Annotated in this window: 61 protein-coding genes and 13 pseudogenes (2 of these 74 only partly in view); 27 read left to right on the top strand and 47 right to left on the bottom strand. The window is 50.7% G+C overall.

All coding sequences use genetic code 11. The annotated features are described in order from the left end of the window. The 9 genes from CXB77_RS16340 to CXB77_RS16300 form a co-directional block, all read right to left on the bottom strand. Window positions 1-395: the 5' portion of an ABC transporter transmembrane domain-containing protein gene (locus CXB77_RS16340; protein WP_105074667.1), read on the bottom strand. It extends 1393 nt beyond the left edge of the window; the window shows 395 of its 1788 coding nt (coding positions 1-395); its start codon is at window positions 393-395; the stop codon falls past the left edge of the window. A 349-nt stretch (window positions 396-744) separates the two neighbouring features. Next, complete coding sequence (locus CXB77_RS16335; RefSeq protein WP_242445787.1) at window positions 745-1623, bottom strand: ATP-binding protein; 879 nt, start codon at window positions 1621-1623, stop codon at window positions 745-747. Then, window positions 1620-2471, bottom strand: a complete 852-nt coding sequence (locus tag CXB77_RS16330; protein WP_105074666.1) for an ATP-binding protein — start codon at window positions 2469-2471, stop codon at window positions 1620-1622. Before CXB77_RS16330 ends, CXB77_RS16335 begins: the two co-directional genes overlap by 4 nt. Before the next feature lie 19 nt (window positions 2472-2490). Next, window positions 2491-2802 (bottom strand): NifB/NifX family molybdenum-iron cluster-binding protein, encoded by a 312-nt coding sequence (locus tag CXB77_RS16325; RefSeq protein WP_105074665.1) that lies wholly within the window; start codon window positions 2800-2802, stop codon window positions 2491-2493. Between the two features lie 68 nt (window positions 2803-2870). Further along, window positions 2871-3242, bottom strand: coding sequence for a NifB/NifX family molybdenum-iron cluster-binding protein (locus CXB77_RS16320; RefSeq protein WP_347338165.1), 372 nt, complete (start codon window positions 3240-3242; stop codon window positions 2871-2873). Window positions 3243-3284: 42 nt separating this feature from the next. Next, window positions 3285-3587 (bottom strand): DUF134 domain-containing protein, encoded by a 303-nt coding sequence (locus tag CXB77_RS16315; protein WP_105074663.1) that lies wholly within the window; start codon window positions 3585-3587, stop codon window positions 3285-3287. Window positions 3588-3696: 109 nt separating this feature from the next. Then, window positions 3697-4614, bottom strand: a complete 918-nt coding sequence (locus CXB77_RS16310; protein ID WP_146108853.1) for a hypothetical protein — start codon at window positions 4612-4614, stop codon at window positions 3697-3699. A 51-nt stretch (window positions 4615-4665) separates the two neighbouring features. Next, the gene (locus CXB77_RS16305) at window positions 4666-5058 is read right to left on the bottom strand and encodes a hypothetical protein (RefSeq protein ID WP_105074661.1); all 393 of its coding nucleotides are present in this window, start codon (window positions 5056-5058) and stop codon (window positions 4666-4668) included. Further along, a complete protein-coding gene (locus CXB77_RS16300) occupies window positions 5033-6130 on the bottom strand; it encodes a vWA domain-containing protein (protein ID WP_105074660.1) in 1098 nt (365 codons plus the stop codon). Before CXB77_RS16300 ends, CXB77_RS16305 begins: the two co-directional genes overlap by 26 nt. 166 nt (window positions 6131-6296) lie before the next feature. Between CXB77_RS16300 and CXB77_RS16295 the strand changes: the two genes are divergently transcribed. The 10 genes from CXB77_RS16295 (at window position 6297) to CXB77_RS16250 (ending at window position 12030) form a co-directional block, all read left to right on the top strand. Further along, window positions 6297-6890, top strand: a complete 594-nt coding sequence (locus tag CXB77_RS16295; RefSeq protein WP_105074659.1) for a class I SAM-dependent methyltransferase — start codon at window positions 6297-6299, stop codon at window positions 6888-6890. 8 nt (window positions 6891-6898) lie between these two features. Then, complete coding sequence (gene serS, locus CXB77_RS16290; protein WP_105074658.1) at window positions 6899-8179, top strand: serine--tRNA ligase; 1281 nt, start codon at window positions 6899-6901, stop codon at window positions 8177-8179. Window positions 8180-8264: 85 nt separating this feature from the next. After that, the gene (locus tag CXB77_RS16285; protein WP_105074657.1) at window positions 8265-8522 is read left to right on the top strand and encodes a regulator; all 258 of its coding nucleotides are present in this window, start codon (window positions 8265-8267) and stop codon (window positions 8520-8522) included. Between the two features lie 143 nt (window positions 8523-8665). After that, on the top strand, window positions 8666-9760 hold the full coding sequence (locus CXB77_RS16280; protein ID WP_105074656.1) for a GGDEF domain-containing protein: 1095 nt from the start codon (window positions 8666-8668) through the stop codon (window positions 9758-9760). A 104-nt stretch (window positions 9761-9864) separates the two neighbouring features. Further along, on the top strand, window positions 9865-10032 hold the full coding sequence (locus tag CXB77_RS16275) for a hypothetical protein (RefSeq protein WP_197711085.1): 168 nt from the start codon (window positions 9865-9867) through the stop codon (window positions 10030-10032). Between the two features lie 83 nt (window positions 10033-10115). Further along, complete coding sequence (locus CXB77_RS16270; RefSeq protein WP_105074655.1) at window positions 10116-10310, top strand: type II toxin-antitoxin system HicA family toxin; 195 nt, start codon at window positions 10116-10118, stop codon at window positions 10308-10310. Further along, on the top strand, window positions 10307-10546 hold the full coding sequence (locus CXB77_RS16265; RefSeq protein WP_105074654.1) for a hypothetical protein: 240 nt from the start codon (window positions 10307-10309) through the stop codon (window positions 10544-10546). Before CXB77_RS16270 ends, CXB77_RS16265 begins: the two co-directional genes overlap by 4 nt. 103 nt (window positions 10547-10649) lie before the next feature. Next, a complete protein-coding gene (locus CXB77_RS16260; protein WP_105074653.1) occupies window positions 10650-10853 on the top strand; it encodes a hypothetical protein in 204 nt (67 codons plus the stop codon). Then, window positions 10850-11110: a type II toxin-antitoxin system RelE family toxin gene (locus CXB77_RS16255; protein ID WP_105074652.1), complete on the top strand. Its 261-nt coding sequence runs from the start codon at window positions 10850-10852 to the stop codon at window positions 11108-11110. The genes CXB77_RS16260 and CXB77_RS16255 overlap by 4 nt, the downstream gene beginning before the upstream one ends. A gap of 83 nt (window positions 11111-11193) precedes the next feature. Next, entirely contained in the window at window positions 11194-12030 is an 837-nt protein-coding gene (locus CXB77_RS16250) for a hypothetical protein (RefSeq protein ID WP_105074651.1), read from the top strand. A 101-nt stretch (window positions 12031-12131) separates the two neighbouring features. Here the strand turns inward: CXB77_RS16250 and mtnA are convergent, their stop codons facing one another. Further along, complete coding sequence (gene mtnA, locus CXB77_RS16245; protein ID WP_105074797.1) at window positions 12132-13187, bottom strand: S-methyl-5-thioribose-1-phosphate isomerase; 1056 nt, start codon at window positions 13185-13187, stop codon at window positions 12132-12134. Between the two features lie 68 nt (window positions 13188-13255). Here mtnA and CXB77_RS16240 point away from each other — a divergent pair, with 68 nt between their 5' ends. Beyond that, entirely contained in the window at window positions 13256-14575 is a 1320-nt protein-coding gene (locus CXB77_RS16240; RefSeq protein ID WP_105072329.1) for a TRZ/ATZ family hydrolase, read from the top strand. A 63-nt stretch (window positions 14576-14638) separates the two neighbouring features. Here the strand turns inward: CXB77_RS16240 and CXB77_RS16235 are convergent, their stop codons facing one another. The 4 genes from CXB77_RS16235 to CXB77_RS16220 form a co-directional block, all read right to left on the bottom strand. After that, a complete protein-coding gene (locus CXB77_RS16235; protein WP_105074650.1) occupies window positions 14639-15622 on the bottom strand; it encodes an ATP-dependent 6-phosphofructokinase in 984 nt (327 codons plus the stop codon). Window positions 15623-15642: 20 nt separating this feature from the next. Then, entirely contained in the window at window positions 15643-15960 is a 318-nt protein-coding gene (locus CXB77_RS16230) for a hypothetical protein (RefSeq protein WP_105072330.1), read from the bottom strand. Window positions 15961-16044: 84 nt separating this feature from the next. Next, complete coding sequence (locus CXB77_RS16225) at window positions 16045-16749, bottom strand: putative metalloprotease CJM1_0395 family protein (protein ID WP_105072331.1); 705 nt, start codon at window positions 16747-16749, stop codon at window positions 16045-16047. Window positions 16750-16797: 48 nt separating this feature from the next. Continuing rightward, window positions 16798-18639: an AAA family ATPase gene (locus tag CXB77_RS16220; RefSeq protein ID WP_105072332.1), complete on the bottom strand. Its 1842-nt coding sequence runs from the start codon at window positions 18637-18639 to the stop codon at window positions 16798-16800. A gap of 308 nt (window positions 18640-18947) precedes the next feature. Here CXB77_RS16220 and CXB77_RS23340 point away from each other — a divergent pair. Continuing rightward, window positions 18948-20563 (top strand): annotated as a pseudogene (locus CXB77_RS23340) (methyl-accepting chemotaxis protein). Between the two features lie 21 nt (window positions 20564-20584). Here CXB77_RS23340 and CXB77_RS23335 read toward each other — a convergent pair. Continuing rightward, the gene (locus CXB77_RS23335; protein WP_277949317.1) at window positions 20585-20713 is read right to left on the bottom strand and encodes a hypothetical protein; all 129 of its coding nucleotides are present in this window, start codon (window positions 20711-20713) and stop codon (window positions 20585-20587) included. Here CXB77_RS23335 and CXB77_RS16210 point away from each other — a divergent pair. Together CXB77_RS16210 and CXB77_RS24800 are read left to right on the top strand one after the other, a co-directional pair. Next, window positions 20712-22002 (top strand): annotated as a pseudogene (locus tag CXB77_RS16210) (FAD-dependent oxidoreductase). The gene CXB77_RS23335 and the pseudogene CXB77_RS16210 sit on opposite strands and share 2 nt — an antisense overlap. Then, window positions 21966-22557: pseudogene (locus CXB77_RS24800) on the top strand (hypothetical protein). The pseudogenes CXB77_RS16210 and CXB77_RS24800 overlap by 37 nt, the downstream one beginning before the upstream one ends. Here the strand turns inward: CXB77_RS24800 and CXB77_RS23330 are convergent. Then, a complete protein-coding gene (locus CXB77_RS23330; RefSeq protein WP_277949422.1) occupies window positions 22542-22673 on the bottom strand; it encodes a hypothetical protein in 132 nt (43 codons plus the stop codon). The pseudogene CXB77_RS24800 and the gene CXB77_RS23330 overlap by 16 nt on opposite strands. A gap of 14 nt (window positions 22674-22687) precedes the next feature. Continuing rightward, window positions 22688-22855, bottom strand: coding sequence for a hypothetical protein (locus tag CXB77_RS19940; protein ID WP_172452713.1), 168 nt, complete (start codon window positions 22853-22855; stop codon window positions 22688-22690). Between CXB77_RS19940 and miaA the strand changes: the two are divergent. Then, window positions 22854-23797: pseudogene (miaA, locus tag CXB77_RS16205) on the top strand (tRNA (adenosine(37)-N6)-dimethylallyltransferase MiaA). The gene CXB77_RS19940 and the pseudogene miaA overlap by 2 nt on opposite strands. Before the next feature lie 89 nt (window positions 23798-23886). On the opposite strand, the gene CXB77_RS16200 reads toward miaA, so the two are convergent. From CXB77_RS16200 to CXB77_RS16185, 7 genes and pseudogenes are all read right to left on the bottom strand, one after another. After that, entirely contained in the window at window positions 23887-24225 is a 339-nt protein-coding gene (locus CXB77_RS16200; protein ID WP_105072335.1) for a TusE/DsrC/DsvC family sulfur relay protein, read from the bottom strand. 88 nt (window positions 24226-24313) lie between these two features. Beyond that, entirely contained in the window at window positions 24314-24559 is a 246-nt protein-coding gene (locus CXB77_RS23325) for a type I-MYXAN CRISPR-associated protein Cas6/Cmx6 (RefSeq protein ID WP_277949421.1), read from the bottom strand. A gap of 5 nt (window positions 24560-24564) precedes the next feature. After that, window positions 24565-24729 carry a type I-MYXAN CRISPR-associated protein Cas6/Cmx6 gene (locus CXB77_RS23320; protein ID WP_277949435.1) on the bottom strand — a complete coding sequence of 55 codons (165 nt, stop codon included), beginning with the start codon at window positions 24727-24729 and terminating at the stop codon, window positions 24565-24567. Window positions 24730-24731: 2 nt separating this feature from the next. Then, entirely contained in the window at window positions 24732-24872 is a 141-nt protein-coding gene (locus tag CXB77_RS23315) for a hypothetical protein (protein ID WP_277949434.1), read from the bottom strand. Next, window positions 24848-24994: a hypothetical protein gene (locus tag CXB77_RS22445; RefSeq protein ID WP_242445785.1), complete on the bottom strand. Its 147-nt coding sequence runs from the start codon at window positions 24992-24994 to the stop codon at window positions 24848-24850. Before CXB77_RS22445 ends, CXB77_RS23315 begins: the two co-directional genes overlap by 25 nt. Before the next feature lie 32 nt (window positions 24995-25026). Next, window positions 25027-25741 (bottom strand): annotated as a pseudogene (locus CXB77_RS16190) (hypothetical protein). 19 nt (window positions 25742-25760) lie between these two features. Then, a pseudogene (locus CXB77_RS16185) lies at window positions 25761-25951 on the bottom strand (sulfur relay protein DsrC). A 470-nt stretch (window positions 25952-26421) separates the two neighbouring features. Between CXB77_RS16185 and CXB77_RS24100 the strand changes: the two are divergent. Both CXB77_RS24100 and rnt read left to right on the top strand, forming a co-directional pair. Further along, window positions 26422-26924, top strand: a pseudogene (locus tag CXB77_RS24100) (MlaA family lipoprotein). 97 nt (window positions 26925-27021) lie between these two features. Continuing rightward, window positions 27022-27696, top strand: a complete 675-nt coding sequence (rnt, locus tag CXB77_RS16175; RefSeq protein WP_105072337.1) for a ribonuclease T — start codon at window positions 27022-27024, stop codon at window positions 27694-27696. Between the two features lie 66 nt (window positions 27697-27762). Here rnt and grxD read toward each other — a convergent pair whose 3' ends face one another. Continuing rightward, a complete protein-coding gene (gene grxD, locus CXB77_RS16170) occupies window positions 27763-28089 on the bottom strand; it encodes a Grx4 family monothiol glutaredoxin (protein ID WP_105072338.1) in 327 nt (108 codons plus the stop codon). A 153-nt stretch (window positions 28090-28242) separates the two neighbouring features. Between grxD and CXB77_RS16165 the strand changes: the two genes are divergently transcribed. Further along, window positions 28243-30009 carry a L,D-transpeptidase family protein gene (locus tag CXB77_RS16165; protein ID WP_105074649.1) on the top strand — a complete coding sequence of 589 codons (1767 nt, stop codon included), beginning with the start codon at window positions 28243-28245 and terminating at the stop codon, window positions 30007-30009. On the opposite strand, the gene CXB77_RS16160 is transcribed toward CXB77_RS16165, so the two are convergent. From CXB77_RS16160 to CXB77_RS16100, 10 genes and pseudogenes are all read right to left on the bottom strand, one after another. Then, window positions 30006-30626 (bottom strand): anaerobic ribonucleoside-triphosphate reductase activating protein, encoded by a 621-nt coding sequence (locus CXB77_RS16160; protein ID WP_347338163.1) that lies wholly within the window; start codon window positions 30624-30626, stop codon window positions 30006-30008. The genes CXB77_RS16165 and CXB77_RS16160 overlap by 4 nt on opposite strands. After that, window positions 30623-30748: a hypothetical protein gene (locus tag CXB77_RS24095; protein WP_347338162.1), complete on the bottom strand. Its 126-nt coding sequence runs from the start codon at window positions 30746-30748 to the stop codon at window positions 30623-30625. Before CXB77_RS24095 ends, CXB77_RS16160 begins: the two co-directional genes overlap by 4 nt. Before the next feature lie 37 nt (window positions 30749-30785). After that, window positions 30786-30974, bottom strand: a complete 189-nt coding sequence (nrdD, locus tag CXB77_RS16155) for an anaerobic ribonucleoside-triphosphate reductase (RefSeq protein ID WP_105074648.1) — start codon at window positions 30972-30974, stop codon at window positions 30786-30788. Continuing rightward, window positions 30971-32234 (bottom strand): annotated as a pseudogene (locus CXB77_RS22435) (ribonucleoside triphosphate reductase); the annotation flags it as partial. The pseudogene CXB77_RS22435 and the gene nrdD (CXB77_RS16155), both read right to left, overlap by 4 nt. Before the next feature lie 180 nt (window positions 32235-32414). Beyond that, window positions 32415-32825 (bottom strand): annotated as a pseudogene (locus CXB77_RS24795) (LAGLIDADG family homing endonuclease); the annotation flags it as partial. A 95-nt stretch (window positions 32826-32920) separates the two neighbouring features. Then, window positions 32921-34756, bottom strand: coding sequence for an anaerobic ribonucleoside-triphosphate reductase (gene nrdD / locus CXB77_RS22430; protein WP_242445784.1), 1836 nt, complete (start codon window positions 34754-34756; stop codon window positions 32921-32923). Window positions 34757-35147: 391 nt separating this feature from the next. Beyond that, window positions 35148-37361 (bottom strand): RelA/SpoT family protein, encoded by a 2214-nt coding sequence (locus CXB77_RS16115; protein WP_105074645.1) that lies wholly within the window; start codon window positions 37359-37361, stop codon window positions 35148-35150. Window positions 37362-37402: 41 nt separating this feature from the next. Beyond that, complete coding sequence (rpoZ, locus tag CXB77_RS16110) at window positions 37403-37690, bottom strand: DNA-directed RNA polymerase subunit omega (RefSeq protein WP_105074644.1); 288 nt, start codon at window positions 37688-37690, stop codon at window positions 37403-37405. Between the two features lie 19 nt (window positions 37691-37709). Next, entirely contained in the window at window positions 37710-38321 is a 612-nt protein-coding gene (gmk, locus tag CXB77_RS16105; RefSeq protein ID WP_105074643.1) for a guanylate kinase, read from the bottom strand. Between the two features lie 6 nt (window positions 38322-38327). Continuing rightward, window positions 38328-39194, bottom strand: a complete 867-nt coding sequence (locus CXB77_RS16100; RefSeq protein WP_105074642.1) for a YicC/YloC family endoribonuclease — start codon at window positions 39192-39194, stop codon at window positions 38328-38330. An 88-nt stretch (window positions 39195-39282) separates the two neighbouring features. Here CXB77_RS16100 and CXB77_RS16095 point away from each other — a divergent pair, with 88 nt between their 5' ends. The 6 genes and pseudogenes from CXB77_RS16095 to CXB77_RS16075 all read left to right on the top strand — a co-directional run bounded on the left by CXB77_RS16095 (window position 39283) and on the right by CXB77_RS16075 (window position 45672). Beyond that, window positions 39283-40245 carry a serine/threonine protein kinase gene (locus tag CXB77_RS16095; protein WP_105074641.1) on the top strand — a complete coding sequence of 321 codons (963 nt, stop codon included), beginning with the start codon at window positions 39283-39285 and terminating at the stop codon, window positions 40243-40245. A gap of 32 nt (window positions 40246-40277) precedes the next feature. Then, entirely contained in the window at window positions 40278-40997 is a 720-nt protein-coding gene (gene rph / locus CXB77_RS16090; RefSeq protein ID WP_105074640.1) for a ribonuclease PH, read from the top strand. A 17-nt stretch (window positions 40998-41014) separates the two neighbouring features. Next, window positions 41015-41618, top strand: a pseudogene (rdgB, locus tag CXB77_RS16085) (RdgB/HAM1 family non-canonical purine NTP pyrophosphatase). Window positions 41619-41623: 5 nt separating this feature from the next. Then, window positions 41624-43177: an efflux RND transporter permease subunit gene (locus CXB77_RS23310; protein WP_277949420.1), complete on the top strand. Its 1554-nt coding sequence runs from the start codon at window positions 41624-41626 to the stop codon at window positions 43175-43177. 59 nt (window positions 43178-43236) lie between these two features. Next, window positions 43237-44766 (top strand): efflux RND transporter permease subunit, encoded by a 1530-nt coding sequence (locus CXB77_RS23305; RefSeq protein WP_277949433.1) that lies wholly within the window; start codon window positions 43237-43239, stop codon window positions 44764-44766. Between the two features lie 96 nt (window positions 44767-44862). Further along, window positions 44863-45672, top strand: a complete 810-nt coding sequence (locus CXB77_RS16075; protein ID WP_105074639.1) for an RMD1 family protein — start codon at window positions 44863-44865, stop codon at window positions 45670-45672. A gap of 15 nt (window positions 45673-45687) precedes the next feature. On the opposite strand, the gene CXB77_RS16070 is transcribed toward CXB77_RS16075, so the two are convergent. From CXB77_RS16070 to CXB77_RS20470, 9 genes and pseudogenes are all read right to left on the bottom strand, one after another. Then, window positions 45688-46449 carry a phosphate signaling complex PhoU family protein gene (locus tag CXB77_RS16070; protein WP_105074638.1) on the bottom strand — a complete coding sequence of 254 codons (762 nt, stop codon included), beginning with the start codon at window positions 46447-46449 and terminating at the stop codon, window positions 45688-45690. A 36-nt stretch (window positions 46450-46485) separates the two neighbouring features. Then, window positions 46486-47367: a phosphate ABC transporter ATP-binding protein PstB gene (gene pstB, locus CXB77_RS16065; RefSeq protein ID WP_105074637.1), complete on the bottom strand. Its 882-nt coding sequence runs from the start codon at window positions 47365-47367 to the stop codon at window positions 46486-46488. A gap of 22 nt (window positions 47368-47389) precedes the next feature. Then, window positions 47390-47743 carry an ABC transporter permease subunit gene (locus CXB77_RS22425; protein ID WP_242445821.1) on the bottom strand — a complete coding sequence of 118 codons (354 nt, stop codon included), beginning with the start codon at window positions 47741-47743 and terminating at the stop codon, window positions 47390-47392. Between the two features lie 70 nt (window positions 47744-47813). After that, window positions 47814-48044, bottom strand: coding sequence for a hypothetical protein (locus tag CXB77_RS22420; RefSeq protein WP_242445783.1), 231 nt, complete (start codon window positions 48042-48044; stop codon window positions 47814-47816). Next, window positions 48044-48702, bottom strand: a pseudogene (locus tag CXB77_RS22415) (DUF3333 domain-containing protein). Before CXB77_RS22415 ends, CXB77_RS22420 begins: the two are co-directional and overlap by 1 nt. Further along, a pseudogene (gene pstC, locus CXB77_RS16055) lies at window positions 48695-50084 on the bottom strand (phosphate ABC transporter permease subunit PstC). The pseudogenes CXB77_RS22415 and pstC overlap by 8 nt, the downstream one beginning before the upstream one ends. Window positions 50085-50177: 93 nt before the next feature. Next, window positions 50178-51221 carry a PstS family phosphate ABC transporter substrate-binding protein gene (locus CXB77_RS16050; protein WP_105074636.1) on the bottom strand — a complete coding sequence of 348 codons (1044 nt, stop codon included), beginning with the start codon at window positions 51219-51221 and terminating at the stop codon, window positions 50178-50180. A gap of 100 nt (window positions 51222-51321) precedes the next feature. Then, entirely contained in the window at window positions 51322-51528 is a 207-nt protein-coding gene (locus CXB77_RS20475; RefSeq protein WP_197711084.1) for a hypothetical protein, read from the bottom strand. Between the two features lie 21 nt (window positions 51529-51549). Beyond that, the gene (locus CXB77_RS20470; protein WP_197711083.1) at window positions 51550-51729 is read right to left on the bottom strand and encodes a hypothetical protein; all 180 of its coding nucleotides are present in this window, start codon (window positions 51727-51729) and stop codon (window positions 51550-51552) included. Between the two features lie 81 nt (window positions 51730-51810). Between CXB77_RS20470 and CXB77_RS24790 the strand changes: the two are divergent. The 3 genes and pseudogenes from CXB77_RS24790 to CXB77_RS19930 all read left to right on the top strand — a co-directional run bounded on the left by CXB77_RS24790 (window position 51811) and on the right by CXB77_RS19930 (window position 53731). After that, window positions 51811-52952: pseudogene (locus CXB77_RS24790) on the top strand (glycosyltransferase). Between the two features lie 60 nt (window positions 52953-53012). Continuing rightward, window positions 53013-53150, top strand: a complete 138-nt coding sequence (locus tag CXB77_RS19935; protein WP_172452712.1) for a hypothetical protein — start codon at window positions 53013-53015, stop codon at window positions 53148-53150. After that, the gene (locus CXB77_RS19930) at window positions 53150-53731 is read left to right on the top strand and encodes a hypothetical protein (protein WP_105074635.1); all 582 of its coding nucleotides are present in this window, start codon (window positions 53150-53152) and stop codon (window positions 53729-53731) included. Before CXB77_RS19935 ends, CXB77_RS19930 begins: the two co-directional genes overlap by 1 nt. Here CXB77_RS19930 and CXB77_RS16030 read toward each other — a convergent pair. The 3 genes in view from CXB77_RS16030 to CXB77_RS16020 are tightly spaced (at most 13 nt apart) and all read right to left on the bottom strand, a layout consistent with a single transcriptional unit that may run on beyond the window. Then, on the bottom strand, window positions 53728-54339 hold the full coding sequence (locus CXB77_RS16030) for a CHAT domain-containing protein (RefSeq protein ID WP_172452711.1): 612 nt from the start codon (window positions 54337-54339) through the stop codon (window positions 53728-53730). The two genes, CXB77_RS19930 and CXB77_RS16030, sit on opposite strands and share 4 nt — an antisense overlap. Next, window positions 54296-56086: a CHAT domain-containing protein gene (locus CXB77_RS16025; RefSeq protein WP_172452710.1), complete on the bottom strand. Its 1791-nt coding sequence runs from the start codon at window positions 56084-56086 to the stop codon at window positions 54296-54298. The genes CXB77_RS16030 and CXB77_RS16025 overlap by 44 nt, the downstream gene beginning before the upstream one ends. A gap of 13 nt (window positions 56087-56099) precedes the next feature. Next, a protein-coding gene (locus CXB77_RS16020) for a ShlB/FhaC/HecB family hemolysin secretion/activation protein (RefSeq protein WP_105074633.1) crosses the window boundary here: on the bottom strand, window positions 56100-56168 show its 3' end. Its footprint extends 1560 nt past the window's final position; 69 of the gene's 1629 nt are visible here — the last part of the coding sequence; its start codon lies off the right edge, out of view; the stop codon is at window positions 56100-56102.

Raw genomic sequence — 56168 nt, 5'->3', positions numbered from 1 at the left:
ATCACTTCACCAGCGCGAGTGACCTCGAAAAAACCGACATCCAGCGCCAACACCTGATTAAACACGGCTTTACGAATGTCAGCGACGACGCGCTCGCCGATCCAATTGAGCAAATATGAGCGCACCGTCACTGCGCCCGCCATCAGCACCACGACGGTTAAAAATAGCAGCAGCGAATGGTTGAGCGCCGTCGCCGAACCCGTGCTCAAACCCGAATCGACCACGACGCGAATCACTTGCCCGAACGCGAGCACTGCGCCAGCCGCGATGAGCAACGCCACCACCGCCACCGCCATTTGTCGAAAATAAGGTCGCGTAAACCGCAACAGGTGCATGAGTGGGCCGAGTTTGCGGGTCGCAGGGCGGTTAATCGCATCGGTGGAATTTTGGCGCATTAGTCAATCTCGTGATAAATGATAGATGCTGAGATTCCGCGATTGCGCGGAAACACGCAACATAAGGGCAGCGAGATTCATCGGCAATTGCTTGAATCTTGTTGATGCAGACCATCGTGGTAACGGATTGAAATTAAAAACGATGGACGTGAATTAAAACTATGGCGAGGCAGAAAAAGATGTGTGATTGTCTTGTCGTTCATAGGCAGGTATTGAATCGCAATATAAAAGCGATCAATCCGAACAAAATAGCGCCATAATCAATAAAATAAACACCTCATCACTGTTTGTAAAAAGCATAAACACTGATGAATAAATTATTGATTGTGGCGCTGTCAAAAGTGTATTGCTAATTTATCAATCGCGCCTGTACTGTTTCCCATAATTGCCGCACTGCGCTTGTCACTGCGCCGCAATCAATATCAATCACGCTGCGCCGCGCTACCAATGCCCGATTGACTGCTTGATCAAATGGAATTTGTCCAACTACAGTAATCGCGTTATTTGTGCACCATTCGTGCAATTGCGCGGTATTGTCAGAATTAATATCATATTTATTGATGCACACCATCAGCGGAATACGAAAGTGAGTGCATAATCCCGCCACGCGCTGCAAATCGTGAATGCCCGATAACGTTGGCTCCGTCACTGCAAGTACTTGATTAACACCAGTAATTGCTGCCGTCACCGGACAACCAATTCCCGGTGGTCCATCATTAATGATTAACGCAGCGCCTTCTTCAGTCGCCAATTGTCGCGCCTCGCGTCGCACCAGCGTCACCAGTTTTCCACTGTTATCTTCGCCAATTCCCAGCCGCGCATGAACCAACGTTCCGTGTGCAGTGTCAGAAATAAACCACTCTCCGCTCACTGTATCTTTTAGTTGAATTGCTCCGCTCGGACAGACGCGAGCGCACAAGGCGCAGTGCTCACACGCCAGCGCATCAATCACATAAGTGCTCGCATCATGGCTGATTGCATCAAATCGACACCATGTTTCACATTCACCACAGTTAATACAGCGTTCAGGATCAATGCGCGGTGTGCGCATTGCAGTAAAATCTTCGCGCTGGCGGATTTGTGGATTTAACAACAGATGTAAATTTGCCGCATCCACGTCGCAATCGGTGACGATCTTATTGTTGGCGAGTGCCGCAAATGCCGCACTGACCGTCGTTTTGCCAGTGCCGCCTTTACCGCTGATGATAGTGAGCTCTTTCAAAATCATGCGCTTATCACCTGTTTTTCAATCGCTTGCCATAAAGTTTGAAACCGCTCGCGCCACGCTGGTTGTGCCGTCACCCAGGGTATTCCACGTGAATACGCCTCTGCTAATGCCCGTTCATACGGAATCGACAGCAGCACTGGAATTCCTTGCTCGTGGCAATAATCCAACACTGTATGATCGCCGACATCACAGCGATTGAGCACCAATCCACAGGGAACGCCTAATGCTCGCGTCACACCAACAGCCAGCTCTAAGTCATTGAGACCAAAGGGGGTTGGCTCTGTTACCAGCAAACAATAATCTGCACCTCGCACGGTTTCCACCATCGCACAGGCTGTCCCCGGCGGTGCATCAAGGATACGATGTTGGAGAGGAAGTGCTTGTTCACGCACAGCTTTAATGACAGGAACTGCGCTGCTTTCGCCGATATTCAGCAGCCCTTGCACTGTTGGTAGCTTTTCTGCAACACCAATACTTACCGTACCGATGTCGCGCTCGATTTCAGTAATCGCGCCACTGATTGGACAGACATAACTACACGCGCCGCAGGAATGACACAGATCAGCAAAAACTAAAACGCGCTGTTTAGTGACAGCTAAAGCGTTGAATTCACAAGCTTTAGCGCAATCACCGCAGACTGTGCACAACTCGTCGTCAATCTGTGGCAGCAACACCCGCACCGCAACGGTAGTCAGTGTTTTTGGGTGCAAAAACAAGTGTCCATTGGGTGCTTCCACGTCGCAGTCGAGATATTGAACATTTGGCACCGCCAGCGCCAAATTGACTGCAATCGTGGTTTTACCAGTGCCGCCCTTGCCGCTGGCGATGGCGATGGTGAGCGGTTTCATCCGTGTTCTCCGTTATAAATCAATGAGCAAGCTGCGCCAGCACTTCGCGCACAGTCCCAGTTATCCCTTCAACGATGCGAATGTTTTCAGTGTTGAGCACTGCCGAGGCTTTTGGACCACAGTGTCCAGTTAACAACACTGTGGCGTTTTGATTGAGTACCCATTGCGCCGTTTGAGTCCCTGCGCCGCCGCGTGCATCCTGAAATGGATTAGCGGTTGCATTAAAAGTGTTGGAGTCAGTATCAAATAATGCCAAATAAGCGCAGCGTCCAAACTTGGGATCAATTGCGGAATCTAAATCCAAACCGCTCGAAGTGATGACAACTTTCATTGGAAATTCTCAATAGTAAAGAATGAAAAAATTAGCACGAGCGTGATCATCTCGTGCTAAAAAGTGATTTAGCAATGATGCCCATGATCATGATTGCATTCCACTACGCCAGATAATTGCCCGGCGAGATATGCGTTCAACGCATCGCCAACTTTAGGATGTGCTGCGCTGGCAACTTCAATTCCAAGTTGTTGAAAAAACTCAATTGCTCGCCCGCCCATACCGCCTGCAAGCACCACATCCGCACCCAGCGTTTTTACGAATTGCGGAATCTGCCCTGGCTGATGGTTTTCAGCATAGGGATTGGGTTCTACGGTTACAGAAATCACCTGATGATTAGCATCAATTTCTGCTACTGCAAAAAAAGGGCAGTGTCCAAAATGTTGCGCCAATTGACCATTTAAACCCTGGTTATCATTAGCGGTAATTACGATTTTCATCATCTCACTCCGATTTTTAATGTGCGTGTAAATAAGGTGTTTTTAATCAACAGCTGTCGTTAATTCGGTCTTAATAAGCACCAATCGCTTACCATTCAGCAACGCATCGACCACTTTATGCCGCGCTGTCACTAAAGTCCGCGATAATGTGGTGCGTGAAATCCCCATCCGCTGGGCGCTCTCTTCCTGATATAACCCCTCAAAATCCATTAACCGGAGTGCCTCCAATTCGTCATTGCGCAGCGCCACTGTTTCCAGTGTTTGTCCTCGCTGTCCACACGGCTTAAAACACAAAACGCCCGGATCAAATCCGATACAGCGAGTGCGCCGTTGTTTGCTTAACACGGGAATGACCTACAAAGTTTGTGTAGAGAATAGAACGAATTAAAGCGCACATATGTGCGCTTGTGCATTGTGAAATGTCAATCGAGGGAAAATTAAATTACGCCAAACTTTAGTGTATTGTCGTTTCAAACAGTTTAGTATATTCGTTACGTAACGTTTTGTAGTTACGATTTAAGCGTGTAACTAAACGATTATTACTTTCTTGCTGTTCAAGCAATAATCTATTTTCCTCCACTAAACTACTTTCTTTAATTAATAATTTTTGAATTGATTTGCGATAATTAGTAACTGTTACTTGTAAATTGTGAATATACACCTCCAGCATTTCGTGTTCTTTAACAAGAGATTTATAATTACGTTCTTTAACTGCAATTGTTCGCATAAATACCGCATTCATTTGCTCATAAGCATCAAACTTTTCTAATAGTTCGCTGGTTTTTTCTGATTGAATGATGGAGCGGAGCTCTTGATTAACAAGTTGCAAATTTTGAAACTTTACTTTCATTTCATCTGTTGCTTCCTGATTGTTCAAAATCGCAGAATTTGCAGCTTGATAATGTGACATCAAATCAGTGATAGCCGAGTCTAGGCTTTCTGCTGATAATTCATCCTCCACTACTTCTTTTTCAGGTGCATAGACATCAGTATCGGTATTTTTTAGTGTGATAGAGTTTGATTGGCTATTTGCCTGAGTTGTTTGTGTCAAATTCTCAAAATAGCGCTCCATCTGATGAATAATTTCATTCCATGAATCTATCTGGTTAACTTGATGTTTTTTGAACGGCATTCCAATTGCCTTTAACAACAAAACATGTACATCATTTAGTTCAGGTCGTGTTGCAGGCAATTCGTGAATTCTAATAATTTCTGCCTTAAACTGTTCTACGATGCTGTTATCGATTTGTACTTGTCGTTTTTGCAAACGATACATTTTCCACCAATTGAAACCAAAAAACATAGTTGCAAGTAGACTAACAATCAGTGCCTCAAGGAGACCGTAGATTGAAAAGTAGTAGATTAGGCTCATAGTGAGAATATGATACGTTGTTGAATATGCTGTGAACGTCAAATTAGCTTGCTATAAATCGTTAAAATTATCATCAACTTTAACCTGTCGATGCTTTCGCCACCACCAAATACCTGCCACAATACCGATGATAGAAAAAATCACTAAATTCGTAAGTGCTAATACCAATAGAGCTGAACGTTTAGTCGCCTGTTCTTTAATAGGATCCAAAGTTGGCGGTGTTTCTATCACTGCTGGCTCAGAAGTATAACCGTTCATTGCTGGTGGAGGCACTGCAAAATGTGCATGATTGGCATCAATTAACGTGATGAATCGAGTCTTTTGGCGTTGAAAATCAGAACCATTTGCAATAACCTGAACTTCAAATGCGCCAGGATGAGGTGCTTTAAGAATGCCACGTTGATCCTGAGCTAATAAGTCAACAGAACTTGGCTTTAAAATCAAGCTGTTGTATGGTAGTCTCTGTGTTATCAAAGACTATCGCAGAAAAACTTATGTTTTTAATAACTTCAGGATTAATTGGCAACCCGTGATATGTTAGCTTTGCAGCAATAATTACTTCATCACTGAATCGCGCTAGCGTTGGTAATTTAATTTGTAAATCAAGATCACTGTCAATATAAGCTCTTTTATTATCATTGTCTGTTTTAACTTTCCAAGTGCCGATTTCTGGCTTTTGAATTGTAACATGATCAAAATAAGGTGTTCTTTTCCACTCTACTCCGAGTTCTTTATCAGCAGCACCAAAACGATGACCACTTGGGTTTGTCAGTTCTACCAAGCCGTTATTAGCGTCACGTTTGACTAAGAGTTTTAATGCGTCAACCTTTGCGTCAACTTTAACTTCATTGTTAACAATTGGTGCACTCAGTGATTGATCGGTTTGCTCAAATAATCGTACAAAAGCATCATAAATATCAGAGGGTTTTTCAGCACGAAATGCCAGACCACCTGTTGCATCAGCAATTTGGCTTAAAAAATTAAGATCGGCTTCAGGTGAAAAAGCAACACCAAGAATACGAATACCGGCAGACTGAAATTTAGGCACTACTTCATTAAAAATAGCCTGCTGCGCAGCTTGATTTGCTTCTTCACTACCGAGGTTGAGTTGTCCATCGGAAAATAGCACCATCACACGTTTCTTGGGCGTTGTTTGTGGCGATTGATCTTGATACATCTGATAAGCTACGCGCAGCGCCGATTCAAAGTTGGTACGAATACCGCTCATTTGCAACGCTTCAAGCGAAGAACTAAGCTGTTGTCGTGTGTTTGGAACGGTTAGCGGCGTTAATGGCAACAGGCATTCACTGCTTTGAGCGAAGGTTGTCAATGCGAGTTGATCGTTACTGTCAAGAAGTTCAGTAAATAGTTCTGCACCCTTGATACTTTCGCGGTCTGGATCATTACCTTTCATGCTGAGGGAGCGATCCATCGTTAAAACTACATCTACTGCACTCACTGAAAGGCTTGTCAAGCTAACAAGCGTTATAAAAACAAAGATTAATATGCGATTCATCGTTAAAATCCTGAGATGTTATTAGAGACGTAACAGCATGAAAGTTTTATTTTCAATTTAATCAATGCGATATTTAAGCAAAAATAACTATAGCTGCTAACCATAACAAACGCTGCGTACTGTAGCAAAATAGCACGATGATTAAATCACACCTAAGGAGTTATCAATGCCAAGAGTTAATAATGAAGCATTTTACCGTAGTGCGCTAGATCAATATGGTGAAACTGCTGAGGGCGTACACTGGAATTCAGCGGAAACACAAGAATTGCGATTTGAGATTATGCGTCAATTGTTGCCAACTGATCTTTCTCGGTTAACATTGGTTGATGCTGGCTGTGGTTTTGGTGATCTCTACTGTTATCTGAAGCAACGCAGCGAATTACCGCAGCGTTATATTGGTCTTGATGTGATGGAGCCAATGGCTGCAACAGCGCGAATTCGTACTGGTTGCGAGATTTTAATCTGTGATGTATTACATGATTCGATACCAGAAGCAGATTATTATATTTGCAGTGGCGCAATGAATACCTTTACCCGTGATGAAACTGTACAGTTTATTAAAAATTGTTTTGCGGCGTCGCGTTGTGGTTTTATCTTTAATCTACTTAAAGGTAAAAATACCTCTTTCACCTACAACTTTTATTTGCCGCAAGATATTATTAGAATTGCGCAGACGCTTGATGCCAAGTGTCATATTCAAGAAGATTATATGATTGATGATTTTACCGCGATCTTTACAAAAAACCTGAATAAAGAATAGGAATTGGTATGTTGGATCCAAAATGGTTGCGCAATGATTTAAATCAGGTCGCAGCACAATTAGCGCGGCGTGGTTTGGTATTAGATCAAACGCGATTTATTGCTCTCGAAACGGAGCGAAAGGGTTTACAAATTGCAGTGCAGGAACTGCAAAATCAACGCAATACCCGCTCGAAGATAATTGGTCAAGCTAAAGCCTCTGGTATGGATATTGCCGCTTTGCTGGCAGAAGTGGCGGAGTTTAGCGAGCAACTCAAAGCGGCGGATACACGATTAAATGAGATTCAACAAGAAGTTAACGCGATTAGTCTGAATTTGCCCAATCTGCCAGATGCTAGTGTACCAGACGGTCGCAGCGAGGCAGATAACCGTGAAGAGCGGCGCTGGGGCGAAATTCCAACATTTGCTTTTTCACCACTTGATCACGTTGATCTCGGTGTAGGCAATGGAAGTATGGATTTTGATGCTGCTGCAAAGGTTACGGGGTCGCGTTTTGTGGTGTTAACCGGAACACTGGCACGGCTACATCGGGCGTTGATTCAGTTCATGCTCGACATTCATACCACTGAACATGGTTATACTGAGACATATGTACCTTATTTGGTCAATGCCGACAGTCTACAAGGTACTGGGCAATTACCCAAATTTGAGGCGGAATTGTTTCGAGTTTCCGGCGATAAGCCTTTGTATTTGATACCAACGGCTGAAGTGCCAGTGACAAATTTGGCACGAGATACGATTGTTGACGCCGCGCTGTTGCCGCGCAAATGGGTTGCGCATACGCCCTGTTTTCGCAGCGAGGCGGGGTCTTATGGCAAAGATACTCGCGGGATGATTCGCCAGCATCAGTTTGAAAAGGTTGAATTAGTGCAACTGGTGCGCCCAGAAGAATCAATGGCGGCACTGGAAACGCTGACCGGTCATGCTGAGGCAATTTTACAACGGTTGGGTTTGGCCTATCGCGTGGTGACGCTGTGCGCTGGTGATCTGGGATTTTCTTCGCGCAAAACCTATGATTTGGAAGTCTGGCTACCTGGTCAGCAGGCATACCGTGAGATTTCTTCGTGCAGCAACTTCGGCGATTTTCAGGCTCGGCGTTTGCAAGCTCGCTGGCGCAATCCTGAAAGTGGTAAACCGGAACTTCTCCACACACTTAATGGCTCCGGCTTGGCGGTTGGTCGCACTTTAGTTGCAGTGTTGGAAAATTACCAACAAGCCGACGGCGATGTCTTGATTCCCGAAGCCTTGCGCCCGTACATGGGCGGACGTGAGCGACTCTGGTCCGCCTAATGACACACAAAAACTTGCCTGTCTTGATCCGCATGACAGAGCACTTAAACTTCTCAAGTGGCTATTTTATTTGGAGTTATTGCTTATGCCAACTTACGATTATCGCTGTGAAATCAATGATCGCGTGGTCGAAGTCTCGCACCGAATGCGCGACACGCTGACGACTTGGGGCGAATTGTGCGCCTGCGCGGGTTTAGAGCCTGGTGACACCTCTGTGGATGCGCCAGTGCATCGTTTAGCCACTGGCGGCAATGTGATTTCTAGTCATCACCTTGGTAGCGGCAATGCACCAAGTTGCGCAACGGGTTCCTGTTGTGCTGGCGGAATGTGCGGTTTGAATTAACACGAATAACGTTTGAAACATCATCGTTTTAATTGCTAAATTAAATTATTCAATAGAATTTAGAAGATTAAAACGGTGATGTGCTGGTTAGCATTATCGCGCTTATAATGATTAAAAACTGATGTTTTTAGAGGAATTTTGTGATGATGCAAGATCGGCGTAGCAACTGTGGATTCACCAGCAAACTATCAACTTTGAAAATTGTCGATTCGCTTGCAGAAATCACCCGTTATAAAGACCGTGAACTATTAGAACGCAGCCTTGCTGTCACCTTATCAGAATTATTTTTGAGTGATGAATTTCGTTTTTATCGCATTACTACAGTTGATGTTGATGGCATAATAGAATTAAGACTTTCGCTATTGACTTATGCAAATCAAGGCGTTGTCATCTCTGAGCATCAAATACACGAGCATGAGCTGCCACCGTGGTTACTTGAATTAGTCACTCAAGCCGTCGAAACTCAAGCGTTAGTTGAAAGACATGATCCAGAAAATGCTGCAACCCATATTCTTTACCCTGTTTATACAAAACATGATGATATTTATGGGATGCTCCTGCATAAAAGTAAACAAGCGAGTTTTGAATCTCGTCGTTTGATTTATGGTCTATTGCGGATTTATTCTAACTATCTTTCTTTACTTGAGGAAAGCCACCGCGACACGCTTACCAATCTCTTAAATCGTGAAATTCTCGATAGTGAAATCACTAAAATCATTGTGAGTAATGCGCAATATCACGATTATGCAGCAGCAAAACGTCGTCGCACTCTTGACGGTTCTCATGCGTGGTTGTGTTTGCTTGATGTGGATCATTTCAAGCGAATCAATGACGAATGGGGACATCTTTACGGCGATGAAGTTTTGATTTTACTGGCTCGCCAGCTTGAAAACATTTTCCGTAAAGAAGATTTATTATTTCGTTATGGTGGTGAAGAATTTGTCGCGTTATTTCGCACTTTTTCGTGTGAGGATGCGCAAATGGTTTGTGAACGCACCCGCAATACCATTGCTCAGTATTCTTTTCCGGGTGTTGGGCGAGTCACAATTAGCATAGGCGTTGCAGAAATTACCCGCCAACCCGGTTCATCTATAGTGCTTGGTCAAGCCGATAAGGCGCTTTATTACGCCAAGGAACACGGACGTAATCAAAGTTGCTTTTACGATAACTTATTAGCGCAGGGTTTAATTGAACCACAAACCATAAACCAATCAAAAAGTTCGATTGATTTCTTTTAGTTAGCATCCTGATTAAAAGCCTCGCAATAAATCTGATAATGCCGCGCAAAAAGTGTTTCTAATTCATCTATGAAATTTCGTTCACAGCAACAAAGAGAAATAACATGACGCAATTACTTAAACAGGCATTTCAAGAGGCTTCTAAGCTCCCTGATATTCAGCAAAATATGATTGCAAGATGGCTATTGGATGAATTGTCAGTTGAAAAAAGTGGGATTTTTTGTTTGCTGAATCTGAAGATTTTTTATCAGGTTTCGCGGGTGAAGCTTTGAAAAAATATCAACCTTTGAATTTGAGTGATCTGTGATTTCACACACGACAAAATTATTGTAGGGCATCAGAATATAGAAAAATTATGCCTCGTAAAATTAGATCATTGTTACGCGATCTTGAAAAAGCAAGATTTAAAAATCGTGGTGGAAAAGGAAGCCACCGGAATTTTGAGCATGATTCTGGGTCTCGAATCACGATTTCCGGCAAGCTCAGTGACGATGCAAAACCTTATCAAGAGCGTGAAGTTAAACAAAAAATCGAAGAGACAACGCGATGAAAGATAGTACTAGATATTTAAAAATTGTCGAATGGTCGGATGAAGATCAATGCTTTGTTGGTCAATGCCCTGGTGTTATTGGTCCATGCTGTCACGGGAATGATGAAATAACTGTTTATACCGAACTTTGTACAATTGTTGATGAATGGTTAGCGTTATGGAAACAAGAGGGTAAACCATTGCCGCCACCAACGTGTGGTAAAGGTATTGCGCAAAAACTGACAGATGTTGCCTGACAAGTTGCTTGCGCTAAAAACAGTGGATAATTTGGTTCTCACAGTTTTTAGATTCCGAATAAAATACCACTAAAATCACAGCGGTTTAACTAGGTAACACTTGATGAACATACATGCTGAATATATTGTCGATGAAAACTTGAACAAGAAATCTGTCGTTATACCGTATTCTGAATGGCAAGAAATTATTGAAGAGATGGAAGAACTAGATGAAATCCGTGCTTATGACCGATCCAAACAAGAAGATGATAGCTTTATAGATTTTGATCAAGCGGTTGCGGAAATAAAAGCAGGAAAATTTGAGTGATTTACTCCATTCAAATAAAGAAATCAGCGCAAAAATCGTTGGCAAAAATATCTTGTTTAGATCAAGAAAAAATCATCATAGCAATACATGATTTAGGGAACGATCCCAGACCACTGGGATGTAAAAAACTATCTGGGAGAGATGCTTGGCGCATTAGAGTAGGCGATTATCGAGTAATTTATGAGATCAAAAATAGTGAACTGTTTATCGTCGTCATTCTTGTCGGACATCATAGTGATATCTATAAAAAGCACTGAAATATATTGTTTTGGATTGGTTCTCACAAAGAATACGAGAACATTCTTAAAAAGTTGTAGTTTGTCTGCAAAAAGTACTTGACATGATTCTTAGAAAGCGAAATTCTGTTGCAGTAATCATTTTACTAGGTGTTGTTAGCAAAAACAAAGGGGTATCTATGTTACCGATTACTAAAGTTATGTTTTTTGTGTTATGCCTGTTGTTTGGTCTAAGTGTTCCTGCTGCTGATCTTAATTTGATTGTTGAGCACGAACTTATTGATGGAAAAGTGTTCATAAAAGGTATTACAAATCTTCCTCCTAGAACAAAATTAGGGGTTACACTATCATCTAAAATAGGAGGGTATTCAGCCCAAGATTATGATATTTTTGTAGAAAGCGATGGATCATTTATTAGTAAGGATTTTACTAATAAAACGCTGCCTTTATTTGGTAACTACACGGCAGAGATAGTTACATATCTAAATGGTGCTTGGCATAATAAATCTACTCTGGCAGAACTTGGCAAATACTCTGGAAAAGGGATTGAATCAGGAAAAATGTTAGTTATTTACGACTTTTCAGTCGGGACAGATTCAAACGGCAACGCCAAGAATTTGAGTCAAGAAAAAAATCTTAGATACGAGGATTTAGTAAAAGATTTTTGCTATGCGTTGCAAGCGACAATGGTTTGTAAAGACCTGAATATGAGAATCGATACAGAAACAAAAATTGAATATAAAGTTGGAATGAAAATCAGAGGACCTGAATCGCCATATAATCAAGCATGTGTGAAAGGCTTGTCTTTAGCCTTTGATGATGAAAAACGCGGAATATGTTCTAAAGCGTGGAAAAAATTTGGTTGTTATGGAACTACAATCCCTCGATTAATTCAGGAAAACCCTTTTCGTAAAAGTGATGGTATTTTTTGTAAATTTTAATCACATTTAACAAGGATGGTTTGAGCTGGAGTCTATCAACAGGTAAATAGATATTGAGCGCCATCAACCGCATCACCCCAGCATGATGCGGTTATCAAACTTCACCCCATCAGCCCCCGCATCTTTTCAGTTGTCGGATTCAAAACCACCCCGCGCTCAGTGACGATGGCATCCACCAGCGCCGCCGGCGTCACATCAAACACCGGATTTCGCGCCACGCAGCCCACCGGCGCTAATTGTTGCCCGCCACAGCCCAGCAATTCCGCTGGATCGCGCTCTTCAATTGGAATTTCCGCGCCGCTGGCGATGCTCATATCCACCGTCGACGTCGGCGCAGCGACCATCACCTTGATTCCGTGATGCCTCGCCAGCACCGCTAAACCATAAGTGCCGATTTTGTTCGCCACATCGCCATTCGCCGCGATCCGATCCGAGCCGACAATCACCCAGCCCACCGTTCCCGTCGCCATCAAACTCGCTGCCGCGCAGTCCGCCTGCAACGTGACCGGAATCCCGTCGTGCATCAATTCCCACGCCGTCAGCCGCGCACCTTGCAGCCATGGGCGGGTTTCATCCGCAAACACGCGCCCGATCTTACCCGCCGCAAACGCGCTGCGTACCACGCCCAGCGCCGTGCCATAACCGCCAGTCGCCAATGCGCCAGCGTTGCAATGTGTAATGATGTCAGTCGGTTGCGTTATCAGCGCCGCGCCCAACTCACCGATGCGCCGATTCGCATCCCGATCTTCTTGATGAATCGCCAACGCCTCGTTTAACAACGCGCCAGTCGGATCGCCGTCAGCGAGCTGCGCGATCAACGCCTCCATCCGCCGCAGCGCCCAAAATAGATTGACCGCCGTCGGGCGCGATGCCGCGAGCCGGGCTAAATCCGCCGTGATTGCCGTTTTCCAGCCCGCGCCAGCAGCGGTAAACGCAGCGCGTCCGGCTAACACCACGCCATAGGCAGCAGCAATCCCAATCGCTGGCGCACCGCGCACGACCATTGCGCGAATCGCGTCGGCGACGGCAGCGGCTTGATCGTAAACGAGAAATTCTGCCCGCTGCGGCAAAATCCGCTGATCGGCTAAATACAAATGCCCGTCGTGCCACAGCGCGGCATCGTCAGGCGTGGGAATGGTTGGTGCAGTGGTTTTCATCATTCGCTCCATGTGGCATGTTGCCGCGCATTCTCGCTGATTCCCCGTTATAACCAAAGGACGCACCGATGCAGGCTGAACTCGTCATCTATCCGCAGTGGATACTTCCCGTTGATCGGGACAATCGCCAATTGACCAACCACGCGCTCGCCATCGCCGACGGGCGGATTGTGGCGATTGTGCCGGCAGCGGAAGCGCGGCAGTCAATTCACGCGCAGCAAGTGCTTGAATTGCCAGAACATGTGCTGATTCCCGGCTTGGTCAATGCGCACACCCACGCGGCGATGACGCTGCTGCGCGGATTGGCGGACGATTTGCCGCTGATGACGTGGCTGCACGATTACATCTGGCCGACCGAGCAACGCTGGGTGGATGCGGAGTTTGTGCGCGACGGGACGCGGCTGGCGGTGCTGGAGATGTTGTGCGGCGGCGTCACCTGTTATCACGACATGTATTTTCATCCCGAAGTCACCGCGCAGGTGACGGCAGATGCGGGAATGCGAGCGGTGATTGGCATGATTGTGGTGGATTTTCCGACCGGTTATGCCGCCAACGCCGACGAGTATTTGAGCAAAGGGCTGGCGCTTCACGCTGCGTATCGTGACCACCCGCTGATTCGCGTCGCCTTTGCGCCACATTCGCCCTATGCCGTATCGGATGCGCCGTTGCAGCGGATCAACGCGCTGGCCGCGCAGCTTGACGTGCCGATTCATCTGCATCTGCATGAAACGCATGATGAAATTGTGCAATCAGAACGCGATCACGGGCAGCGCCCGTTCCAGCGCCTCGATCAGCTCGGGCTAATCAACTCGCGGCTGCTCGCCATTCACATGACGCAGCTTAACGATGCGGAAATTGCGCGGCTGGCGGAGACTGGTGCGCACGTCGTGCATTGCCCAGAATCCAATCTCAAGTTGGCGAGCGGGTTTTGTCCGGTGGAGAAATTGCTGGCAGCGGGCGTGAATGTCGCGCTCGGCACCGATGGCGCAGCGAGCAATAACGATTTGAATATATTGGGAGAAATGCGCACGGCGGCGCTGCTCGGCAAAGGCGTTGCCGGTTCTGCGACTGCTGTGTCTGCCACTGCCGCGCTGCGGATGGCGACGATCAATGGAGCGCTGGCGCTGGGTTTGGCAGATGAAATTGGTTCGCTGGAAGTGGGCAAGTCGGCGGATATTGTTGCGTTGGATTTCAACGATTTACACACGCAGCCGGTCTATCATCCCGGCTCGCAATTGGTTTATGCGGCGAGTCGGCAGCAGGTGCGACAAGTGTGGATTCGTGGGCATCAGGTGGTGCGCGATGGTGTGCCGACTTCGCTTGATTCCGCTGAAGTGATTGCGGCAGCGCGGGCGTGGGGTAAACGAATTATTGATAGCGCGGTTTAAGCCATTAAAAAAGCCGCCATTTTAATTCAAAAAACGCGGCTTTTTTGGTGAATCACGCAGCGTTTAGGTCGCTAAAAAACGATTGATTTTTAATAAATGCGTGGGTGGTTGATGATTGCGATCTGCCAGCGCCTCACGCAAGGGCACGAGTTGATTGGCTTGTCCTAATTTGCCCGCCAGCATTTGCGTTTCGCCAGCCAGCAATGATTGCACTGCAAAAACGCCTAATTCAGTAGCGAGATAACGATCTAATGCCACTGGAGAACCGCCGCGTTGCACGTGACCGAGAACGCAGGTGCGCGTTTCAAAACCATGACCTTCAATATCTACAGCGACTTGCTGCACTCCGCCGTTACAAGCACCTTCTGCGACGACGACAACCAAACTCTTTTTACCGCGAGCGCGATATTCTTTAATGCGCGTAATAATGGTTTCAGGATCATAAGCCTGTTCGGGAATTAAAATCTCTTCAGCGCCGCCGCCAATACCAGTAAATAATGCAATCCACCCAGCATGACGCCCCATCACTTCTAATAAAAAAATACGGTCGAACGCATCGGCAGTGTCACGCAGTCGATCCACTGCATCTAATGCGGTATCCAACGCAGTGAAAAAACCAATTGTCCAATCGGTGCCACCGAGATCATTATCAATTGTGCCCGGCAAACCAATGATTTGCCCAGACCAATGTTCTGATAATGACACTGCACCTTGCATTGAACCATTGCCACCAATCACCAGCAGCGCATCAATTCCCAATCCTTTTAAGTTTTTAGCGGCTCGTTCTACACCTTCTGCGTGGTGCATTTCCGGGCAACGGGCGCTGCCGAGAATCGTTCCGCCGCGTTGAATAATGTTGGCAACTGACCGCGCATCAAGCACTTGATATTCGCCCAGTAATACGCCGCGATAACCGTGTTGAAAACCAATCACTTCTAAATTGTGATACACCGCTGTGCGCACAATGGCGCGTAAACAAGCATTCATACCGGGCGCATCACCACCGCTGGTTAATACGCCAATTCGATGCAAACGTTGATTATTCAATTCGTGTTCTCCATTGCGATTCAGCTATCTAAATTCGGATGCAGAAGATCAATCAGACGCCAAAACCCATCGCTGCGCCAATAACCTGCCTCCACCGCTGCGACCAATGCGATTGAACATCCATCCTCATCGCGTTCGGCGATCCAGTATGCGGGCAACGCATCGAATAGGTGTTGATTCGCCAACTGCCCATCAGCGCCTCGGCATAACCGCACTTCACCGCTGTCCCGATGCCGAAAAGCTGGCATGAATCCCAAAATCAGCGCAGGAGAAAATCGCCTGATGGACGTCGGCGTTTGGGTGCTGGGTGAAGCAACCACTTCCTGTTTGAACATCATCGGTTCCTCCGGTTGTTATCAGCCGTCGTAACGGCGACCGGGCTGGGAACTTGAGCGTATGGCTGCTGGCGCGAGCGTTGATGTTTAAGCGAACTGATTGAAATTGCCAAATGCTGCACCAGTGAAAAAAGCAGAAATACGCTGCGTCAGTTGGTCACGCGCAGTCAAATCAGCATTCGGCGCAGTCGTTGATGCAGCGTCACGTTCGGTTGACATTTGCGCCCGCGATTGTGCCAATTCCGTTTCCTGCTTTTTCTGCTGCAACTGCGTCAAGGTGCGCAAATCCTGTGCAGCGTTGGTTTCCATCGTGGTTGCGGCAGCGGCGACCTGCAAATCCTGCCCTGACGGTTCAGCCGGAGCCAGCGCCGCTTGCCGCACGATTCGCGCTTTATCAAGTGTCGCTGCCGGATCGCCATCCACCGGCGAGGTGTCAATGCCGACTTCACCGCCAATCGCGTAACGCACTCCATCTGCGCCAGTTTGATAACTGTAATTCGCGCCGCTGGTGATGTAGCGTCCGCCCACTGCCATGTGTGCCTGCTCATGGGCGCGAACTTCGGTATCGCGTTGTTTTAAAAATTGCAGCGCCGCCAGCTCATCCGGCGTTAGGGTTTTCACTGCCGCAGTTGCAGTGGTGCGAGCCGCAGCACGAGCTTCCGTTGTGGTTGAAGGCGCAGAAGTTGAGGACGCTGCTGCATCGTTTGCCGTTGGTTTTACAGGCGCAGTGCTGGTCGTCGTCTGCGGCACAAAACGGCTTGGAATTGAAGGGATTGCAGAATGAATGTCCATGCGCCAAATCCTCGCGGTGCTTAGTCAAGCATAGCTTATTGCAGCAAATTAACGCTGTGACTCCAACACCGAGCCAATGGTACGCACCCACGGACCACCTGCTCGCACTGCGGCAGGCAAGGCGCGAATAGCATTTTCCGCTGTCGCCCGATTTGGATAGCTGCCGACGATCACCACCAAAAATGCCCGCGTTTTAACGACATGAAAGCCTTCTAATTGATTTGTCTCAATAAAATCAGTGGCAATCGCTTGGGTACGCGCTGCGATGACTTGCACGGTAAAACGCCCAAGGTCTTGTCTTTTCAACCAATCTTGATCGGCAGCCACATCAATTTTAACCGGCACAGTTGGCGCGGCAACCGGTAGTGGCTGGCGCGGTTCCTCAGCGCCGAGCGTTCCAAATTGACGTGGAGGCTCTTCCGGCGTGGTCGCAGGCAGCGGTTGCTGATTCACTGCAACAGGATTCGTTTGATCGTCAGCATTGAGCGGCACGGGATGCAGCGGCGCAGCATCGGTCGTGCGCGGCGGCAACCGTGGCGGTATTGGCATCACCGGCGTCACCGGAGCAACCGGCGCTGGCGCAGTCGGTTTGGCGCTGTGAAGCTGCCATACCACTGGCACCACGATCATCACGATCACCACGCCCAGCACTGCCGGAATAAACCACGAGCGATTAATCATCTGCGCCGCAGTGGTGAGCGACGGTTTGGGCGTGGGTTTAGGCGTTGATGAAGTGGGCAGCGGCGGTAATTGGCTGTTGCGAATTTGGCTGAGAACGCGATCAAAATCAGAGAGTTCACTGAGTTTTTCTTCCTGCACCAAAAACCGTGACAATTCAGGATTTTGTGGCGGAGCTTGTGACAACGTCACCCGTTCTTCCAAATCTAGCATTCCTGCCAAATGGGGTGGCGGCTGGCGCGGCGCAAACGTTTCTGGTGCAAATGATGGTGGTGGCGCAAGCGGTGGCGCAGGTGGCGGTTCGGGTGCTGCGGGCGAGTCCGCAGTCGCTAAACGACTTGGCGTTAATGCTACTTCGGCTGGTGCCGCCGCTGCACTGGTTGGCATCATCAGATGACTAATTTTGCCCACGATGGATTGACGTACTCCGTGCGCACTGCGGCAACGGCGCAACAGCCACGCATTCGCCTGAGCATTCAACGCCGCTGGAATACCCTGACCGCTTGATTGCAGCGCAGCAATATCACCCGAACTGAGAAAAGTCATCGGATCATCAGCGCCAGCAACCCGCAGCCGATGTCGCAAATACGCGCCAGCTTGTTCGAGATTAAATGGGCGCAGATTCAAGCGCACCACTTGATTGGCATCTGCGACATCCGGCAGCGGCAAGCGGTTGCGATTGAGCGTAGGATCGCCAACCAACACCAGCCGCAAACCCTGTCCGCTCGTTTCTAAAACTTCACTGCGCAGACGCAGCAAACGATCAATGCTTTCCGTGCCCAGTAAATGTGCATCATCGACCGCCAGCACCACCGCCACGCCACTGCGCCCGCGCTCTGTCAACAGTTCCCGCACTGTTCGTTCAGGATGATCCAAACCGAGCGTGTCAAAGTGATGACGAATCGTCGCTTCCACTGCCGCAAAAGGAATGCTGGCGCGTCCGCGAAACGCAATGATTTCAAACTGCTCACCCAACCCGCCGAGCAAACGCATCAATTGAATGCTGCGCCCCGCACCGTCTGCGCCCGCCAAAATGACAATTGCACCCGATACCGCCAACGCTCGAATTGCCGTTTCGACCAGACTCTCCAGCAACGGGTCTGTATACAAAAAGGTTTCGTCGGGCATTGCCTCGAACGGCGCCTGCCGCAATTTAAGTTGAGCGAGACAATCAGGCGTTAATGACATGATTTCACTTTTATATTCAAGCATCTCGGATGCTCTTTTCAGGTGATGCTACAAACGTGCCGAGCGTCATCAAGTCTGGTCAGTTGGGAGAAAGTGAAGTGGGCAACTGCCGCCGCAACGCGCCAGTGCTTATGATAACCCGCACTGCGGGCTGTAGCAGTGTAAATTCATACACAGTGTATCAAAACAACAACTTTTGTCTGATTAGTGATGACTTTACAAGAGATAGCACATACAAACCTTTGAGATATTCATTGGCTTTTAATAGCGATATAGTCAGATTGTCACAATAATCGGTACATTTTTAATGGCGACCATACACGAGAACGGCGATGCGACGGATTAATGACCTGCCAATCTGGGTGCGCTTGATTGGGGCAATGTGGCTGATTTTGCTGCCAGCATGGACGGGTTTGATTTTTTGGGCGGCACAGGAACAACGACAAACCGCCATCGATCAGGCTGAAGCCTTCACCAATACCCTGCACGAAATGACCCTTGCCGGACTCACCACCATGATGATCACCGGCACGATTTCGCAACGTGCCGCGTTTCTTGACCAGATTATCGAATTACAAAACGTCAAGGATTTGCGGGTCGTGCGCGGCGAAAATGTGATTAAGCAATTCGGTTCCGGCAAAGACAGCGAAAAACCCCGTGATGATATTGAACGCGCCGTACTCGAAACCGGTCAGCCCTATTTGGCATTAACCGAAAACGGCAATGTGTTACGCGCAGTCGCGCCAGCTTTTGCCCGTAAAAATTACCTCGGCAAAGATTGCACTTCCTGCCACGCGCTCGCGCCGGTCGATGGCGTACTCGGTCTCGTAAGCATGGAAATCAATCTGGATCAAGTGAACGCCGATGTGCAGGCGTTCGCGCTAAAAATCTTCATTTTTGCCGCAGCGTTGAGTTTGCCGGTGTTGTTGTTTTTATATTTCTTTACCTCGCGTTTCGTGACGCGTCCGCTGCAACAGATGACGCTGGGTTTGGAAGGCATTGCGCATGGTGACGGCGATTTAACCCACCGATTGCCAATTACCGGCAATGATGAAATCGGTCGCGCTTCCATCGCCTTCAATTCGATGATGGACAATTTCCGTGATCTGATTCAGCGCATTCTCGCTTCTACTTCCAACTCGCGCAGGCAGCGGGTGATTTAGCCAAGATCACTGAGCGCACCAATGCTGGCGTGAGTCGTCAGCGCAATGAAGTCGATCAACTCGCTTCTGCCATGCACGAAATGAGCGCCACTGCGCAAGAAGTCGCGCATAACGCCCAGCAAGGTGCGGATGCCACCAGTGCTGCGCAACGCGCTGCGCAATCTGGTAAACAGGTCGTTTCTGGAACCATGACGCGGATTGAACAACTGGTGTTGGAAGTACAAAAAGCCGCTGAAGTGATTCGTGATTTAGGTAAAGACAGTCAGGAAATTGGCAAGGTGCTGGATGTGATTCGCAGCATCGCCGAACAAACCAATTTGCTGGCGCTCAATGCGGCGATTGAAGCCGCTCGCGCTGGTGAAGCTGGACGTGGATTTGCGGTGGTTGCCGATGAAGTACGGTCGCTGGCCAATCGCACCCAAAGCTCCACGCAGGAAATTCACGCGATGATTGAGCGTTTACAAAATGCCAGCCGTCGCGCCGTCACGGTGATGGAAGACAGTCGGCAGTATGCGGAATCGAGTCGCGTCAGCGCGATTGAAGCAGAACATTCATTGAATGACATCACTATTGCCGTGACTACCATCAACGATGTTAATACCCAAGTGGCCAGTGCTGCCGAGGAGCAAAGCGCAGTCGCTGAAGAAATGAATCGCAATGTCACCAGTATTTCTGATGCTGCTGAGGACAACGCGCACGGCGCACGACAAACCACAGATGCCTCTGAACAACTCGCTCGTCTCGCCACTGAACTTCAAGATTTAGTGGGTCATTTCCGCGTTTAGTCCACTCATTTGATTAAAACATCACGACGGCACTCGCGGTCGTCGTTGTGCTTTACGTCGCCACTGCTCCAACGAATCGTTTAGCATTCCATCCATCACACTCAATGCTTCATTCGCGCCATTTTCGGCGCATCGAGATTTTTCCCCCATGAACGAAACGATTGAAATTACCGTGCCGAATATCGGCGACTTCAAAGATTTAGAAGTGATTGCCGTGTTGGTCGCGCCCGGCACTGCCGTCATTGAAGAGGAACCTCTCATCACGCTGGAGAGCGACAAAACCACGCTGGATATTCCTGCGCCGAGTTTGGGCGTGGTCAAAAGCGTGCGCGTCAAAGTCGGCGACAAAGTGGCGCAGGATGACGTGATTTTGACGTTGGAAGTCGACAGCGCCTCGGCAGCGCGGATGCGTGCTCGCAGCGCCAGCGCCGATAAAATCAAAGCCGATCAAGAACCTGCCGATTTCATTACAGAAGTAGTGGTGCTCGGCGGCGGTCCCGGTGGTTATACCGCTGCGTTTCGCGCTGCCGATCTCGGTAAACAGGTCACGCTGATTGAGCGGTACGAAACGCTCGGCGGCGTCTGTCTCAACGTCGGCTGCATTCCGTCAAAAGCGTTGCTGCATACCGCGCTGATCATGGAAGAAGTGAAAACGCTCAACGTGATGGGCGTGACTTACGCTGCGCCGGAAGTTGATCTCGACCAGATGCGCAAAGGTAAAGAGGAAGTTGTCGCCAAACTTACCGGCGGGCTGGCGGCGATGGCGAAGCAGCGTAAAGTGAAGGTTATTCATGGTGTTGGACAGTTTGAATCACCCAATCGCATCGGCGTTGATACGAACACCGAAGGGCACGTCCGCATTCAGTTTGACCACGCAATCATTGCCTGCGGTTCGGCGTCGATCAAAATCCCCAGCTTTCCGCACGACGATCCGCGAGTGATGGATTCCACCGACGCGCTGGCGCTGGCGGATGTCCAGCGCGAATGTTGATTGTCGGCGGCGGCATCATCGGCTTGGAAATGGCGAGCGTTTATAGCGCCTTGGGAACGCGGATTGACGTGGTGGAATTCAAAGATCAATTGATGCCCGGCTGCGATCCCGATCTGGTGCGCTGCGTCGAGAAGATCATCAAGAAACGCTACGAGACGATCCGCTTGGAAACCAAGGTCGCCAGTTTGACGACGAGTGAAGCGGGCATTACCGCTGTGTTTGAAGGCAAACATCCCGGCGAAGAGCTGTACGACAAGGTGCTGGTGGCGGTCGGGCGGCTGCCAAATGGCAAGCTGATTAACGCGAAGCAGCAGGCGTCAACGTCGATCAACACGGTTTCATCAAGGTCGATCAACACCAGCGCACCAACATTCCCAACATTTTCGCCATTGGCGATGTCGTCGGCGGCCGATGCTGGCGCATAAAGCGACCCACGAGGCGAAAGTAGCTGCCGAAGTGATCGCTGGATTGCCCGCGCTGTTTGATCCGCTGACGATTCCGTCGGTCGCCTACACCGATCCCGAAGTAGCGTGGATGGGTTTGACCGAAACCAAGGCGAAGGCCGACGGCATTCCCTATGAAAAGGGCGTGTTTCCGTGGGCAGCCAGGGCGGGCGCTCGGCATTCACCGCGACGAAGGCATGACCAAATTGCTGTTTGATCCTGAAACCAAACGCATTTTAGGCGCGGGCATTGCCGGCCCGAATGCGGGCGAATTGATTGGTGAAGCGGTGCTGGCGCTCGAAATGGGCGCGGATATGGAAGACCTCGGTTTGACCATTCATCCGCATCCGACGCTGTGCGAAACCATTGGTTTAGCAGCAGAAATGGCGCACGGCTCATCACCGATTTGTTGCCGCCGAAAAAGCGTTAGCACTGATTTAGGCGGAGTTTTTACACCAGCATCCACTGCAAATTTTATGGCGCGGCAGTTTCCGTCTGCGGACGGAAATTGCCGTTTACTTGATGCTGGAGCCGGCGTATTGGCTCATTGGTCGCCATAGGCTTTGCGCATTCGGCCGGGCTTTTTGGGATGTTGCGGATCGGCAGCGAGCGCCTCACGCAATGCTTGATGATGCGCTCCAGCGCGAGCCGCAATTGCTGCTTCTTGCTCATGCACGGCGCGTAATTCCGCTATTTCTGCGCATTCAATACGGTTGAATTGCCAGCGATTTGATCAAGTAATCGTCCTCGGCGTTTTTGAATTCTTTCGACCATGATCCAATCATCAGTAAGTGCTGCTTGTTTCATTTGCCCGGTGGCAATCGTTAATTCGTGAATTAAATCGGTAAGTGCGGACATGAATAGTGCTCCAAAGCCGTGGGCAATTGTATTGATGGGACCAACTGCTGCTGGAAAAACTGCGCTGGCGCTGGAATTGGTGCGCCGGTTGCCGTGCGACATCATTAGCGTCGATTCAGCAATGGTCTATCGTGGCATGGATATTGGCACTGCGAAACCAAATCTTGAGCAATTAGCGACTGCGCCACATCGCTTAATTGATATTGTTGAGCCAATTGATGCGTATTCGACTGCGCGGTTTCGTCACGATGCGCTGGCGGAGATGGCGAACATCACGGCAGCGGGACGAATTCCGTTGTTGGTGGGCGGTACAATGCTGTATTTCCGCGCCTTGCAGCAAGGTTTGGCGGTGTTGCCGAGCGCCGATCCTGAATTGCGCCAAACGTTGGCTGAAGAAGCAGCGGTCAATGGCTGGGCGGCACTTCATGCCCGTTTAACTACGCTTGATCCCGTCACTGCCGCGCACATTCATCCCAATGATCCGCAACGTATTCAACGGGCATTAGAAGTTCAGGCGCTGACGGGCGTCCGATGAGCGAATTGATTTGCTGCGGCTGCCGAACCGCTGCCGTATCGTCTATTGAAATTTGCCCGCGCTCCGCGAGATCGCGCGAATTACATGCGCGGATTGAACAACGGTTTGCTGCCATGTTGGAGCAGGGGTTAATTGATGAAGTGCAGCAATTGCTGGCGCGGGGCGATTTAACTGCGGAATTGCCAGCGATGCGCTGCGTGGGTTATCGACAAGTGCTTGAATATCTGCGTGGTGATTACGACCGCAATGAATTGCTGCAACGCGGTATTTTTGCATCGCGCCAATTGGCAAAACGCCAGCTCACTTGGTTACGCGCTGAATTGAATTGTGAATGGTTATTTGATGATGCCGATCCATTGGAATCGGCATTGCGGATAATTGCGCAGACGCTTGATTCAAAAGTATAGTGATGTTTATCGTAGCGAATAAGACTGAATCAATTACCAACAAAAAAGCCAGCATTACGCTGGCTTTTTTCATTCAATCGCGCCAGCGGTTAATAACCGCCTTTGCGCATCACGGCAGGTAAACCGGCGATTTTCGTGCCCTGTTTGGTCGGTGCCAGCGGGAATAGCGTATACAAATCTTTGCTGGTTGGTTTCGTGCCCCACAGCTTGCCCATGTCTTTAAGCACTGCCCGTTCCATTGGCTGATTCTGACCATTATCAATGTATTCGCTGCGCAGATACTTGATGACATCCCAATGTTTTTCAGTCAGTTCGATGCTCTCAATTGCTGCCAATGCCTGCGCGACATCTTCATCCCAATCGGCGTAGTTTTCCAAATACCCAGCCGCAGTAGTAGCAATGGTTTTACCGTTCACTTCAATAGCCATCTGTTTTATTTCCTCGTCGTTATTATCCGTTACAGCCCGGTTGGGCGGAATTAAAGCGCGTTAATTCTATGGTTTTATCGCAGTGTGGTCAGCCATTTTTCACGGAGTCGATGCCCTTGTGCGGATGAAAATGCCGCAGCCCAGCAGCCGATGTGCCGAGACCATGCTGTTGCAGTTGAATTGATTCCTCAGCCGTGAGCGCCGCCAGCACAAACTGCGCGTGTGCAATAAACCTTGGCGTTGCCAATGCGGTCGCTTTACCGCACAGCGCCTTGCGAATGTGAATTCCCATCGCTGCCAAACTGCGCAGCAGTAGCGAGAAATTCCTGCTCATCAGCGTTATCCGCCGTGTTGCGTCACGACATAACGAGAAAACAACGTCGCATCTTTGGTTAACAGCCTGATTTTGCCTGCGCCAATCGTCAACGCATGACCAGCGAGATCAAGCGTCACGCCGGGCAATTGCTGCAACAAATCGGCAACCCGCCATTTGGGAGCGCGAATAATCAGCTTGGTGCGGCGCGACAGCAGCAGCTCGGTTTCGCGCCATGCGCCGGACGCTGCCAGCCGTTTTGCGAGCCAGCAACGTGAATCGTATGCAGACCGATCTGCGATTCCGTCGCTAACCACGGCAGCGCAGCTTGCAATGCGGTTGATAACAGATGCGCGTGATCGACGGAATGCTTTTGCAATCAATGGTAAATAGCAGATCAACGATGTCATCAGGAATCTGCACCTCGTCGGGATTTTTATCTTCGTGCCAAAACATGCGTTATCTCGCCGATTGGGAAAACTGCCACTTTAGAAAGGTAGCCGCTCTTGCAGCGCCTCCCGCTCAAACCACCAGTCATCCTGCACCAATACATCAACGACGTTGCGCAGGCGGATTAAAAACTTCTCCGGTTCTTTTAATTCCAACCGCTCCATCCACGCATCGAGTTGCGCTTGACTGTCAACTCCGCTGTGACGGCGAGCGACATTGCCCAGCAACTGCGTCGCAAAAAACATCAAATCCTCGCGCTGCCGTCCCTGCGCTCGCACATCCGCAATAAACAGCGCAGTAGTTGCCGCGACGCCGCTCCATCCGCATCGTCGGGCGTATCGTCGATCACGTGACTGAGCAATTCAATCGTCAATTCTGGGTCAATCGGACAGGTTACTGCCAGCCAAATGCCCTGACCGAGTGCTGCCAGCGACTGCGGTTGTTCTGCCTGAAACAGCACATCACACACATCCGCCGCCAACTCGAATTGATCGCCGTCGATAAAAGTATCAAACGCAGCGCGACCGAGTGGCCAGGCTTCTGCGCCGCGCTCCAAATTAACCAACGTCGCGCAATTTGTAATTGCAAATCAGCACGGCGCTCTGCTGGCGCAGCGATTCGTTTGAGATGCGCCATCTGCTCAGTCAACGTCTGCAAATGTGCTTCAAGTGCCGCAGTCGCTAATCCAGAATTACCCACTGAATTAGCAGCTTGATCGACAAAACGGGTTGCCAACTGTTCAAATTGATTCATCAGGCGGTGCTCACTGACGTTAGCGAATGCGTCCACTGAAGGCTGCCTCCAATTGATCTTCCCAGTTGTCCGGCGTGTCTGGATAAGGCGGTTTGACGTCCATGCGGAAAAACCGCTCGCCAGATCGCGCCACGTCCTGAATCAGCGGAAAAAGTTCCTCAAAAGACTCAAGTTCTGATTAGCAATTAAAATATCACTGAGTTTTAACATGATGTCACGCACCCGCTCCGCCGCATGGAATTGATCTGGTGGCATCCATATCTGCTTGTAAGATCGGATGTTGTGGGCAAGGTGGTTGTCGTTTTAGTAAAAGCAAGAATGCTGGCGCGAGGACGGTTTTTTGCAAAGTAGGAGCAGAAGACCCTGTGGTAGGATTTGAACATGTAAAGACAACGGGGATCGAAATGGATGTATTCCGTCTAAGCGGATTGGGTGTGTTGAGTGCGGCATTACTGATAGGCGGTTGCGCCAGCACTGCGGTGCAGACGAAAGACCCACGTGATCCCTTAGAGCCATTTAATCGGCCGTATTTCGTTTAATTCCGATTTTGACAGGGCTTTTCTAAAGCCGCTGGCGAAAGGTTATCGGCGATTACGCCTGAACCGGTTGATCGCAGCATTAGTAACTTTTTTATAATTTTGCGGATGTACTTCAGCAGTGAATAATTATTGCAATTCAAAATGTCCCGCGCTGGCAGCGATGTTGGGCGTGTCCTCATTAATTCTACCGTTGGTGTGCTGGGTTTCTTGATGTTGCGACCAATGTCGGTTTGCCCAGTTATAAAGAAGATTTTGGACAGACGCTCGGTTATTGGGGAATAGAATCGGGCGCTTATGTGATGTTGCCGCTGTTAGGTCCCAGCAGTATGCGCGACACCTTTGGCTGGGCTGGCGACATTATGACTGACCCGCTTACGCGCATTGATGACACGACAGCGCATGTTAGTTTGCTGGCGTTGCAAACAACTGACCGTCGTGCGGACTATCTCGCCGCAGGTGACATCATGGATGACGCCGCGATCGACACCTACAGTTTCCTCCGTGATGCTTATCTCCAACGTCGCCTCAGTCTGGTGCATGACGGCAATCCACCGCTGACAGAAAACAAGGATGATGTTTGGAAAGATATTGATTTTGAAGATAAAAAACCAGATAAACCGACGCCTGCGGCAACGCAACATTAAACTGTCAGTTGTGAAAAGCAGTGATTCCTGATCGGCGTTGCCAATAGACGGCGCACAATGTTTGGTATTTCCATCGCTCGCTCCGTATCCTGTCCACATGAAACGTGAACCACAGATTCCAGAAGGTATTGCACAACGCTTCCGCGGCTTTTTGCCGGTTGTCGTTGATGTCGAAACTGCAGGCTTTGACGCACAACGTCACGCGCTGCTTGAAATTGCGGCAGTAGTCATTCGCATGACACCAGATGGGCATTTAGAACCAGCCGCGCCGTTGGCTTGCCATGTGCTGCCCTTTGTCGGTTCGGAAATCGACCCGCGAGCGTTGGCATTTAATCGCATCGACCCGGATCATCCGCTGCGAGATGCGATTTCCGAGCAAGACGCGCTTCAGCGCATTCTGACGCCAATTCGTAAAGCGGTGAAATCGACCGGTTGCAACCGCGCCATTTTGGTGGGACACAATGCGCATTTTGATCTTGGTTTTGTGAAGGCAGCGGTGGAACGCACCGGCTTTAAACATAATCCTTTTCATGCCTTTAGCGTGTTTGATACCGTCACGCTCGGCGGCTTGATGTTTGGGCAAACGGTGCTGGCGCAAACTGCTATGGCGGCCGGTTTGTATTGGCAACACAGCGAAGCGCATTCGGCGCTATATGACGCAGAACAAACGGCGCGACTGTTTTGTACCATCGTTAACCGCTGGCACACGCTTGATCCGGTACATTTTTGGAAACAGCAAAACGACGCAGTATCATCGGCAGATGCGGATTGAACTTTAGTAACCACAATGCGTTACGCCAATGGGCGGCATCTCATCAGCGAGAATGCCGCCTATTTTTTACGCTGCTGCGTTGGCGACCGCTTTTTCCATCATCGACTTGAGTTCACCGCTGGCGTGTAATTCCAACACGATGTCACAGCCGCCCACCAGTTCGCCACTGATGTAAATCTGCGGAAACGTTGGCCAATCGGCAAAACGCGGTAAATTTTCAAAAATATCAGGGTCTTGTAGGACGTTGATATAGGAAAAAGGTACGCCGGTATCCTGAAGCGCTGCCGCAGCCCGCGACGAAAATCCGCACTGGGGAAATTGCGGAGTGCCCTTCATATAAATCACAACCGGATTGCCTGTAACCTGCGCTCGAATTCGCTCTAATACATCCACTTTGCGACCTCATTCTGTTGATGAAAGCGTTATTTTACTGCTACTGCTGACACAAATGGCGGTTTGTTGCAGTGTGATCCTGCACCGCATTCTGGTAAGAAAAATAGAGCAACGATTATTTTTTAATGACTTGACTTTTAATGAGGCCGAATAATGAAGTTGTATTTCTATCGAAGTCTTACCTTATTTTGGTTGGCGCTGTTGCCTCAATTGGGGCATTCATCAACATTATTGAATAGCACCTTAGAATCACTGCGCGAAACTAAAACGGTCGCATTCGATGGAGTGCCGCTGTTATCGGGACGGCTGTTGGCAGAATTCTATGCCCGTCGAGGCAATGCTTTGGTGTGGACAACGCCAGCGCGAGTTGCAGAATTGCTGCACTTGACACACGAAAGTCAGACGGAAGGCTTCGCTCCGGAGGATTTTCATGTCGCCACATTACGCGCTTTGAGTGCGCCTGATGCGCTGAACAGTCTAGCGGAGCCAGCACGCATCGCCGCTGATCTGAAACTCAGCGACGCGCTGTTGCGTTATGTCCACCACACCCGCTTCGGCAAACTCGATCCGCTAGAGGTCGATCCCCAATACAACGACCGCGATCCAGTGCCAGCAAGCCTGTTGCTCAAAGATATGCTTGGTGCAGTCGATGCTGTTGATATGCAAGGTTTTCTGGCAACGCGCCAGCAGCATCCATTTTGGTACAACGCACTGAAAGAGGCGCTAACCCAGTTTATTCCGCAGGCAGACATCGCTGATTTACCGCCGCTGGCTTCTGGCGCGAATCTGGTTAAAGGCAGCCGTGACCCGCGTATTCCTTTGTTGCGCGAGCGGTTACGCATTCTCAACGGTCACAAATCCACTGCGTTTACGTTGCCGGATGCCGATCTGTTTGATGCGCAGCTTTACGCTGAAGTGGTGGCGTTTCAGCGGCGGTTTGGTTTATTTCCCGATGGTGTGATTGGTCCGACCACCATCGCCACGCTTAATCAGCCAGTGGATGTTGAAAAAGCTGACCGCATTCGCATCAATTTGGAACGAATGCGCTGGCTATTCAATGATTTAGCGTCTGATTACGTGTTTGTCGATGTCGCTAATTATCAAGCGCACGTGGTGCGCGATGGTGCGATTGCGTGGAGTACTCGTGTCATTGTTGGTCAAACCGATTCGCAAACGCCGATGTTCCGCGACACCATGAATCATCTGGTGCTCAATCCAACGTGGACCGTGCCGATTTCGATTCAGAAAACGATGGGGCAGGTGTCTGCAAATTACATGGTGGTTGATCGCCAAACCGGCCGGAAATCCAACGGCGGTAATGTGAGTAATTACCGCCGTTATAGTGTGATTCAGCCGCCGGGACCTAAAAATGCGCTGGGGCGCGTGAAGTTCATGTTTCCGAATCGGCATTCGGTTTATTTGCACGACACACCGAATAAGAGCCTGTTTGCGCGATCCAGTCGGGCGCTCAGTCATGGCTGTGTGCGGGTAGAAAATCCAGTGAAGCTCGCCGAGATTTTGCTGCACGAATCGGACTGGGATCGGGCGCGAATCGATCAAGTACTCGACGGCAGCAAAACACGCTACGTCAATTTACAGCAGGGTTTGCCGGTGTTGCTGTATTACCTCACTGCCTATGCCAATGCGCCGGGAAAAGTGAGTTTTAGACCTGACATGTATCAGCGCGATCAGCGGGTTAAAGAATTATTTGCTGCGCCCGTTTTGAGTGCTCGCATCGCATTTCCAGATGCCAAAATGTTGCCGTTGGTTGCGCCACCAGCACCAGTAATCATGCCAGCAGAAGACGATGGAACGGATGACGCAGCGGATGAAGAACAATTGCAAGAAGTGAATAAAAAACCGCCATCGCCGCTGCCAGCTCCGCAAGAGCCGGTGCGTTTAACGCAAATGGAAAATTAAACGCCTCTGGTTGTAAAACGGATAAAGCGCGTGGTTTCAATCTGCGCGGTGAGCGTGGTTAAGGAATGTGCACTGCGGGGTAAATGCGGATCAAAGGCGTGGGTGGTATCGCAGGCTTGCAGGCTGTAGTTGATGACGCCGAGGTCTGCAAGATGGTGTGCCAGCGTCGCAATCTGCTCTGGTGTCCAGTGAGGCATCAGCGTCGTGCGCACTTCTAACGCCACATTGCTGTTGAGCAATACCGACAGGCTTTGCCATGCAGCGCGACCTGAATCGGTGACAGCGGTAATGTCTGGATAATCGGTCGGGAATGCTTTGATGTCTAAACCAACCCAATCGAGCAGCGGCAACAAGCGTTGCAGCCGTTCGGGATAAGCGCCGTTCGTATGCAATCCAATTTTGAAACCGAGGCTGCGCACTTCAGACATGGCGGCAGCGAGTGCTTGTTGGGTGGTTGGCTCACCACCGCTGAACACGACGGCATCCAGCAACTCCCCGCGCTGACTCAAAAAATCCATGATTTCCGTCCACGAAATCATCGACTCGGCATCAGGATCGAGCAAATCTTGGTTATGACAATAACGACAACGCCACGCGCAGCCCTGACAAAAAATCACGGCAGCAAGTTCGCCCGGATAATCAATTGAAGTAGTCGCGTCAACCCGCCGATCCGCAGCAATGCGGCGGCGGTCATTGGTGTGGTTAAACCCAGCAGTGCGTGAGCGGTGGTGGCGTGCATGACATGATGTAGCGCGATCCGATGAAACGCAGTCGCGTCAAGCGGCTAACTGTTCAATGTTTTGCCGAGCGCGTTGTGGTTGCTCAGAAAAGTAGCAACGCTCGGCATGTTCAGCGCGTTTACCGTTGTTAAATGCGGAAACCGGACGGTGATAGCCCATGACTCGCGTCCAAACTTCGCAGGCAGTACGCTCTTCGTTTTTAATTTCCATGTTGATTTTATTCATTTTTTATCTCCATGAGATGTTGAATGTGATTCGATGCTGCTTGGCATCGTATGGTCAAACCGCGTGACAACGCGATTGTGTTCTGCCTGTTTGCGAGCGAGCAGTTCTTGATCGCAAATCGGGCAAAAAGGATGTTCACCAGCGAGATAGCCGTGTTTCGGACAAATCGAAAATACGGGCGTCACGTGACGTAAGGCAAACGAAAATTCTCCAATGACCGCCGCACCAGTCGTTTGCACGCATCCGCCGAAGACAATTGCTCGCTCATATAAAGATGCAGCACCGTGCCGCCGGTGTACTTACTCTGTAACACTTCCTGCATGGCGAGCGCCTCAAACGGATCATCCGTGTAGCCCACTGGTAACTGAGAACTATTTGTATAATAAGGAGTTTCTTTGGTTCCGGCTTGCAGTATCGCCGGAAAACGCTTTTGATCCTCACGCGCAAAACGATAGGTCGTGCCCTCCGCTGGCGTCGCCTCAAGGTTGTACATGCGACCGGTTGTTTCCTGAAATTCAATCATCCGCATCCGCACATGATCGAGCAGCCGACATGCCAATTGATGACCTCGCGTGTCGTAATGTCTTCTGCATCCTGCGTGAAATTGCGAATCATTTCGTTGACGCCATTCACACCAATCGTCGAGAAATGATTGCGCAGCGTTCCGAGATAGCGTTTGGTATACGGAAATAGTCCAGAATCCATGTGACGCTGAATAATCTTCCGCTTAATTTCTAGGCTATTGCGAGCGAGATTTAATAATTCATCCAGCCGTGCTATCAATCCCTTTTCATCGCCACGATGCGTATAACCCAATCGAGCGCAGTTAATTGTCACCACGCCAAGCGATCCAGTTTGTTCTGCCGAACCGAATAAGCCGTTACCGCGTTTAAGAAGTTCACGCAAATCTAATTGCAACCGGCAGCACATCGAACGCACCATATTCGGTGACAGTTCGGAGTTAATAAAATTTTGGAAATACGGCAATCCATATTTTGCAGTCATTTCAAAGAGATGTGACGCATTATCACTATCCCAAGGAAAATCTGTAGTGATGTTATAAGTCGGAATAGGAAAGGTAAAAATACGACCTTTTGCATCGCCTTCGGTCATCACTTCAATATAGGCGCGATTGATTAAATCCATTTCGGTTTGAAGATCGCCATAAGTAAATGGCTGCTCTACGCCAGCAATTGTTGGTATCTGCTCGCGCAAATCTTCGGGGCACACCCAATCAAACGTTAAATTAGTAAAGGGGGTATTGCCTGTAATAAAGGTTTTACCGTGCCGCCGCGCTACAAAAGTGCCATTGCGCGTTGTTGGACACCATACTTTTCCTTGATAAGAACGCCGCTCAATTAACTGAATATAAGTTTCATGGTTGCGAATGATATTAAGCACATGTACGCCGGAGTCTTTGCGCGTATACACTGTACTGCCATAACCTGCAAGAACGCATAATTCTTGTAATACATCGAGATTTTCTTGATCGTTGGTATAAATACGAACACGACCATTTTCTTCGATATGACCATCGCCCTTGATATAAGTATCTAAGAACAACCGAATCTGCCGTGCAGACAAAGTACGAATGATTGCAGGAACGCATTTGCGTTCCAGATAACCAAGAATAAAATCGCTGGCATCTTTATTTAAGCGGTAACGGCAGACTGGGTAATTCGCATAGGTTCCGGTGTGCTCGTATTCATGCCAACTTAAATTAAGTGCCTGTAACAACCATTCAATTTCGGCAGTATTTTCTTTATTTCCCGTTGATTGATAAAGACTAACGCGACGCCGACCTGCGCTAAAATCAAAGTCGCCCTCAGCAACAATCCAAGCGATGAGCATCACAAGATTATCGTCAATCTCATGTGTCGCCGCAGTTTCCCAAGCATTCGGAATAATGACTGGCGATTTTAATTGCGCGACAGTTTCAATGTCTTCTAAAATCCAACGATTTTCCGAATTAAAAACTTTGCGCAATACTTGTGACCCGGCGTAATCCATTGCTCTTGTGTGCGATTGCGTAGCACATACATCTCACCATCGAAATCATAAGCATTTAATGCAAGTGGTTCGAGATATTCCAAACAATTGTTATGCCAATTAAAGGTTGCAATACGCTCACCTGCTATGATCTGGTCATAGCGTTTCCAACCATTTTCAGTTAAACATTCAGTCTCTTCATCAACGCATTGACACCCCCAGCGCGAGGGAACATTCAAATTATAAATTAATTCCTGAATTGCCTGTTTAACCTGTAAATAATCCAATCCATCAACACGTACAAAAGGCGCCATATACGTATCAAAACTGGAAAATGCCTGCGCCCCAGCCCATTCATTTTGCAATGTGCCGAGAAAATTAACGATTTGTCCAATCGCTGAAGACATGTGTTTTGGTGGTCCGGCTTCGACTTTGCCGGGTACTCCATTGAGACCTTCATTTAATAACGTGCGTAATGACCAACCTGCGCAATTATGAACGAACACCCCATCCGCTAAAGCAAAGTTTTCGTAGTCATCAACAGTCAAACAATACACATCTTCTTGCCCAACGAATTGCGGAGCGCAGCGGACGGTATGATTATAAAAACGTCCGTCAGAATCTCTTTCGCGGGTTTTAGCAAACTGAGAAATCGTTTCTCTTTTACTATCGCTGCGGTTGTATTCATTGAGTCGAGCGGTTTGCGCCTCACGCCAAACCTGACCGCTTGTTGTTGCGCACAGTTCCATACGCCGATGATCAGCGTCATCCATTACACGCAAATTTTCAGGACGATTATCTGTTTTATTGCCATTGATATGATGAATAGATTTTCCAGTTAAATCGCCGTAATAACTGGATGCAATAATGCGATGAACGTACTCGCGTAACTTTAGTTTTGCATCTGACAGTCGTAAATAACCAGAACCAATCTGGCTAACATAAAGCGGAGAGAGTGAATCATCCTGACGCAAAGCACTGGCTTTTTTATAAGTGCCATCGCGCAACATAAACTCGTGATCAGGAGTGCATTTAATAGTATGCCCACCCGAAATCATAACAGCGACTACATCAACATTTTTACGCGTCAAGCGCGGACTATGCGCCTTGCCGGGAACAACATTTCCTTGATTATCTCGGCTGTAAACCCAAAAAGATTCATTTACTTTAGTTAAAGCAAGTTCTTTGAGCGTTGGCGTTGTGCCATCAAGCAAGGCAATGCGAGTATCGCCGGTGAAACAATAGCCCGCCAGCATATCCAAATCGTGGATATGAAAATCACCTTCACGATGCGCTTCACCAATTTCAGGTGGATACACATGATTGAGCCAATAATTGGCAATCATTTTGCCGGAAGTATTGAGAATTAAACCGCCAAGTGAATAACCTTGATTTGCATTCGCAGCAACACGCCAATCAGAACGATCAAGATATTCATCAATAGAGCTGCTGACATCAACGAGAGTGCGTTGATCGACGCGAAGTTTATGGCGCTGTTCCCGATACACAATATAAGCACGTGCAGTATTAAAGTAATTGGCGCTAATTAATGTTTGCTCAACAACATCTTGAATGTTTTCTACATCAGGCAGTCGCTCATCAATAAAACGATGAATAAGTACTTTAATGACTTGAGCGGTCAGTGCGGTTGCTTCCACTGCGCCAAATTCACCAGTGACCTGACCAGCGCGGAGAATAGCGGACTCAATTCGAGCAGCGTCAAAGGGCACTTCGGCTCCATCGCGTTTGAGAACACGCGCAGGTAACGCCGAAAAGTGAGTTTGGGTTCCCATCGTGAGTCCTATAAAGCATTTTGATCGTGGTGAGTGGGCGGATTTTTGCGGTCAGTCAGGTCGATTTCAGATAGCGGGCAATATGCGCAAAATCGACCTCAACCACTACATATTGGGGTTTAAGAGTTTAGCTCTAACTAGATAGTGTGGATAGACGCAAACGGCGGCGCTAAATTTCCCGTGTAAAAGCAAACTGAGAGCAGAAAATTTCAAAGACTTGATCGTGACCTGCGCCGCAACCGTTAGGATGCAGAAAAACCTTAAACGGCTGATTTGATTTATTTAGCGCAAATTGCACTATTGCAGTGCGAGACACGAAACGCATTTTTATTGATCGAAGTCAGTTCATCCGCAAAAAGAAGTTGCTTTTTGTGATTTTGACTTTTTAGGGCTAGGATCGTGTGATGCGGACGATGCGGGTAATGAGTGGAATTTGGCGCAGGCGACGCATGATACGCGCCAGATGCTGACGACTTTTCACCAATAACTGAAACTCAAGATCAGTGGTCATTCCGTCTTTTTCGCGGGAAACCACGTTTTCAATGTTCGACCCCTGCTCTGCAATCGCACCAGCAACCACCGCCAGCGCCCCGCGCCGATTGCCGATTTCAACGCGGATTTCCGTCGGATATTCGCCCTGCGCGTCCTCCGACCAGCGCACATCCAACTGTTTTCCTTGCTTATTATCACGCCCGTTGAGATTACGGCACTCGGCACGGTGCACCACGATTCCACGTCCGGGGTTGAACAACGCGGTAATGTCATCGCCGGGAATGGGACGACAGCAGCGGGCAAAATTAACCACCATGCCCTCAGTACCTTGAATCGCTAATTGATGCGGATGATGGTTTTGTGCCGAATGGACAACTTCTTCGCCTTCAATTGTCAGTAGTCGCCGTACCACCAACGCCGCCAACCGATTACCTAAACCGATTTCATTGAATAGATCATTAATACTCGTTAATTGCGTTTCTTCTAAGTAAGTTGCAATGCGGAGTGGATTAAGATGTTCAATGTCAGTCTTAAATGCAGTGAGTTCTGCATTCAATAGACGCTGCCCAAAAGTCTGCGCTTCACGCTGGCGAATGTTTTTAAGATAACCGCGAATGTTCATTCGTGCTTTTGCGGTCACCACGAAATTGAGCCAGCCGGGATTAGGGCGCGTCCCCGGCGCAGTAATGATTTCTATAGTCTGTCCATTGCGTAATACGGTATTGAGATTGACCATGCGTCGATCAATAAGCGCATGAACGCAGCGATTGCCTACGTCAGAATGAATGGCATACGCAAAATCAACCACGGTTGCGCCGCGTTTCAAACTGAGAATCTTTCCTTTCGGCGTAAAGACGTAAACCTCGCCCGGAAATAAATCGACTTTGACATGTTCCAGAAATTCGACCGAATTGCCCGCTTCGCGCTGCATCTCCAGCAGATTTTGCAGCCAATCTGCTGCCAGTGCGGTGGGATTAGTCGCTGCCTGACCGCCAGTTTTATACAGCCAATGCGCAGCAATACCGGATTCAGCGATGCGCTGCATGTCTTCGGTGCGGATTTGAATTTCAATCTGAATACCTTGCGGGCCGACGAGCACGGTGTGCAGCGCCTGATAACCGTTCGCTTTGGGAATGGCGATGTAATCCTTAAAGCGTCCGGGAACGGGCTTGTAGAGGTTATGCACCAGTCCCAGCACCCGATAACAGGTATCGACTCGATCCACCGTCACGCGAAATCCAAACACATCGACAACATCGGCAAAATGGCAGGTTTTATTGCGCATTTTGTTGTAAATGCCGTAGAGATGTTTACGTCGTCCTTCCACGCGCCCAGCAATATCTTCCTGTTGCAACGCCCGTTTCAGCGCGGTTTCCACCGTGCCAATCATCTCGCTGCGTACTCCAACTGCCTTGTGCAGCGCATGACGCAATACCCGTTGCCGCCACGGCCAATAATGCGCAAAACCCAGCTCTTCCAGCTCCACCCGCACCCAATTAATGCCTAACCGATTGGCAATCGGCGCAAAAATATCCAGCGTCTCGCGGGAAATGCGCCGACAGGCTTCGGGACTCATCGCATCCAACGTGCGCATGTTGTGCAAACGGTCGGCGAGTTTGATGAGAATGACGCGAATATCCCGCGTCATTGCCAGCAGCATTTTGCGCAAACTCGCTGCCTGCGCCTCAGCGCGGGATTGAAAATCAATGCGATTGAGCTTGCTCACGCCATCAACTAATTCCGCAACATCTTCTCCGAATAGTGCTGCCATTTGCTCTTTTGCAATCGCCGTGTCTTCTAATACATCATGCAAAAAAGCGGCAATTAAACAGCGATAATCCATGCGCATTTCTGCCAAGATACGCGCAACTGCAAGCGGATGATAAATATACGGTTCACCCGATTTACGCTTTTGACCGAGATGCGCTTCTGCACCAAATAGATAAGCGCGATAACACTCGCGCACCTGCTCTGATGGCAAATAAGTATCGAGATAACTACAGAAATCGCTGATGAGATAACGTTGCGCCAACGCTGGCGCAGTGAGACCGGACACGCTCTCTGATATCAGCGTCGAAGTGGTATCGGTAGTAGACCCTGTAACCGCTGACATCGGTGATAAAACCTATTCTAAAAGTTTAGCAAATCAACAGCTTAACTGGTTGCATCATCGTTTGCGCGATTGACAAATCCCGCTGCGATGGCTTGTTGTAATGCTGCGGCGGTTTCATCAATTTCACGCTGCGCTGCCGTTACCATCGCATCAGAAATGTAACCCGCTGCAATTTCCCGCAGTGCCATCACCGTCGGTTTATCATTCGCCCACGGCAATAGCGGTTCCACACGATGCGACAATTGCCGCGCTCGTTTCGTCGCTAATAACACCAAATTAAAGCGGTTATCGACATGCTTCAAACAGTCTTCAACGGTAATACGTGCCATCTCAAATACTCCTAAAAACTCAATTCAAATGACTGAATAACTCGGTTAAAGAGGATTGCTGCCGCGCCAGCCGCAACCGTTCGGCGCTAATAATTGCTGCCAGCGCATTTAATGCTGCATCGAAATCATCATTGATGACGACATAATCGTATTCTGTGTAATGCGTCAAATCGGAATGCGCCTGCGCCATGCGTCGAGCAATCACGTCCGCATTGTCAGTGCCACGCCCATTCAATCGCCGTTCTAATTCGGCAATGCTCGGCGGCGCGACGAAAATGCTGATCGCTGCCGGAAATCGCGCCCGCACCTGCTGCGCACCTTGCCAATCAATTTCCAAAATCAGCTCGCGCCCAGCCGCTAAACAGGCGCGAACATCCGCTTCCCGAGTGCCGTAATGGTTGCCGAACACCTCGGCGTGTTCCAAAAATGCGCCAGCGGTGACTGCCTGCGCAAAGCCAGTGTGATCGAGAAAGTGATAATGCACGCCGTCGATTTCACCTTCGCGCTGCGTTCGCGTGGTGCACGAAATCGACAGCGACAAGCTCGCGTCACGAGTGATTAACGCTTTGATTAAACTGGTTTTGCCTGCGCCAGATGGCGCAGAAATGATGAAAAGTAGACCGTCGTTCATGGGAATTTATTCCAGATTTTGAATCTGCTCGCGCATCTGTTCGATCAACACTTTCATTTCCACTGCTTCCCGCGTCACGGCGACATCAGCGGATTTCGAGCCGAGCGTATTGGCCTCGCGGTTGAGTTCCTGCATCAGAAAATCCAAACGGCGACCGACCGGTTCATTGCGCGTCAACACTTCGCGGACTTCGGCAGCGTGGGCTTCCAACCGATCCATTTCTTCATCGACATCGAGCTTGGCTGCCAGCAGCGACATTTCCAACTCCAGCCGTTGCGGATCAAGTTCTGCCCGCAATTCCGCCAGCCGCTCCGCCAGCCGCTGCCGGACGTTGCCCAGCACGTTGGGCATCTGCGCCCGCACTCGCGTCACACTTTCCTCCAAGCGGTCGCAGCGGTCACGCAGCAGCACTTCCAATCGCGCACCTTCGCGCTCGCGGGTTGCCAGCAGCGTGTCAATGGCAACTTCCAGCAGTTCCAGTGCTGCCGTCATCAGTTGATTGGGGTCAGTATCTTTTTCTTGCAACACGCCCGGCCAGCGCAGCAGTTCAAACGGCGACGGCTCCACGCCGCGCCCGATCATCTGCCCGATTTCGTGTCCGGCGAGCAGCAGTTGTTCCACAAATGGGCGGTTAATTCGCAAACTGCCGACCGTGCCGATTGCGGGAACATAGCGCAAATTGCAATCCACTTTGCCGCGTTGCAAACGCGCAGCAAGACGGGTGCGCACTGCAACATCCAGTGAACGCAGCTCTTCGGGCAGGCGCAGATGCGGCTCCAAATACCGATGGTTGACGGTGCGCAATTCCCAAGTCAGTTCGCCAAACTCGTCACTGCGGGACTCACGGGCGAAGGCAGTCATGCTTTTAATCATGGTGAATAAACTTCTCTTAAAGCCGTGTAAACGGCGTGAATACAGCGTGGTTATCTAAGCGCACGATCGCGTTATTATACGGGGCGAATTGAATCAGCGTTTATCGGAAAACCACGCCCTTCATTATGGCCAATGCCCGCGAGACCCTTCCCCCGGCACTCCCGTCGGCGCTTATCGCGTCATCAAGTCCATTGCGAAAGGCGGTTTTAGTTTGATTTATCTGGCAGCCGATGAAGAAAGCGGCGAGGAAGTGGTCATCAAAGAATACATGCCGAATCGTATCGCTCGCCGCGATCATTTGTTGCGGGTGGTGCCGATTCGGTTTGACTATACCGAAAGCCTCTATTATGGCAAAAAGCTATTTTTTCAAGAGGTTAAAGCGTTGGCGATGTTGCGGCATCCCAATATCGTGCGGGTGTTGTCGTTCATTCTGGCGTATGACACCGGCTATTTGGTCATGCCCAACGAGCGCGGGCGCAATCTCGGAACCTATTTGCAGGAACGCAAAGGCGGATTAAGCACCACCTTTATTTTAGAAGTGTTTATTCCGATTCTGGACGCGCTGGCGCTGCTGCATCGCAACGCAATGGTGCATCTCGATGTGAAACCCGGAAACATTCATCTGCGTCACGGACATCAGCCGCTGCTGCTCGATCTCGGCGCGGTGCATCCGCTCAATCGAGAACGACCACGCGGCGGTCAGGTCATCACCGCCGGGTTTTCACCGGTAGAACAGTATTTTCAAGCGGGGCGCATTGGCCCGTGGACCGATGTTTACGCAGTCGGCGCGAGCATTCGTGCCTGCATGGAAGGACGCACTCCGATTCCTGCGACCGAGCGCCAAAAGCTCGACATGCTTGTTCCTACTGTCGTTGCGCTCAAAGGACGTTATCCAACATTTTTACTGGAGGCAGTGGATTGGGCGCTAAAAATGGAACCCGATCAGCGTCCGCAAGATGCCGCCGAATTATTGAACGTGCTAACGCAACATGCCGCCGATTTATACCGTCCGCGTCCAAACGATTCGTCGTCGCAACGCCACGAACCCTAATTCTCAACCGATTGATTAGAAAATAAAAACCCATGCGACCTTCCCAACGCCGTCCTGATGAATTACGCCCATTGCGTTTCACCCGCAGTTTCACTCGCCATGCCGAAGGTTCGGTATTGATCGAATGCGGCGACACTCGCGTTCTGTGCACCGCCAGCGTCGAAAATCAAGTCCCGCCGTTTTTGCGCGGTCAGGGGAAAGGCTGGATCACGGCGGAATATGGCATGTTGCCCCGCGCCACCAATCAACGCACCGCCCGCGAAGCAGCAAAAGGGAAACAAAGCGGACGCACACTAGAAATTCAACGCTTGATCGGACGCTCGCTGCGGGCAGCCGTGGATTTGCGGGCGCTTGGCGAACGGACAATTACCTTGGATTGCGACGTGTTGCAGGCCGACGGCGGCACACGCACCGCGTCGATTACCGGCGCATGGCTGGCGCTGCGCGATGCGATTGACCAATTGCTGGCGCGGGGCGAGCTGGCGTTTGATCCGATCCAAACGCAAATCGCGGCAGTCTCCGTCGGAATTGTTCAAGGAATTCCAGTGCTTGATCTCGATTACACCGAAGACAGCACTGCCGAAACGGACATGAATTTGGTCATGGACGGCAACGGGCGTTTTATCGAAGTTCAGGGCACTGCCGAGGGCGTGGCCTTTAGCCGCGAGGAATTGGACGCGCTGCTGGCGCTGGGCACGGCGGGCATTGCGCAACTTCAGACCGCGCAACGTGCGGCGCTGGCTGCTGAATAACTGACAGGTTTATTGCGATGAAACAAACACATAACGGCGAAGTGATCGTGTTAGCCAGCAACAACGCCGGCAAGGTGCGCGAAATCGGGCAACTGCTCGCCGGAGCGCGAATTCAGGTCGTGCCGCAGCGTGAATACGGCGTTGGCGAAGTGGAAGAAACCGGTTTGAGTTTCGTCGAAAACGCGATCATCAAAGCCCGTCACGCCGCGCAAATCAGCGGTTTAGCCGCCATCGCCGACGATTCGGGCATTGAAGTAGACGCGCTGCGCGGAGCGCCGGGCATTTATTCGGCGCGTTACGCGGGTGCTGGCGCATCTGATGAAGCCAACTTAATCAAGCTGTTGGCGGATTTAGACGGACTGCCCGACGCCGAACGCTCGGCGCGGTTTCAATGTGTGCTGGTGTATTTGCGTCACGCTGCCGATCCGATGCCGTTGATTTGTCAGGGAACTTGGGAAGGGCAAATTCTCACTGCGCCGCGTGGCGCTCACGGGTTTGGCTACGATCCAATTTTCTTTGTGCCGACCACGGTTGCAGCTCGCCGAATTGGATCCAGCGATCAAAAATGAACTCAGTCATCGTGGACAGGCGTTGCGGCAATTACGCGCCGCGTTGGAATAATTCAAATGAATCAGCACCCTACGGGCTTCAATCTCTCCGCGCTGGCGGTACGCGAGCGGTCAGTGACGCTGTTTTTTATTCTTGTCACGGCGGTTGCCGGAACGCTGGCGTTTCTCAATTTGGGGCGAGCCGAAGACCCAGCATTTGTCATGCGGGTGCTGGTGGTGACGGCGCACTGGCCGGGCGCGAGCGCGGCGCAGATGCAGGAATTGGTCGCCGAGCCGTTGGAAAAACGCATTTCTGAAGTCGATTATTTTTACCGCGTGGAAACGACGGCGCGACCCGGGCGCGTTGATTTATTGGTGGAATTTCAGGATTACACGCCAGCAGCGCGAGTGCCGGATTTGTTTTATCAGGTGCGTAAACGCATGAGCGACGAGGCGGGCAATTTGCCCAGCGGAGTGCGCGGCCCTTTTGTGAATGATGAATTTTCTGATGTGTATTTCGCGCTGTATGCGCTGTCTGCGCCGAAATTGCCGCCGCGTTTGCTGGTGCGCGAGGCCGAGCAGATTCGTGATCGGCTGGCGCGAGTGGAAGGAGTGCAAAAAGTGCGGGTGCTGGGCGAACGTCCGCAGCGGTTTTTTGTGGAACTTGATCCAGCGCGGCTGGCGACGCTCGGCATCACGCCGGAAGCAGTGCGCGATGCGTTGGATGCCCAAAATCGGTTGCTGCCAGCGGGCGTGATTGAGACTGCTGCGCCTCGGCTGTATTTGCGCCCGGATAACACGTTGACCGATGTCGAAGCGATCAAACGAGTGCCGCTGCGCGTTGGCGAGCAGCTTGTTTTACTTGGGGAAATCGCCGAAGTGAAACGCGGTTATGAAGACCCGCCCGGCTACATCGTGCGTTCCGGCGGTCAGGATGCAGTGCTGCTCGGCGTGGTGATGCGGCTCGGCGAAAACGGCTTGAATCTCGGCCAACGCTTGACCGCATTCATCAGCCAGCTGGAAACCGATTTGCCGCTGGGATTTGAATTGGTGCAGTTGACCAATCAAGCCGACGCGATTGTCCACGCCGTGAATCTGTTTCAAATCAAATTCATGGTTGCAGTCGGCGTGGTGATGCTGGTGAGTTTTCTCGCGCTGGGTTGGCGAGCTGGGCTGGTCGTCGGCATTGCGATTCCACTGACGTTGGGGCTGACCTTTTTGCTGATGCTGATTCGCGGCGTCAATTTGGATCGCGTGTCACTCGGCGCGTTGATTATCGCGCTGGGCCTGCTGGTCGATGACGCGATCATTGCGATTGAAATGATGCTGGTCAAAATGGAAGAAGGCTGGGATCGGCTCCGCGCTGCTGCTCATGCGTGGACGGTGACGGCAGCGCCGATGTTGAGCGGAACGCTGATTACGGTGGTGGGTTTTGTGCCGATTGGCTTTGCGCAGTCTGGCGTCGGCGAATATGCCGGCAACATCTTTTGGGTGTTGGCATTTGCGCTGCTGATTTCGTGGGTGGTGGCGGTGACATTTACGCCGTATTTGGGAACGCTGCTGCTGCGTCCGCATCAAATTCCCCCCGCCCCCCTTTTCCAAAGGGGGGAGAATCAGAAAGCCCCCCTTTGAAAAAGGGGGGTGGGGGGGATTTATCAAAACCGGGCTGGGGCGATTTATACGACACGCCCATGTATCGCCGCCTGCGCCAACTGATTCGCGGCTGTGTGCGGCACAAAGTGCTGGTCGTCGCAGCGACTTTTGGCGTGCTGGCGCTGGCAATTACCGGACTCGCCGGCCCAGTGGAAAAACAGTTTTTTCCCAGCTCCGACCGCCCAGAAGTGCTCGTTGACATCTATCTGCCGGAAGGCAGCAGCATTCGCCTGACGACCACGGTCGCGGATCGTGTCGAAGCGATTTTGCAACACGCGCCCGGAGTGCGTTCGTTGTCAACCTACATCGGCGCAGGTGCACCGCGCTTTTTCCTCGCGCTCAATCCTGAATTGCCCAATCCCGCTTTTGCCAAATTGATCGCCGTTGCCGACAACCCAGCGGCGCGAGATGCGCTGATGGCACGGCTGCAAACGCACATTGACGCTGGTGAATTTCCCGAAGCGCGAGTCCGAGTGCAAAAGTTGCTGTATGGCCCGCCGGTGATTTGGCCGGTGAGTTTTCGTGTGATCGGCACTGATCCCGTCAAGCTGCGCGATATTGCCGAGCAGGTGCGCCAGCAAGTTGCCGCACATCCCAATACGCTGGATGCGCATCTGGAATGGAGCGAGCGTGTCGCAGTAGCGCGGCTGGCGCTTGATCCAGAGCGATTGCGTTTGATCGGCTTGACGCCGCGAGAATTGGCGGCGCAGTTGCAACATCAGTTGTCGGGCGTGGTCGCCACCGAAATTCGTGAGGATATTCGCGCCGTGCAATTGGTGGTGCGCGGACTGCCCGGGCAGGCAGATCGTGCGGGCAATCTCGCTGATTTAACAGTGAAAACGCCGGATGGACGCACCTTGACGCTGGCGCAGGCAGGATTACTGACCGTCGCGTTTGAAGACCCTGTGTTGAAACGCTACAACCGTGAGCCGTTCATCGGCGTCAATGCCGAGGTGCAACACGCGCAACCGCCGGATGTGACCGCCGCAATTTGGGCGCAACTGGAAACCTTGCGGGCGCAATTGCCGCCCGGGTATCGGATCGACATCGGCGGCGCAGTGGAGCAATCGGGCAAGGCCGATGTGTCGATTCAGCGGGTGCAACCGATCATGCTGGCGCTGATGTTGACGCTCATCATGCTGCAAATGCGCAGTTTTGCTGGCACGGTGATGGTCGTCGCCACAGCGCCGCTGGGCGTGATTGGCGCAGTGCTGGCGCTGCTCATTGGTCATCAACCGTTTGGCTTTGTGGCGCTGCTCGGCTTGATTGGATTGGCGGGAATTTTAATGCGCAATACGCTGATTTTAACGCAGCAAATTATTGAAAATCGGCGTCAAGGAATGGAAATCTCCGCCGCAGTGGTGGAAGCAACAGTCGCCCGCGCACGTCCAGTTATTTTAACCGCAGCGGCTGCGGTATTCGCGTTTATGCCATTAGCAACTGATACTTTTTGGGGACCATTGGCGTATGTGTTAATTGGCGGAATTATTGTAGGAACCGCAATTACCTTGCTATTTCTGCCTGCGTTATATTCACTATGGTTTCGCGTAAAGTTGCTTGAAACCTGAAAAAGCGAAACGCAATTGGTCTTATAAAATTCACACATCCGATTTTGTGTTGGTGTTAGATTAAATTACTCATGTAATTGCAGCAGCACAAATCCCGTGTCAACAACAGAACATCCGCATTTTGAATTAAAAGCCCGCGCACTATTATTAGGTCGCTATCTTGATCCCCGTCGCCTTGACCAATTCGAGCCATTAGCCATCAACCCATTGGTGGTTGCAGTAGCAAATGGTGGTCATGCCGTATTATTGCGTTCTGGCGCAGTAGTTTTATTTGGCGTCGCGCCAGCTGATGAAATCACTTTTGTTGCACAACTTCGCGCTTTTGTGAAAGAACCACTGGAACGCACTGAACACGAAGACCTGCTACTCACCATTGATCCTAAACGCACTGAAGGCGTTGAACGCGATCGCGTCGTATTATTAAATACCGAAATTGCACGGTTACAAGTGATTGCCGATATTCTTGGTAAAAGCGTATTGCTTGCCGAACAAGAATCCCGCGTTGCAAGTGCGTTTGATCGTATTGAACCACTCGCCAATCGCCTGCGCCGTCATGGGCGCGGCAATAGCGATGCGAAAACCCTCATTCGACAAATTGGCGAAGCCTTAGCTATTCAACAAGAAATGGTCGGGCGCGGAGAAGTGGGTGATAAACCAGAGGTGATTTGGGAACGCAGCGACTTAGAGCGGCTTTATCTCAATTTAGAAGCTGAATACGAAATTCGTGAACGTCAGGTTGCATTAGAACGCAAATTAGCCTTAATTAACGATACTGCGGGCACCTTACTTGATTTATTGCAAAGCAAACGCAGTATTCGTGTCGAGTGGTATATCGTGGTTTTAATTGTGGTTGAAATTGCATTAACGCTTTACGATATGTTTTTTCATGCCCGCATTTCGCATTAAAAAATACTGCTGCGCTCAATAACCATAATGGCGCAGCGTATCAATTAAAATCTCGCGGTTGCGATAACGCACATCTTGACCCAACGCAACATAAATCACTTGTTCAGCAATGGTGCTGGCATGATTACCAATGCGTTCAAGCGCATGAGCTGTCGTTAATAAACAGACGACCTGACGCGGCGTTAAACTCTCTTGATTCGATTCGCCTAGAATTTTACGCACTTCATTAGAAGCATGATATAAATTCGGTTCATCTTCAAAAATACCGAGCGCCAACTTCACATCAAAAGTTGCAACTGCACGAATACTGCGCTCAAACATGCAGCACGCTTTATCATTCAATTGCTGTAATTGCTCTTTTAAATCATCAGAAGGCAATTCAGCACCCGGATTTAATAAAGTCAGTGTTTCTAAAGCCTGCCGCGCAATTCGCGCCGCTTTATCACCAGCACGTTCTACTTCACCCGCAATTTTTGATAACGCTAATACAATCCGCAAATCAATTGCTGCTGGTTGTCGCCGCGCAATCATACAAAAGACTTCTTCATCTGCATCCAGCGATAAATAATCAATGAGCGGCTCACGATCCAACACCCGATAGGCTTGGCATTCTATTCGCTCAACCAACGCAACCACCGCTGATTGCGTTTGCTCAACCACGCGCTCACCCATTTCCAAAATAATGCCCCGCAATTTAGCGAGTTCTTCATCATAGCGGCGCACGGTGTGACCGCTGGCGATGTCAACAGGAGATTTGGAAAGTTTAGGGTCTAGCATTTGAATTTACAGCCTAATGAAATGCGCATGAAGTAATCATGTGGATTGGCAAAAACTAACCAAACGACCGGTAATATAATCTTCGGTGAGTTTATGCTGCGGGTTAGTGAAAATATGATTGGTTTCACCAACTTCAATCAGATCGCCGAGATGAAAATAAGCCGTGCGTTGGGATACACGAGCAGCTTGCTGCATCGAATGTGTGACAATTGCAATGCTGTAGTTTTGGCGCAATTCATCAATCAATTCTTCAATAATTGCCGTAGCGATTGGATCGAGTGCCGAGCAAGGCTCATCCATTAAAATAACTTCAGGAGAAACGGCAATCGTTCGCGCAATACACAACCGTTGCTGTTGACCACCAGACAATCCTGTGCCGGGTTGATCTAAACGATCCTTGACTTCATTCCAAAGTCCGGCTTTTTGCAAACTCGATTCAATCAATTCATCAAGTTCTGCTTTGTTATTGGTTAAGCCATGAATACGCGGACCATAGGCGACGTTTTCATAAATGGATTTGGGAAAAGGATTGGGTTTTTGAAACACCATACCAACGCGAGCACGTAACGGCACAGGATCAAGCCCTTTATCGTAGATTTCTTCACCATCCAATTTAATTGAACCGCTGACACGACAGCCCGGAATGGTGTCATTCATACGATTAAGACTGCGTAAAAAAGTAGATTTGCCGCAGCCAGATGGTCCAATCATTGATACGACTTCATTTTTGCCGATATCTAAATTGACACCCTTAATTGCCTGTTTGCTGCCATACCAAACATCGACATTGCGGCAGGTCATACGCGGATCATCGGCAGTAAAATCGCCAACTGTTTCCCGTGAATGCTGCGCACTGGCTAATTCAACGGAACTCATGACGCTCATTGCTTTATCCATTGTTTCCACTGTGCTATTCATTGTGATTTAAGCCTCAATTGCGCTACCAGCGCCGCTCGAATTTGCGCCGTAATAACACAGCGGCGAGATTCATTAAAAAGAGAAAGGCTAATAAAACGATAATTGCCGCTGAAGTGCGTTCTACAAATCCACGCTCTGGACTATCCGCCCATAAAAAAATCTGCACCGGCAATACCGTCGCGGAATCCATAAAACCGCTGGGAATATCGACAATAAACGCAATCATGCCGATCATTAGTAGCGGCGCAGTTTCGCCCAGTGCCCGCGCCATACCAATAATGGCTCCGGTCAACATTCCGGGCAGCGCCAGCGGTAATACATGATGAAACTGGGTTTGTAATGCTGATGCACCAACGCCAAGTGCTGCTTCACGAATTGATGGCGGGACGGATTTAAGTGCAACGCGGCTGGCAATGATAATGGTGGCAGCGTCATAATGGTCATGACTAATGCTGCGACCAATGGGGTTGAACGCGGAATGCCAAAAAAGCCAATGAATACTGCCAAGCCCAATAGCCCAAAGACAATGACGGCACGGCAGCTAAATTATTGATATTCACTTCAATAAAATCTGTCCAACGATTTTTAGGCGCGAATTCTTCCAAATACAGAGCTGCGCCTACGCCAATCGGAAAAGATAAAATCAGCGTTAATAAGAGCGTATAAAAAGAACCCACTAACGCGCCAGCAATTCCGCTAATTCTGGTTCCCGCGACGTGCCATGCGTGAAAAAGATCGTATTGAATTGTTTAGCAATACGCCCTTGCTGTTCCAATTGCGTGACCCAGCCAATAGTTTCATCACTGACCCGGCGCTCTTCCTGCGCTCCTTCGCGGTCGATGTGACCTTTCACGAGCATGTCGATGTCGTCATCAGCCAGCACCCAAATTTCTGGCGTGGAGCCAATCAGTGCGGGATCGCTCATTACCTGCTCGCGCAGCAGATCGGGTGCACCAACACTCAGCAGCGCGTTGAGCTGGCGCTGGGTGCTGCGGTCAGTGACTCGGGAAATTGCTGATGCAGTGCGTCGCGGATCAGTTTGTTGTAATTCGCGTTGGCAATGGTGGCGAGGTCGCGGGTTCCAGTGGGATCAATGACTTCCGCGCTCAATGCGATGGGTAGCCGAATGTAGGTTTGTGCAAAAGCGGTGTAACCCTTGCTCACGATGTCGGCGAATAGCAACACGACAAACGCCAGTCCCAGCGTGACGGCGAATGCGCCGATGCGTCGAAACCGGCGCTCCTGCGCGTGGCGACGCTTCAGCGAGGCGTTAACGATGTCGATGGTGCGGCGAGGAATGTCGGACGACGGCGATTTTTCAGTTAACTTATTCATATTGCTCACGATATTTGCGCACGATGGTCAGCGCGATGATGTTGAGCGCCAGCGTGACCAAAAACAGCGTTAGTCCCAAGGCGAAGGCAGCGAGGGTTTTGGCGCTATCAAATTCTTGGTCGCCAGTCAGTAAGGTGACAATTTGCACCGTGACCGTCGTCACGCTGTCGAGCGGATTTGCCGTCAAATTGGCGGCCATTCCCGCAGCCATGACCACAATCATGGTTTCACCAATCGCCCGCGATACCGCCAGCAAAATGCCACCGACAATGCCGGGCAACGCAGCGGGCACAATCACGCGGCGAATCGTTTCGGATTGGGTCGCGCCCAGCGCGTAAGAACCGTCGCGCATTGCTTGTGGTACGGCGTTAATCACGTCATCTGACAGCGACGAAATAAACGGAATAATCATCACGCCCATCACCAGACCAGCTGCCAGCGCACTTTCTGATGCGACTTCCAACCCGACTGCTGCGCCCAGATCGCGGATCATCGGTGCGACCGTCAATGCCGCAAAGAAGCCGTAAACCACGGTCGGAATGCCGGCGAGCACTTCAATAATTGGTTTGGCGATGGCGCGAACATTGCGCGAAGCGTATTCAGAGAGATAAATCGCGGACATCAGACCAATTGGTACGGCCACCAGCATCGCAATCAGCGACACCATCAACGTTCCAGTAAACAGCGGAATTGCGCCAAATGCGCCAGTTGCGCCCACTTGATCGGCGCGTAACGCAATCTGCGGACTCCAATTGATGCCTAAGAAGAATTCAAGCGGTGAAACCAGATCGAAAAAACGCAGCGATTCAAATAACACTGACAGCACGATGCCCAGCGTGGTCAAAATTGCCAGCGAAGAACAAATCACCATGACGATTAAAAAGATAGATTCGACGCGATTACGCGCTCGCATCTGCGGCGTGGTTTTCCGCCACGCGTAAGCGGTGCCACCGAGCGCCAGCGTCAGCGCCACCAACCACATTGCCCAAGTTGATAGCTGTTGTAAGCGAAAATTGATCGGCGGCAGCTTGCACCTGCGGCGTGACCGTCGCGGAAACGATATTGCCAGTCGCAAGATTTTTGATGTCATTGAGCAGCAAGCCAATTTGCCCAGCGGATTTGTCAGCGAGCATGTCTGCGGATAGATGCGCCGTGACTAAACTGGTGACGATTTGATCCTGAAAGCCAATCCACAAACCCATCAGCAGCAGTGCAGGAATGCCCGCCCACAGCGCAGCATAAAGACCGTAATACGCTGGCAGCGAATGCAGTTCGTTAATTTTGGTGAAACCGCCCGCGCTGCGAATGGCGCGTTTGATGCCGAGCTGATAGGCGAAGACCATGAGCGCGAGCAACAGAAGAATAAGCATCCAAGCGTGCATCGAAAATTCCACTGGTTTTTAGACAATTGAAAACCGCCGATCTGTTATCAGGCGGCGGTTTGCAGACATTCCTTGTCTTGCATGATTCCGATGTTATTCGGGTTTAGACATTGGTGTCAGTGCTTGCGCCGATTTTGCCACGTTGGCGCGTTCAGCATCTGGCAAGGAAATCAAGCCTTTATCTGCGAGATAACCTTCTGGTCCCCACGCTTTCTCGCTGGTGAATTCGGTCACAAACTGCTTGATGCCGGGAATCGTGCCGACGTGCCCATTCTTCACATAGAAGTAAATCGAGCGCGAAATCGGATAAGAACCATCGGAAATAGTGTCGTAAGTCGGCGCGACACCAGCGATTTTAGAACCCTGCACCTTGTCCGTGTTCTGCTCGAGGAAGCTGTAACCGAAAATGCCGAGCGCATTTTTATTCGTCGAGAGCTTCTGCACGATCAAATTGTCATTCTCACCTGCTTCGATATACGCGCCATCCTCACGAATGCCACCGCACACTGCCTTGTGCATCTTCTCGTCAGTCTTCTTCAACTCTTTGATTTCAGGAATGCTGTTGCAGCCGCCGTCCATCGCCAGTTCGACAAAAGCGTCACGCGTACCAGACGTTGGCGGCGGACCGAGCACCTCAATTTTGCTATTCGGCAATTTGGAGTTCACGTCCTTCCACGTCTTATTCGGGTTCGGAATGAACTTACCGCTGGCATCAGGAACGTCTTTTGCCAGTGCTAAAAAGAGGTCTTTCAACGACAAATCCAGATGCTTCGCGGACTTCGCATTGGCGATGGCGATGCCATCAAAACCAATCTTGACCTCGGTAATTTCCTTCGCGCCAGCCTTCTGACAGTTCTCAAACTCAGACGCTTTCATCCGTCGTGACGCATTGGTGATGTCGGGATGATCGACGCCAACGCCAGCGCAAAATAATTTCATCCCGCCGCCAGTGCCGGTCGATTCAACTTTGGGCGTATTAAAGCCGGCAGTGCGACCAAAGGTTTCCGCAACGGCAGTGGAGAACGGAAACACCGTTGAGGAACCCACGATGTTAATCGTGTCACGCGCAGCCAGCGCCTGCGTGGAAAGAGAAGTCATTGCCAGCACGATGGCCGAAGTCAGCAGAGTCTTATTCATAAAACGGGAATCTCCGAATTAGAGCGCGTTGAAATACTGAAACAATCTGATCGCATCACATCCTATGCTGGCTTGATGACCATTGTGTGACCTGACCGCGCTACTTCGCTGCGGGCGCTTGACGTGCTGGCGCTGCATCCAACTGACCGAGCGAACGAATTAACCGCAAGCTGGCATTGAAAAAATCATCATCAGGACGCGCTGCACACAGCGCCCGAATGCGAATCATCGCCGCATCCAATTCTGCGTCACGCAACACATCGCGCCCCGTTGTCAAATTTAATCCCGTACCAAACCCGCCAGCCATTCGCGGTAACGCCGATAATCTTCATCCGCCAGCGGAATTGACAACGCATCCGCTGGCTGCGGCGAGAAAATCCGCGCAGGGTTTCATGCCGTAACCCCACAGCGCCGGAATCGTCGCAGGTTTATCCGCTGCCAACGCACTGCTCGCCAGCAGCATTCCGACCAAATACCGCGTCCAACTTTTCATCTTCGCTCTATTCATCACCACGATTCCTAATCTCACTGCAAACAAGTCGTTATTGCGGGTAACATCGCCAATTTTGTCAATAACCAGCGATTTCTTATGCGCATTTTGATGATCTCGGACGTGTATTTCCCCGCGTCAACGGCGTGTCACGTCGATTCAAACCTTCGCCCGTGAATTCATCCGCAGCGGGCATGAGGTCACGCTGCTTGCGCCTGATTACGGTGAACATTTACCGGAACCATTTGAAATTATTCGCATTCCTTCGCGTTATCTGCCGTTTGATCCCGAAGACCGCATTCTCAAACTGCGCCAGCTTCGTCGCCATGATGCCGATCTGGCCCAGCGCGGTTTTGATTTGGTGCACATTCACACGCCATTTCTCGCGCACTACAGCGGTTTGCGGTTAGCGCGGCAGCTCGGCGTGCCAGTGGTCGAAACCTATCACACTTATTTTGAACAGTATTTGCATCATTACGTGCCCTTTGTGCCAGCGGCGTGGTTGCAATGGGCAGCGCGTTCTTTTGCCGTCTCGCAGTGCCGCGATATCAACGCGCTCATTGTTCCATCGCAGCCGATGCGTGAAGTGCTACAACGTTATGGCGTCAACACGCTCACCACCGTGATTCCGACCGGCATTGCGTTAAATGAATTTAAACGGGCGACGGAATGCGTTTTCGCGCCCGTTACCAGATTCCGGCGGAACGTCCGCTGCTCGTGCACGTCAGCCGACTCGCGTTTGAGAAAAACATTGATTTCATTCTGCGCACACTTGTGCACATTAAATGCGCCGTGCCTGACGTGCTGCTCGTGATCGTCGGTGAAGGTCCAGCGCGGCGCAGCTTGGCGCAAATTCAAGCGTTAGGACTGGTAGAAAACACCTTGTTAACCGGCTATCTCAACCGCGACGGCAGTTTGGAGGATTGTTATAGCGCCGGCACAGCGTTCGTATTTGCGTCGCGCACTGAAACGCAGGGATTAGTTTTTGGAGGCGATGGCGCTCGGAGTGCCCGTCGTATCAACGGCAGTCATGGGCACGAAAGAGGTGCTCGGCGATGGACATGGATCATTGATTGCAGAAGAGAATGAAGCAGAGTTTGCGGCGAAAGCGGTGCGGTTGCTGACGGATTCGGCGCTGCGCGAACGGTTCGCGAGCAATCGAACATGCGCAATCTTGGTCTGCGCCGGTGCAAGCGGAACGCCTGTTACAGCTTTATGCACAGATGTTAAAACCGCGCTAGTATTTTGTTTCGTTGGAGATTTTGATGTGCTGATAGCTTCTTAAACACGAGGAAAATCAGATGCAAAACACACCACGCAACTTCACCAAATTAGTATTGCTGCTGGCGCTCGGCAGCGGCAGCGCAGCGGTAGCCGCTGAGGAATATATGAAACGCGGTGCCAGCGTGACGATTATGAGCAGGCGCTCAATCGTGTGATGGAGCGCAAGCGCGGTTTGGTGACGGGGCGGGAGTTGCAAACTCCGGCAGAAAAACCAGCGGCTGCGCCAGCGCGGAAAACGACCGCTGCGCCCGCTCCGCGCCACAAAGCAGATGCGCCAGCCCCGGCACCGCGTCCGCGCAAAGTTGTTGATCCTGATGAAAACGTGCGACCTGCTGCGCCCAAACCGCGCCGCCAGCCGTGCCGGATGTTTACGCGCCCCGCGCCAGCGACGGGCGGATACTGCCGATGGCGTGTCGATTTATTTCGGCTACAACTCGGCGCGACTGACCAAAGATGCGATGACCGAGCTGGGAAACTCGGTAAAGCGTTGACTTCACCGCAATTTGAGGGAATTTCGTGGCTGGTTGAAGGCACACCGATGATGCCGGTTCTGCTGCCTACAATCAGGAATTGTCAGAACAGCGGGCGCAGCAGCGCACGTTATCTCGTTGAATCCACTGGCATTGCGCCGGAGCGGTTGCACGCCGTTGGCAAGGGCGAGAGCGAGCCGTTTGATCGTGACAATCCCCGCGCCAGCGTCAATCGCCGCGTGCGGCTGCGCCCCAGCGGTGGCTAATGCGCTGTATTACAACCAATTGCCGACCAGAATAAATGCCGCCCAATCATTCGGTTGGCGGTACTGGTCGCTGGCAAGCAACGCTTTTGCGCCGCTTGCAACGCCCGTCCTTTCGTCATACCCGGCTGCTTGAGCTGCTCATAAAACTGCTGCATTAACAACTGCGTCGCCGCATCGCCGACCGGCCACAGCGAACCCAGCGCACTCCGCGCTCCCGATTGCAGCGCGACGCCGCTCAACCCCAGCGGCGTGCGATCATCGCCTTCCGCCGTTTGGCAAGCACTCAACACCAACAATTCAATCGGACGCTGCGCGAATTCCTTGGGTTTCAAGATCGTTGCCAGCGTTTTCATGTCGAGCTTGCGGTCGTAAGTGACGATGAAATTGTCCTCCGGCGGTCCCTGAAATAGCCCATGCGACGCGATATGCACCACGCGGTATGGCTGCCCGCCAACCTCCGCGACAAAACGTTTCAGCAAAAACTCCTGATCGCGCAGCGTGCGCCCCGGCAGTCGCGCCGATAACTGTTTGATTTCTTCCGCAACGCCGGGCAGCGCCAGCGCCTCAATTTTCTCCACTTGTGCCGCTCGCAACGGTTCGGCGGTCAACTGCTGCGCGGAGGCTGAAACGCCACGAGTGCCGCTTTTTGTCCCCGCGTCCGCGATTTTGTTGCACCAGCGCATTCACCCACCACGCCGGCAATTCATCCACCACCGGGCCCGGTCGGCTCAATCCCGCCAGCAACGTCGTCAAATCGGCGTGAGCGGTGTCATCTGGTGGCAGCAATTTCAAGCCCGGCACAGTCGCAACCGCATAACTTTCAACGAGATAGCGCCCATCGCTGGCGCGTAACGCTGCGAGTGGCACCGCCCGCAGCGGGCCATCCGGCACAAACACCAACGTCTCAACCCGCTGTTCCGTCAGCCACGGCACAATTGGCGCAATCAGCCAGTCGTAGAGTTGCGCGGATTCCGCTTCCGCCGGTTTGTCGTAACGCAATTTGAGCGCCAAAATTTCGGCAACCATTTGAATTTGCTCACGAGATACCGGCGCAGTCGTGCGATAAAACCGCTCGCCGATGCTCACCAGCAATTCCACCCGCTCCGCAAAGATGACCGGATAAAACACGGCAGAGCGCGATGCCAACGCGCCGATGTCCTCACGCAGCGGCAAGATGCAGGCGTCGCGGAAATAGTCCCGCAATTCATCGAGTTTGACCTGTTCCACCGTGTCGCGGGCTTCGCGCAGCAGCGGTTGTGCCGCGTCGCTGCGCTGCGCTGCTTCCTGAAATAGCAAATCGGCGAGACCGAGATAGAGCGGCGCGAGCGTCTCGCGGAATGATGAGCGCCCTTCGGCGTATTCGACCGGAATATCCAAACGAATGTGCTGCAAATGCGCGACGGCGCGGCGATATGCGGCAATCGCTCGCGGACGCTCACCGGCATCGCGCAACCATTGCCCCAATTGCCATTCCCATTGATAGCGCAGGTCATACGCCTCCAGCGGTGCAAACCGCAGCGCCTGCGCCAGCAAATGCTGCGCTTCACCAGATTGACCCGACGCGGCAGCCAAGCTGCTCAACTGCGCGAGTGCCTGCGCGTGAAGTCGCGCCAAACCAGCGCCAGCCGCGATCTGTTCTGCCTCCAGCAAGCTGTCACGCGCCAAACCGCTGCCGGATTCTCGCGCCCGTGCTGCCAGCGCCAGCAACAATTCCGCTCGTTCTGCCGCAACAGTGATCTGCTGCGTCGCAGCGTGAGCGGTCTGCAATTCACGCTGCGCCTGCGCAGAATTGCTCGCCACTCGTGCCAGATTGAGGGAAATGCTGGCGATCAATCCGGGATCGTTGGCAGCGCGAGCTTGGGCGAGCGCCTCCCGATACACGGCGCTGGCTGCGGGTTTATGTTGTTGTTCTAACAAGACATTGCCCAAGCTGTTGGCGGCAGTGGCGATCAACGTCGGATCAGCGAGTTCACGGGCTTGATTGAGTGCGTCGCGCAATTGGGTTTCAGCGCGAGCGAATTGGCGTTGCTGGGCATAAAGCAAACCGAGTGCGGTTGTGGCGGTGGCGTGTAATCGTGCATTGCTGGTGGTTAGCGCCTGCATCAAATCTGCTTCCGCGTCGGCATAACGCCCCAGCGTCCGATAGGTTTCAGCGCGACGAATCCGCGCCTCAATGACGGCAGCGGCTGGCGCAGAATGCTGCGCGATGGTGGCGCTCCACGCGGCAAGTGCAGTCGCTTGTTCACGGCTGGCTGGCGCAGCGGCTGGGCGTTGACAGGTCGTTACCGCTGGCGCGAGTGGTGCGGTTAGCAAAGTTGCTGCCAAGATGATTGCTTGCAGGATTCGGATGTGCATCTTGTCGCCTCGCTCAGAAATCGACCTGAACCATGAAATGAACGCCTTCATCCTGCCAGTCGTGTTCTTTTTCCGGTGGCGG

It is taken from the genome of Chromatium okenii (genome assembly GCF_002958735.1).
Taxonomy (GTDB): Bacteria; Pseudomonadota; Gammaproteobacteria; order Chromatiales; family Chromatiaceae; genus Chromatium; species Chromatium okenii_A.
The sequence above is the reverse complement of the archived record's forward strand: the minus strand, read 5'-3'. Positions and strand labels throughout refer to the sequence as shown.

Bases quoted from the DNA above. Each gene is read 5' to 3' on its own strand.
- rpoZ (WP_105074644.1), bottom strand. From the start codon at position 37,690: ATGGCACGTATTACCGTTGAAGACTGTTTGAAGCATGTCGATAACCGC.
- CXB77_RS16050 (WP_105074636.1), bottom strand. From the start codon at position 51,221: ATGAATAAGACTCTGCTGACTTCGGCCATCGTGCTGGCAATGACTTCT.
- CXB77_RS16025 (WP_172452710.1), bottom strand. From the start codon at position 56,086: ATGCACATCCGAATCCTGCAAGCAATCATCTTGGCAGCAACTTTGCTA.
- mtnA (WP_105074797.1), bottom strand. From the start codon at position 13,187: ATGAAAACCACTGCACCAACCATTCCCACGCCTGACGATGCCGCGCTG.
- CXB77_RS19940 (WP_172452713.1), bottom strand. From the start codon at position 22,855: ATGTCCGCACTTACCGATTTAATTCACGAATTAACGATTGCCACCGGG.
- CXB77_RS16225 (WP_105072331.1), bottom strand. From the start codon at position 16,749: ATGGACATTCATTCTGCAATCCCTTCAATTCCAAGCCGTTTTGTGCCG.
- CXB77_RS23335 (WP_277949317.1), bottom strand. From the start codon at position 20,713: ATGGGGGAAAAATCTCGATGCGCCGAAAATGGCGCGAATGAAGCATTG.
- CXB77_RS24095 (WP_347338162.1), bottom strand. From the start codon at position 30,748: ATGCACGCCACCACCGCTCACGCACTGCTGGGTTTAACCACACCAATG.
- CXB77_RS16230 (WP_105072330.1), bottom strand. From the start codon at position 15,960: ATGATGTTCAAACAGGAAGTGGTTGCTTCACCCAGCACCCAAACGCCG.
- CXB77_RS22445 (WP_242445785.1), bottom strand. From the start codon at position 24,994: ATGTTTTGGCACGAAGATAAAAATCCCGACGAGGTGCAGATTCCTGAT.
- CXB77_RS16100 (WP_105074642.1), bottom strand. From the start codon at position 39,194: ATGATTAAAAGCATGACTGCCTTCGCCCGTGAGTCCCGCAGTGACGAG.
- CXB77_RS16325 (WP_105074665.1), bottom strand. From the start codon at position 2,802: ATGAAAGTTGTCATCACTTCGAGCGGTTTGGATTTAGATTCCGCAATT.
- rnt (WP_105072337.1), top strand. From the start codon at position 27,022: ATGAAACGTGAACCACAGATTCCAGAAGGTATTGCACAACGCTTCCGC.
- CXB77_RS16280 (WP_105074656.1), top strand. From the start codon at position 8,666: ATGATGCAAGATCGGCGTAGCAACTGTGGATTCACCAGCAAACTATCA.
- CXB77_RS19935 (WP_172452712.1), top strand. From the start codon at position 53,013: ATGCAAAACACACCACGCAACTTCACCAAATTAGTATTGCTGCTGGCG.
- CXB77_RS16260 (WP_105074653.1), top strand. From the start codon at position 10,650: ATGAACATACATGCTGAATATATTGTCGATGAAAACTTGAACAAGAAA.
- CXB77_RS16295 (WP_105074659.1), top strand. From the start codon at position 6,297: ATGCCAAGAGTTAATAATGAAGCATTTTACCGTAGTGCGCTAGATCAA.
- CXB77_RS20475 (WP_197711084.1), bottom strand. From the start codon at position 51,528: ATGGCTGGCGGGTTTGGTACGGGATTAAATTTGACAACGGGGCGCGAT.
- CXB77_RS16250 (WP_105074651.1), top strand. From the start codon at position 11,194: ATGATTCTTAGAAAGCGAAATTCTGTTGCAGTAATCATTTTACTAGGT.
- CXB77_RS23310 (WP_277949420.1), top strand. From the start codon at position 41,624: ATGAATCAGCACCCTACGGGCTTCAATCTCTCCGCGCTGGCGGTACGC.
- CXB77_RS16270 (WP_105074655.1), top strand. From the start codon at position 10,116: ATGCCTCGTAAAATTAGATCATTGTTACGCGATCTTGAAAAAGCAAGA.
- CXB77_RS16220 (WP_105072332.1), bottom strand. From the start codon at position 18,639: ATGCTTGAATATAAAAGTGAAATCATGTCATTAACGCCTGATTGTCTC.
- CXB77_RS16265 (WP_105074654.1), top strand. From the start codon at position 10,307: ATGAAAGATAGTACTAGATATTTAAAAATTGTCGAATGGTCGGATGAA.
- CXB77_RS16070 (WP_105074638.1), bottom strand. From the start codon at position 46,449: ATGCTAGACCCTAAACTTTCCAAATCTCCTGTTGACATCGCCAGCGGT.
- CXB77_RS16310 (WP_146108853.1), bottom strand. From the start codon at position 4,614: ATGAGCCTAATCTACTACTTTTCAATCTACGGTCTCCTTGAGGCACTG.
- CXB77_RS23305 (WP_277949433.1), top strand. From the start codon at position 43,237: ATGTATCGCCGCCTGCGCCAACTGATTCGCGGCTGTGTGCGGCACAAA.
- CXB77_RS23325 (WP_277949421.1), bottom strand. From the start codon at position 24,559: ATGAGCAGGAATTTCTCGCTACTGCTGCGCAGTTTGGCAGCGATGGGA.
- nrdD (WP_242445784.1), bottom strand. From the start codon at position 34,756: ATGGGAACCCAAACTCACTTTTCGGCGTTACCTGCGCGTGTTCTCAAA.
- CXB77_RS16165 (WP_105074649.1), top strand. From the start codon at position 28,243: ATGAAGTTGTATTTCTATCGAAGTCTTACCTTATTTTGGTTGGCGCTG.
- CXB77_RS16330 (WP_105074666.1), bottom strand. From the start codon at position 2,471: ATGAAACCGCTCACCATCGCCATCGCCAGCGGCAAGGGCGGCACTGGT.
- pstB (WP_105074637.1), bottom strand. From the start codon at position 47,367: ATGAATAGCACAGTGGAAACAATGGATAAAGCAATGAGCGTCATGAGT.
- CXB77_RS19930 (WP_105074635.1), top strand. From the start codon at position 53,150: ATGGAGCGCAAGCGCGGTTTGGTGACGGGGCGGGAGTTGCAAACTCCG.
- CXB77_RS20470 (WP_197711083.1), bottom strand. From the start codon at position 51,729: ATGAATAGAGCGAAGATGAAAAGTTGGACGCGGTATTTGGTCGGAATG.
- CXB77_RS16275 (WP_197711085.1), top strand. From the start codon at position 9,865: ATGACGCAATTACTTAAACAGGCATTTCAAGAGGCTTCTAAGCTCCCT.
- CXB77_RS16335 (WP_242445787.1), bottom strand. From the start codon at position 1,623: ATGATTTTGAAAGAGCTCACTATCATCAGCGGTAAAGGCGGCACTGGC.
- CXB77_RS16115 (WP_105074645.1), bottom strand. From the start codon at position 37,361: ATGTCAGCGGTTACAGGGTCTACTACCGATACCACTTCGACGCTGATA.
- CXB77_RS16285 (WP_105074657.1), top strand. From the start codon at position 8,265: ATGCCAACTTACGATTATCGCTGTGAAATCAATGATCGCGTGGTCGAA.
- rph (WP_105074640.1), top strand. From the start codon at position 40,278: ATGCGACCTTCCCAACGCCGTCCTGATGAATTACGCCCATTGCGTTTC.
- serS (WP_105074658.1), top strand. From the start codon at position 6,899: ATGTTGGATCCAAAATGGTTGCGCAATGATTTAAATCAGGTCGCAGCA.
- CXB77_RS16320 (WP_347338165.1), bottom strand. From the start codon at position 3,242: ATGAAAATCGTAATTACCGCTAATGATAACCAGGGTTTAAATGGTCAA.
- gmk (WP_105074643.1), bottom strand. From the start codon at position 38,321: ATGAACGACGGTCTACTTTTCATCATTTCTGCGCCATCTGGCGCAGGC.
- CXB77_RS16300 (WP_105074660.1), bottom strand. From the start codon at position 6,130: ATGAATCGCATATTAATCTTTGTTTTTATAACGCTTGTTAGCTTGACA.
- nrdD (WP_105074648.1), bottom strand. From the start codon at position 30,974: ATGAATAAAATCAACATGGAAATTAAAAACGAAGAGCGTACTGCCTGC.
- CXB77_RS16200 (WP_105072335.1), bottom strand. From the start codon at position 24,225: ATGGCTATTGAAGTGAACGGTAAAACCATTGCTACTACTGCGGCTGGG.
- CXB77_RS16240 (WP_105072329.1), top strand. From the start codon at position 13,256: ATGCAGGCTGAACTCGTCATCTATCCGCAGTGGATACTTCCCGTTGAT.